The sequence below is a fragment of the Streptomyces sp. TS71-3 genome, assembly GCF_018327685.1.
In the GTDB taxonomy this organism is placed as follows: Bacteria; Actinomycetota; Actinomycetes; order Streptomycetales; family Streptomycetaceae; genus Streptomyces.
Genome location: NZ_BNEL01000001.1, coordinates 4,542,919 through 4,600,589, shown reverse-complemented (window position 1 = coordinate 4,600,589; position 57,671 = coordinate 4,542,919). Strand labels below are relative to the sequence as shown.

46 protein-coding genes and 2 pseudogenes (1 of these 48 running past the window's edge) are annotated in these 57,671 nt (G+C 72.6%); 14 read left to right on the top strand and 34 right to left on the bottom strand.

Annotation, left to right across the window (positions count from 1 at the left end; all coding sequences use genetic code 11):
- Nucleotides 1-162 precede the first annotated feature (162 nt).
- Nucleotides 163-801 carry a TIGR03085 family metal-binding protein gene (locus Sm713_RS18590; protein WP_212910716.1) on the top strand — a complete coding sequence of 213 codons (639 nt, stop codon included), beginning with the start codon at nucleotides 163-165 and terminating at the stop codon, nucleotides 799-801.
- 162 nt (nucleotides 802-963) lie between these two features.
- Entirely contained in the window at nucleotides 964-1,932 is a 969-nt protein-coding gene (locus Sm713_RS18585) for a ketopantoate reductase family protein (RefSeq protein WP_249416368.1), read from the top strand.
- A 45-nt stretch (nucleotides 1,933-1,977) separates the two neighbouring features.
- Here Sm713_RS18585 and hisF read toward each other — a convergent pair whose 3' ends face one another.
- The 8 genes and pseudogenes from hisF to hisD form a co-directional block, all read right to left on the bottom strand.
- On the bottom strand, nucleotides 1,978-2,742 hold the full coding sequence (gene hisF / locus Sm713_RS18580; RefSeq protein WP_212910715.1) for an imidazole glycerol phosphate synthase subunit HisF: 765 nt from the start codon (nucleotides 2,740-2,742) through the stop codon (nucleotides 1,978-1,980).
- 236 nt (nucleotides 2,743-2,978) lie between these two features.
- Nucleotides 2,979-3,356 (bottom strand): annotated as a pseudogene (locus Sm713_RS40490) (Rid family hydrolase); the annotation flags it as partial.
- A complete protein-coding gene (gene priA / locus Sm713_RS18570; RefSeq protein ID WP_212910713.1) occupies nucleotides 3,353-4,099 on the bottom strand; it encodes a bifunctional 1-(5-phosphoribosyl)-5-((5-phosphoribosylamino)methylideneamino)imidazole-4-carboxamide isomerase/phosphoribosylanthranilate isomerase PriA in 747 nt (248 codons plus the stop codon). The gene priA and the pseudogene Sm713_RS40490, both read right to left, overlap by 4 nt.
- Nucleotides 4,100-4,101: 2 nt before the next feature.
- Nucleotides 4,102-4,758 (bottom strand): imidazole glycerol phosphate synthase subunit HisH, encoded by a 657-nt coding sequence (gene hisH, locus Sm713_RS18565; RefSeq protein ID WP_212910712.1) that lies wholly within the window; start codon nucleotides 4,756-4,758, stop codon nucleotides 4,102-4,104.
- Nucleotides 4,749-4,913 (bottom strand): hypothetical protein, encoded by a 165-nt coding sequence (locus tag Sm713_RS18560; RefSeq protein WP_212910711.1) that lies wholly within the window; start codon nucleotides 4,911-4,913, stop codon nucleotides 4,749-4,751. Before Sm713_RS18560 ends, hisH begins: the two co-directional genes overlap by 10 nt.
- A gap of 2 nt (nucleotides 4,914-4,915) precedes the next feature.
- The gene (hisB, locus tag Sm713_RS18555; protein WP_212910710.1) at nucleotides 4,916-5,509 is read right to left on the bottom strand and encodes an imidazoleglycerol-phosphate dehydratase HisB; all 594 of its coding nucleotides are present in this window, start codon (nucleotides 5,507-5,509) and stop codon (nucleotides 4,916-4,918) included.
- A complete protein-coding gene (locus tag Sm713_RS18550) occupies nucleotides 5,506-6,699 on the bottom strand; it encodes a histidinol-phosphate transaminase (protein ID WP_212910709.1) in 1,194 nt (397 codons plus the stop codon). The genes hisB and Sm713_RS18550 overlap by 4 nt, the downstream gene beginning before the upstream one ends.
- Nucleotides 6,696-8,042 (bottom strand): histidinol dehydrogenase, encoded by a 1,347-nt coding sequence (gene hisD, locus Sm713_RS18545; protein ID WP_212910708.1) that lies wholly within the window; start codon nucleotides 8,040-8,042, stop codon nucleotides 6,696-6,698. Before hisD ends, Sm713_RS18550 begins: the two co-directional genes overlap by 4 nt.
- Before the next feature lie 375 nt (nucleotides 8,043-8,417).
- Here hisD and Sm713_RS18540 point away from each other — a divergent pair, with 375 nt between their 5' ends.
- The 3 genes from Sm713_RS18540 to ybaK all read left to right on the top strand — a co-directional run bounded on the left by Sm713_RS18540 (nucleotide 8,418) and on the right by ybaK (nucleotide 11,569).
- The gene (locus Sm713_RS18540) at nucleotides 8,418-10,004 is read left to right on the top strand and encodes an oxidoreductase (RefSeq protein WP_212910707.1); all 1,587 of its coding nucleotides are present in this window, start codon (nucleotides 8,418-8,420) and stop codon (nucleotides 10,002-10,004) included.
- 220 nt (nucleotides 10,005-10,224) lie between these two features.
- Nucleotides 10,225-10,965 (top strand): LON peptidase substrate-binding domain-containing protein, encoded by a 741-nt coding sequence (locus Sm713_RS18535; RefSeq protein ID WP_212910706.1) that lies wholly within the window; start codon nucleotides 10,225-10,227, stop codon nucleotides 10,963-10,965.
- Between the two features lie 94 nt (nucleotides 10,966-11,059).
- A complete protein-coding gene (gene ybaK, locus Sm713_RS18530) occupies nucleotides 11,060-11,569 on the top strand; it encodes a Cys-tRNA(Pro) deacylase (protein WP_212910705.1) in 510 nt (169 codons plus the stop codon).
- A 234-nt stretch (nucleotides 11,570-11,803) separates the two neighbouring features.
- On the opposite strand, the gene Sm713_RS18525 is transcribed toward ybaK, so the two are convergent.
- The 4 genes and pseudogenes from Sm713_RS18525 to Sm713_RS18510 all read right to left on the bottom strand — a co-directional run bounded on the left by Sm713_RS18525 (nucleotide 11,804) and on the right by Sm713_RS18510 (nucleotide 16,884).
- On the bottom strand, nucleotides 11,804-12,592 hold the full coding sequence (locus Sm713_RS18525) for an AAA family ATPase (RefSeq protein ID WP_212910704.1): 789 nt from the start codon (nucleotides 12,590-12,592) through the stop codon (nucleotides 11,804-11,806).
- A 34-nt stretch (nucleotides 12,593-12,626) separates the two neighbouring features.
- Nucleotides 12,627-13,382: pseudogene (locus Sm713_RS18520) on the bottom strand (ABC transporter permease); the annotation flags it as partial.
- Nucleotides 13,383-14,011: 629 nt separating this feature from the next.
- Complete coding sequence (locus Sm713_RS18515; RefSeq protein WP_212910703.1) at nucleotides 14,012-15,034, bottom strand: ABC transporter ATP-binding protein; 1,023 nt, start codon at nucleotides 15,032-15,034, stop codon at nucleotides 14,012-14,014.
- Between the two features lie 632 nt (nucleotides 15,035-15,666).
- Nucleotides 15,667-16,884: an NYN domain-containing protein gene (locus Sm713_RS18510; protein ID WP_212910702.1), complete on the bottom strand. Its 1,218-nt coding sequence runs from the start codon at nucleotides 16,882-16,884 to the stop codon at nucleotides 15,667-15,669.
- Between the two features lie 317 nt (nucleotides 16,885-17,201).
- Here Sm713_RS18510 and Sm713_RS18505 point away from each other — a divergent pair, with 317 nt between their 5' ends.
- Complete coding sequence (locus Sm713_RS18505; RefSeq protein WP_212910701.1) at nucleotides 17,202-17,369, top strand: hypothetical protein; 168 nt, start codon at nucleotides 17,202-17,204, stop codon at nucleotides 17,367-17,369.
- Nucleotides 17,370-17,514: 145 nt separating this feature from the next.
- Here the strand turns inward: Sm713_RS18505 and dnaE are convergent, their stop codons facing one another.
- On the bottom strand, nucleotides 17,515-21,066 hold the full coding sequence (gene dnaE / locus Sm713_RS18500; RefSeq protein ID WP_212910700.1) for a DNA polymerase III subunit alpha: 3,552 nt from the start codon (nucleotides 21,064-21,066) through the stop codon (nucleotides 17,515-17,517).
- Nucleotides 21,067-21,375: 309 nt separating this feature from the next.
- Here dnaE and Sm713_RS18495 point away from each other — a divergent pair, with 309 nt between their 5' ends.
- The 4 genes from Sm713_RS18495 (at nucleotide 21,376) to Sm713_RS18480 (ending at nucleotide 25,868) form a co-directional block, all read left to right on the top strand.
- The gene (locus Sm713_RS18495) at nucleotides 21,376-22,743 is read left to right on the top strand and encodes a DUF2252 domain-containing protein (RefSeq protein ID WP_212910699.1); all 1,368 of its coding nucleotides are present in this window, start codon (nucleotides 21,376-21,378) and stop codon (nucleotides 22,741-22,743) included.
- Nucleotides 22,744-22,985: 242 nt separating this feature from the next.
- Nucleotides 22,986-23,681: a hypothetical protein gene (locus Sm713_RS18490; protein WP_249416367.1), complete on the top strand. Its 696-nt coding sequence runs from the start codon at nucleotides 22,986-22,988 to the stop codon at nucleotides 23,679-23,681.
- Between the two features lie 97 nt (nucleotides 23,682-23,778).
- A complete protein-coding gene (locus Sm713_RS18485; RefSeq protein WP_212910698.1) occupies nucleotides 23,779-24,600 on the top strand; it encodes a thioredoxin domain-containing protein in 822 nt (273 codons plus the stop codon).
- A gap of 164 nt (nucleotides 24,601-24,764) precedes the next feature.
- Nucleotides 24,765-25,868, top strand: coding sequence for a mechanosensitive ion channel domain-containing protein (locus Sm713_RS18480; protein WP_212910697.1), 1,104 nt, complete (start codon nucleotides 24,765-24,767; stop codon nucleotides 25,866-25,868).
- Nucleotides 25,869-25,971: 103 nt separating this feature from the next.
- On the opposite strand, the gene Sm713_RS18475 is transcribed toward Sm713_RS18480, so the two are convergent.
- The 5 genes from Sm713_RS18475 to Sm713_RS18455 form a co-directional block, all read right to left on the bottom strand.
- Nucleotides 25,972-26,712 carry an SDR family NAD(P)-dependent oxidoreductase gene (locus Sm713_RS18475; protein ID WP_212910696.1) on the bottom strand — a complete coding sequence of 247 codons (741 nt, stop codon included), beginning with the start codon at nucleotides 26,710-26,712 and terminating at the stop codon, nucleotides 25,972-25,974.
- A gap of 87 nt (nucleotides 26,713-26,799) precedes the next feature.
- On the bottom strand, nucleotides 26,800-27,285 hold the full coding sequence (locus Sm713_RS18470; protein WP_212910695.1) for a GNAT family N-acetyltransferase: 486 nt from the start codon (nucleotides 27,283-27,285) through the stop codon (nucleotides 26,800-26,802).
- Nucleotides 27,282-28,223, bottom strand: a complete 942-nt coding sequence (locus Sm713_RS18465; protein ID WP_212910694.1) for an RluA family pseudouridine synthase — start codon at nucleotides 28,221-28,223, stop codon at nucleotides 27,282-27,284. Before Sm713_RS18465 ends, Sm713_RS18470 begins: the two co-directional genes overlap by 4 nt.
- A 118-nt stretch (nucleotides 28,224-28,341) precedes the next feature.
- Complete coding sequence (gene lspA / locus Sm713_RS18460) at nucleotides 28,342-28,959, bottom strand: signal peptidase II (RefSeq protein WP_212910693.1); 618 nt, start codon at nucleotides 28,957-28,959, stop codon at nucleotides 28,342-28,344.
- Between the two features lie 449 nt (nucleotides 28,960-29,408).
- Nucleotides 29,409-30,590, bottom strand: a complete 1,182-nt coding sequence (locus tag Sm713_RS18455; protein WP_249416366.1) for a TraR/DksA C4-type zinc finger protein — start codon at nucleotides 30,588-30,590, stop codon at nucleotides 29,409-29,411.
- Between the two features lie 918 nt (nucleotides 30,591-31,508).
- Here Sm713_RS18455 and ileS point away from each other — a divergent pair.
- Nucleotides 31,509-34,685 carry an isoleucine--tRNA ligase gene (gene ileS / locus Sm713_RS18450; protein WP_212910691.1) on the top strand — a complete coding sequence of 1,059 codons (3,177 nt, stop codon included), beginning with the start codon at nucleotides 31,509-31,511 and terminating at the stop codon, nucleotides 34,683-34,685.
- A gap of 624 nt (nucleotides 34,686-35,309) precedes the next feature.
- On the opposite strand, the gene Sm713_RS18445 is transcribed toward ileS, so the two are convergent.
- The 16 genes from Sm713_RS18445 to rsmH all read right to left on the bottom strand — a co-directional run bounded on the left by Sm713_RS18445 (nucleotide 35,310) and on the right by rsmH (nucleotide 54,072).
- Nucleotides 35,310-36,530: a DivIVA domain-containing protein gene (locus tag Sm713_RS18445; protein ID WP_212910690.1), complete on the bottom strand. Its 1,221-nt coding sequence runs from the start codon at nucleotides 36,528-36,530 to the stop codon at nucleotides 35,310-35,312.
- A gap of 46 nt (nucleotides 36,531-36,576) precedes the next feature.
- Nucleotides 36,577-36,861: a YggT family protein gene (locus tag Sm713_RS18440; protein WP_212910689.1), complete on the bottom strand. Its 285-nt coding sequence runs from the start codon at nucleotides 36,859-36,861 to the stop codon at nucleotides 36,577-36,579.
- A gap of 50 nt (nucleotides 36,862-36,911) precedes the next feature.
- Nucleotides 36,912-37,568, bottom strand: a complete 657-nt coding sequence (gene sepF / locus Sm713_RS18435) for a cell division protein SepF (RefSeq protein ID WP_212910688.1) — start codon at nucleotides 37,566-37,568, stop codon at nucleotides 36,912-36,914.
- A gap of 155 nt (nucleotides 37,569-37,723) precedes the next feature.
- Nucleotides 37,724-38,443, bottom strand: a complete 720-nt coding sequence (locus Sm713_RS18430) for a YggS family pyridoxal phosphate-dependent enzyme (RefSeq protein ID WP_212910687.1) — start codon at nucleotides 38,441-38,443, stop codon at nucleotides 37,724-37,726.
- Between the two features lie 5 nt (nucleotides 38,444-38,448).
- Complete coding sequence (gene pgeF / locus Sm713_RS18425) at nucleotides 38,449-39,114, bottom strand: peptidoglycan editing factor PgeF (RefSeq protein ID WP_249416627.1); 666 nt, start codon at nucleotides 39,112-39,114, stop codon at nucleotides 38,449-38,451.
- A gap of 285 nt (nucleotides 39,115-39,399) precedes the next feature.
- Nucleotides 39,400-40,605 carry a cell division protein FtsZ gene (ftsZ, locus tag Sm713_RS18420; RefSeq protein ID WP_212910686.1) on the bottom strand — a complete coding sequence of 402 codons (1,206 nt, stop codon included), beginning with the start codon at nucleotides 40,603-40,605 and terminating at the stop codon, nucleotides 39,400-39,402.
- Between the two features lie 279 nt (nucleotides 40,606-40,884).
- The gene (locus tag Sm713_RS18415) at nucleotides 40,885-41,820 is read right to left on the bottom strand and encodes a cell division protein FtsQ/DivIB (protein ID WP_212910685.1); all 936 of its coding nucleotides are present in this window, start codon (nucleotides 41,818-41,820) and stop codon (nucleotides 40,885-40,887) included.
- A gap of 46 nt (nucleotides 41,821-41,866) precedes the next feature.
- Nucleotides 41,867-42,961, bottom strand: coding sequence for an undecaprenyldiphospho-muramoylpentapeptide beta-N-acetylglucosaminyltransferase (gene murG, locus Sm713_RS18410; RefSeq protein ID WP_212910684.1), 1,095 nt, complete (start codon nucleotides 42,959-42,961; stop codon nucleotides 41,867-41,869).
- A 6-nt stretch (nucleotides 42,962-42,967) separates the two neighbouring features.
- Nucleotides 42,968-44,398 (bottom strand): putative lipid II flippase FtsW, encoded by a 1,431-nt coding sequence (gene ftsW, locus Sm713_RS18405; RefSeq protein WP_212910683.1) that lies wholly within the window; start codon nucleotides 44,396-44,398, stop codon nucleotides 42,968-42,970.
- Between the two features lie 140 nt (nucleotides 44,399-44,538).
- The gene (murD, locus tag Sm713_RS18400; RefSeq protein WP_212910682.1) at nucleotides 44,539-45,984 is read right to left on the bottom strand and encodes a UDP-N-acetylmuramoyl-L-alanine--D-glutamate ligase; all 1,446 of its coding nucleotides are present in this window, start codon (nucleotides 45,982-45,984) and stop codon (nucleotides 44,539-44,541) included.
- Nucleotides 45,981-47,054 carry a phospho-N-acetylmuramoyl-pentapeptide-transferase gene (gene mraY, locus Sm713_RS18395; RefSeq protein WP_212910681.1) on the bottom strand — a complete coding sequence of 358 codons (1,074 nt, stop codon included), beginning with the start codon at nucleotides 47,052-47,054 and terminating at the stop codon, nucleotides 45,981-45,983. The genes murD and mraY overlap by 4 nt, the downstream gene beginning before the upstream one ends.
- Nucleotides 47,051-48,496, bottom strand: coding sequence for a UDP-N-acetylmuramoyl-tripeptide--D-alanyl-D-alanine ligase (murF, locus tag Sm713_RS18390; protein ID WP_212910680.1), 1,446 nt, complete (start codon nucleotides 48,494-48,496; stop codon nucleotides 47,051-47,053). The genes mraY and murF overlap by 4 nt, the downstream gene beginning before the upstream one ends.
- A gap of 4 nt (nucleotides 48,497-48,500) precedes the next feature.
- Nucleotides 48,501-50,237, bottom strand: coding sequence for a UDP-N-acetylmuramoyl-L-alanyl-D-glutamate--2,6-diaminopimelate ligase (locus Sm713_RS18385; RefSeq protein WP_374196004.1), 1,737 nt, complete (start codon nucleotides 50,235-50,237; stop codon nucleotides 48,501-48,503).
- A gap of 54 nt (nucleotides 50,238-50,291) precedes the next feature.
- Nucleotides 50,292-52,289 (bottom strand): penicillin-binding protein 2, encoded by a 1,998-nt coding sequence (locus Sm713_RS18380; RefSeq protein ID WP_212910679.1) that lies wholly within the window; start codon nucleotides 52,287-52,289, stop codon nucleotides 50,292-50,294.
- Nucleotides 52,290-52,293: 4 nt separating this feature from the next.
- The gene (locus Sm713_RS18375; RefSeq protein ID WP_212910678.1) at nucleotides 52,294-52,848 is read right to left on the bottom strand and encodes a septum formation initiator family protein; all 555 of its coding nucleotides are present in this window, start codon (nucleotides 52,846-52,848) and stop codon (nucleotides 52,294-52,296) included.
- A 174-nt stretch (nucleotides 52,849-53,022) separates the two neighbouring features.
- Nucleotides 53,023-54,072: a 16S rRNA (cytosine(1402)-N(4))-methyltransferase RsmH gene (rsmH, locus tag Sm713_RS18370; RefSeq protein ID WP_212910677.1), complete on the bottom strand. Its 1,050-nt coding sequence runs from the start codon at nucleotides 54,070-54,072 to the stop codon at nucleotides 53,023-53,025.
- Nucleotides 54,073-54,587: 515 nt separating this feature from the next.
- Between rsmH and Sm713_RS18365 the strand changes: the two genes are divergently transcribed.
- The 3 genes from Sm713_RS18365 to Sm713_RS18355 all read left to right on the top strand — a co-directional run.
- On the top strand, nucleotides 54,588-55,148 hold the full coding sequence (locus Sm713_RS18365) for a carbonic anhydrase (protein ID WP_212910676.1): 561 nt from the start codon (nucleotides 54,588-54,590) through the stop codon (nucleotides 55,146-55,148).
- Between the two features lie 263 nt (nucleotides 55,149-55,411).
- Entirely contained in the window at nucleotides 55,412-56,497 is a 1,086-nt protein-coding gene (locus tag Sm713_RS18360) for a MoxR family ATPase (RefSeq protein ID WP_212910675.1), read from the top strand.
- Nucleotides 56,497-57,671: the 5' portion of a DUF58 domain-containing protein gene (locus Sm713_RS18355; protein ID WP_212910674.1), read on the top strand. It continues 229 nt past the right edge of the window; 1,175 of the gene's 1,404 nt are visible here — the first part of the coding sequence; its start codon is at nucleotides 56,497-56,499; its stop codon lies beyond the right edge, outside the window. Before Sm713_RS18360 ends, Sm713_RS18355 begins: the two co-directional genes overlap by 1 nt.

The following is a 57,671-nucleotide window of genomic DNA, read 5'->3' as shown; positions in this document are numbered from 1 at the left end:
GGGTGTGACATCGCGGGCAGCCGTCCGTACGGTCCCTTTCGCCGGCCGCGCGGGAGCGCCGGGGCACGGGGGGAGCCCGGCCGGCGCAAGGGGGAGGCCCGGATTCCGGCCCGCGGGGGTGGCACCGCCCGGAAGCCGACGTTCCGGTCGTACCCTTGTGCCATGTCGACTCATGCCAAGCGTGAACGGCTTCTTCTGGCCGACTTGTTGGAAGGCGCCGGGCCTGACGCTCCCACACTCTGCGACGGCTGGCTCACCCGGGACCTGGCCGCGCACGTCGTGGTGCGCGAGCGCCGTGCCGACGCGGCCGGCGGAATACTGATCAAGCCGCTGGCGGCACGCCTGGAGCGAGTCCAGGCGGAGTTCGCCGCCAAGCCGTACGAGGAGCTGATCCAGCTCATCCGCACCGGGCCGCCGCGCTTCTCGCCGTACGCGCTCAAGCAGATCGACGAGGCGGCGAACGCGGTCGAGTTCTACGTCCACGCCGAGGACGTGCGCCGGGCGCAGCAGGACTGGACGCCGCGGGTGCTGGACCCGGTCTTCGCCGACTCCCTCTGGTCACGCCTGGAGCGGTCGGCCCGGCTGCTCGGCCGGAAGTCACCGGTGGGCCTCGTCCTCCGCCGCCCCGACGGACGAACCGCCGTGGCCCGCCGCGGGGTCCCCGTGGTGACGGTGACCGGCGAGCCGGGCGAGCTGACGATGTTCGCGTTCGGCCGGCAGAGCCAGTCGGACGTGACGCTGGACGGCGACAAGGAGGCGATCACCCGCCTCCAGGGGGACGCCAGCATCCTCGGCATGTAGCGGACACCACACGGAGGGCCGGCCCGCCGAACACGGGCCGGCCCTCCGTGTGGGGCGGGTCGGCCCGCCGGCCCAAGCCCCGGGCCCCAGGGCAACAAGCCTGCTCCACCCCACCCTCACCCCGCCCGCGGCCGCCTCAGGTCCCCCTGGCACCCTGCTGTCATGATCGGATCAGCAGACATGCAGGCAGGCGGAGCCGCGGGTGCGGGCGGTGGGCGGACGGTGGCCGTGCTCGGTCCCGGGGGTGTCGGGGGGCTGTTCGCCGGGGTGCTGGCGCGGGCGGGGCACCGGGTGATCTGCCTGGCGGGCGAGGAGACGGCGACGGCGTTGCGCAAGGACGGGCTGGCCGTGCGCAGCGACACGTTCGGGGAGTTCACGGTGGCCGTCGAGGCGGACACCGTGCTGCGCGAGGCCGTCGACGCGTGCGTGGTGGCGCCGAAGGAGACCGCGCTGGTCGCCGCGCTCGACCGGGTGCCGCGTGAGGCGCTGGGCGCGGGTCTCGTGGTGCCGCTGCTCAACGGCTTCGAGCACGTGTCCGTGCTGCGGGAGCGCTACCCGGCCGAGCAGGTCGTGCCCGGCACGATACGCATCGAGTCGACCCGGGTCGCGCCCGGGCAGATCGTGCACTCCAGCCCGTTCGCGGCCGTCGACCTGGCCAGCCGGACGGTGCCCGCGGAGCGGGTGGCCGCGCTGGGCGCCCTGCTGTCCGGAGCGGGGCTCACGGTGCGGGTGCGCGACGGCGGCGACGAGGACGCCATCCTCTGGGAGAAGCTGTCGTTCCTGGCCCCGATGGCGCTGCTCACGACGCGCTACGCGGTGCCGGTGGGCGGCCTGCGCACGGACCACCACGACGAGGTGGTGGCGGTGATGGAGGAGTACGCCTCGGTCGCCGCGGCACTGGGCGCCACGATCGACGTGGCCGCCATGCTCCGGTTGCTGGACGGCGCCCGGGACACCATGCGCACCTCGATGCAGCGCGACGCCGAGGCGGGCCGCCCCCTCGAACTGGACGCCATAGGCGGCGCCATGCTCCGTGAGGCGGACCGCCGGGGGCTGCCGACGCCCGTCACCGCCCGGCTGGTCGCCGAGCTCACCGCCGCGGCGGGGGACGGCGCGGGCGGCGCCTCCTGACCCGCGGCTGCCCCGGCGGTACGGGCCGTACTACCGGACCCCGCCCTACCGGACCGCCCGCCCCGCGTCCCTGAGCGTCCGCTTCACGTCGTGTATCCGCAGGTCGCCGAAGTGGAAGACGGACGCGGCGAGGACCGCGTCCGCGCCGGCCGTCACGGCGGGCGGGAAGTGGGTGAGCGCGCCGGCGCCGCCGGAGGCGATGACGGGGACCGTGACGTGCCCCCGGACGGCGGCGATCATCTCCAGGTCGTAGCCGTCCTTGGTGCCGTCCGCGTCCATGGAGTTCAGCAGGATCTCGCCGGCGCCCAGGTCGGCCGCGCGGTGTGCCCACTCGACGGCGTCGATGCCGGTGCCCTGGCGGCCGCCGTGCGTGGTCACCTCGTAGCCGCTGCCGCCGGCGGCGTCGCTGCGGCGGGCGTCCACCGAGAGCACCAGCACCTGGCGGCCGAACCGCTCGGCGATCTCCCGGATCAGCTCGGGGCGGGCGATGGCCGCGGTGTTGACGCCGACCTTGTCGGCCCCGGCGCGCAGCAGCCGGTCCACGTCGTCCGCGGTGCGCACGCCGCCGCCGACGGTGAGCGGGATGAAGACCTGCTCCGCGGTGCGGCGCACCACGTCGTAGGTGGTCTCGCGGCCCGCGGACGAGGCCGTGATGTCCAGGAAGGTCAGCTCGTCGGCGCCTTCCGCGTCGTACGCCTTGGCCATCTCCACGGGGTCGCCGGCGTCGCGGAGGTCGCGGAAGTTGACCCCCTTGACCACCCGGCCGCCGTCCACGTCCAGGCAGGGGATGACTCGGACCGCCAGGCTCATCGTGCGCTTTCTCCTCCGGGTTCCGCTGATTCTCCGCGGGGTTCCGCTGGCTCTCCTCGGAGTTCCGCCGAGGGCTTCGAAGGTCCCGCTCCGGCCGCCGGGCCCCCGGACGCGGCCCCCGGCGCCGGGCGCGAGGCCCCGTGCTCCGCCGAGGCTCCCTGCTCCGCCGCGGGATCCGACGGCGGCGGGGGCTGCTCCACCGTCCGCTCCCCCGTCCGCACCGCCGCGCTCAGCACGGCCTCCAGCTCCACCTCGACCAGTATGCGCGGATCGGCGAAGCCGGAGACGACCACCAGGGTCGCGACGGGCCGTACCGAGTCGAAGACCTCCCGGTGGGCGCGGCCCACCTCCTCGATGTCCCGGGCGTGGGCGAGGTAGATGCGGGTGCGGACGACCGAGTCGGCGCCGAGGCCGACCGTACCGATGGCTTCGAGGGCGCCCGCGAAGGCCACTCTGGCCTGCTCGTAGGGGTCGCCCTCGCCGAAGAGCACGGCGCCCTTGAAGGCGGTCGTGCCGCCGACGAGGACCCGGTCGCCCGCCACCACGGCCTGGGCGCAGCCGATGCTCTCCTCCCAGGGCGACCCGCTCCGCACGCGCCGCACGGCCGGCGTCATGGCTCCACCGTCTCCCGGGTGGCCGCCAGCGCCTCCTCAAGGGTGAACGCCTTGGCGTACAGGGCCTTGCCGACGATGGCGCCCTCCACGCCGTCCGGCACCAGCGCGGCGATGGCCCGCAGGTCGGCCAGGGAGGACACGCCGCCGGAGGCCACCACGGGGCGGTCGGTCGCGGCGCAGACGGAGCGCAGGAGGTCCAGGTTGGGGCCCTGGAGGGTGCCGTCCTTGGCGATGTCGGTGACGACGTACCGGGCGCAGCCCTCGGCGTTCAGCCGCTCCAGGGTCTCGTAGAGGTCGCCGCCGTCGCGGGTCCAGCCGCGGCCGCGCAGGGTCGTGCCGCGTACGTCGAGGCCCACCGCGATCCTGTCGCCGTGCTCGGCGATGACCTTGGCGACCCACTCGGGGGTCTCCAGCGCGGCGGTGCCGAGGTTCACCCGCGTGCAGCCGGTGGCGAGGGCGGCGGCGAGGCCCTCGTCGTCGCGGATGCCGCCGGAGAGCTCGACCCTGATGTCCATGGCACGGGTGACCTCCGCGATCAGGGCGCGGTTGTCGCCGGTCCCGAAGGCGGCGTCCAGGTCGACGACGTGCAGCCACTCGGCGCCGGCCCGCTGCCAGGCGAGCGCGGCGTCCATCGGGGAGCCGTAGGAGGTCTCCGTACCGGACTCGCCGTGCACCAGGCGGACGGCCTGGCCGTCTCGGACGTCGACGGCGGGCAGGAGTTCGAGCGTGCGGGTGTCGGCCATGGTCACAGGGTCTCGATCCAGTTGGTGAGGAGCTGAGCTCCGGCGTCGCCGGACTTCTCGGGGTGGAACTGGGTGCCCCACAGCGCGCCGTTCTCGACGGCGGACACGAACGGGGCGCCGTGCGTCGACCAGGTGACCTTGGGCGGGCGTATGGCGGGGTTCGTGACCTCCATGGTCCAGTTCCGGACGGCGTAGGAGTGCACGAAGTAGAACCGGGCGCCGGGGTCGACGCCCGCGAACAGCTCGGAGTCGGCCGGCGGCTCCACGGTGTTCCAGCCCATGTGGGGGACGACGTCGGCCTCCAGCGGTTCGACGGTGCCGGGCCACTCGGCGAGGCCGTCGCTCTGCACGCCGTGCTCGATGCCGCTCGCGAACAGGATCTGCATGCCGACGCAGATCCCCATCACGGGCCGCCCTCCGGACAGCCGGCGGTCGACGATCCAGTCGCCGCGGGCCTCCTTCAGCCCCTTCATGCAGGCGGCGAAGGCACCCACCCCGGGCACCAGCAGGCCGTCGGCCTCCATGGCCGCCCGGTAGTCGCGGGTGATCTCGACCTCCGCCCCGGCCCGGGCGACGGCGCGCTCCGCGGAGCGGACGTTCCCGAAGCCGTAGTCGAAGACGACGACCCGCTTGGGGGACGTGCCAGGGCTCAACTCCACACCGCCAGTCGCATCACCCCGGCGACCAGGCACAGCCCGGCGCCGAGGGAGAGCAGCATGATCAGGCCGCGCGGCATCTTCTGCCGCACGAAGGAGATGATGCCGCCGACGAGGAACAGCCCGATGAGGATGAGGGCCGTGGAGGGTACGTTCATGGCTACAGGGCGCCCTTCGTGGACGGGAGGATGCCGGCGGCCCGCGGATCGCGTTCGCTGGCGTGGCGCAGGGCACGGGCCAGCGCCTTGAACTGGCACTCCACGATGTGGTGTGCGTTGCGCCCGTAGGGGACGTGGACGTGCAGGGCCACCTGGGCCTGGGCGACGAAGGACTCCAGGATGTGCCGGGTCATCGTGGTGTCGTAGGACCCGATCATCGGAGCCATGTTCCCGGGCTCGCTGTGCACCAGGTAGGGGCGGCCCGAGAGGTCCACGGTGACCTGGGCGAGCGACTCGTCGAGCGGCACGGAGCAGGTGCCGAAGCGGTAGATGCCCACCTTGTCGCCGAGGGCCTGCCTGAACGCGCCGCCGAGGGCGAGCGCGGTGTCCTCGATGGTGTGGTGCGAGTCGATGTGCAGGTCGCCCTCGGTCTTCACGCTCAGGTCGAACAGGCCGTGCCTGCCGAGCTGGTCGAGCATGTGGTCGTAGAAGCCGACCCCGGTGGAGACGGCGACCTGCCCGGTGCCGTCGAGGTCGATCTCGACCACGGTCGAGGTTTCCTTGGTGGTGCGTTCCACTCGTCCGATGCGGCTCATCCGCCTTGCTCCTGCTCCTTCTTCAGATCGCGCACCGCATCGAGGAACGCGTCGTTCTCCTCAGGGGTGCCGGTGGACACCCGCAGCCAGCCCGGCACGCCGTTGTCCCTGACCAGGACGCCACGGTCGAGGATGCTCCGCCAGGCGGCGTGCGCGCCTCCGGGACCGTCGAACCGTCCGAACTGTACGAAGTTCGCGTCCGACTCGGTCACCTCGTATCCGATCGTACGCAGTTCCGCCACCAGCCTGTCGCGCTCGTCCTTGAGCCGCTCGACGTACTTCAGGAGCGTGTCGGTGTGCTCCAGGGCGGCGAGGGCGGTGGCCTGGGTGACCGACGAGAGGTGGTACGGCAGGCGGACGAGCTGCACGGCGTCCACCACCGCCGGGTCCGCGGCGAGGTAGCCGAGCCGCAGGCCGGCCGCGCCGAACGCCTTGGACATGGTGCGCGACAGCACCAGGTGGGGCCGCCCGGCGAGCAGGGGCAGCAGCGAGGCGCCGTGGCTGAACTCGATGTACGCCTCGTCGACGATCACCATGGACGGCTTGGCCCGCTGCGCGGCGTCGTGGATCGCGAGGACCGTCTCCATGGGCACCGCGTTGCCCGTCGGGTTGTTCGGCGTGGTGACGAAGACCACGTCCGGGCGGTGCTCGGCGATGGCGCGGACGGCCGCGTCGGGGTCGATGGTGAAGTCGGCGGAGCGCGGCCCGCAGATCCAGGCCGTGCCGGTGCCGCGGGCGATGAGGCTGTGCATCGAGTAGGACGGCTCGAAGCCCAGGGCGGTGCGGCCGGGGCCGCCGAAGACCTGGAGCAGCTGCTGGATGACCTCGTTCGAGCCGTTGGCCGCCCAGACCTGCGCGACGCCCAGCTCGGGGGCGTCCGCCGGGCCCGTCCTGACCAGGTACTCCGCGAGGGCGGCGCGCAGCTCGACGGCGTCGCGGTCCGGGTAGCGGTTGAGGTCGCGGGCGACCTCGCGGACCCGCTCGGCGATGCGCTCGACGAGCGGTTCCGGCAGCGGGTAGGGGTTCTCGTTGGTGTTCAGCCGGACGGGTACGTCGAGCTGGGGGGCGCCGTAGGGGCTCTGGCCGCGCAGTTCGTCGCGCACCGGCAGGTCGTCGAGGCGCGTCACGCGGGCGGTGTCCGTGCCGGCGCGGGAGGCGGAGGCGCTCCCCGGGGTGTCCGTGCCGGTCATGCGCTGGGCACCTTCCATCCGAACCGCGCCTTGATGGCGGCGCCGTGCGCGGGCAGGTCCTCGGCCTCGGCGAGCGTCACGACGTGGTGGGCCACCTCGGCGAGCGCCTGGCGGGTGTAGTCGACGATGTGGATGCCGCGCAGGAAGGACTGGACGGACAGGCCCGAGGAGTGGCAGGCGCAGCCGCCGGTGGGCAGGACGTGGTTCGAGCCCGCGCAGTAGTCGCCCAGCGAGACGGGCGCCCAGGGGCCGACGAAGATCGCGCCGGCGTTGCGCACCCGCTCGGCGACCGCGGAGGCGTCGGCGGTCTGGATCTCCAGGTGCTCCGCGGCGTACGCGTCGACCACGCGCAGGCCCTCCTCCAGGCCGTCGACCAGCACGATCGCGGACTGCCGGCCCGCCAGGGCGGGCGCGATGCGGTCCTCGACGTGCTTGGTGGCGGCGGTCTGCGGCTTCAGCTCGCGCTCGACGGCCTCGGCCAGCTCCAGGGAGTGGGTGACCAGCACGGCGGCGGCCATCGGGTCGTGCTCGGCCTGGCTGATCAGGTCGGAGGCGACGTGCACCGGGTCGGCGGTGTCGTCGGCGAGCACGGCGATCTCGGTGGGTCCGGCCTCGGCGTCGATGCCGATGCGGCCCTTGAGGAGGCGCTTGGCGGCGGCGACGTAGATGTTCCCGGGACCGGTGACGAGGTCGGCCTGGGGGCAGTCCTCGGTGCCGTACGCGAACATCGCGACGGCCTGGGCACCGCCCGCGGCGTAGACCTCGTCGACGCCGAGCAGCGCGCAGGCGGCGAGGATCGTCGGGTGCGGCAACCCGTTGAAGGCGCTGTAGGCACTGGAGTCCTGGCCGCGCTGCGGGGGCGAGGCGACGGCGACGGACTCGACGCCCGCCTCCTGCGCGGGCACCACGTTCATCACCACGGACGACGGGTAGACCGAGCGGCCGCCGGGGACGTAGAGGCCGACGCGGCCGACGGGCACCCACTTCTCCGTGACCGTGCCGCCCGGCACGACCTGGGTGGTGACGGCGGTGCGGCGCTGCTCGCGGTGCACGAGGCGGGCGCGCCGCACGGACTCCTCCAGGGCGGCGCGCACCGCGGGATCGAGGTCCTCAAGCGCCGCCCGGAGCGCGTCGGCGGGCACCCTCAGCCGCTCCGGGCGCACCCCGTCGAACTTCTCCCCCCATTCGAGGACCGCCGCCGAACCGCGATGATGCACGTCGTCACAGATGGGCCGCACCTTCTCCAGGGCGGCTTGCACGTCGAACTCGGCTCGCGGCAGCAGGTCGCGCAGAGCGGCGCCCTCGGGGAGGGCGGCACCGCGCAGATCGATTCGGGAGATCACAAGGTCAATTCTCGCAGACCTGGGAGACCGCCCGGACGCCCGTATCACTCAGTGATACACCGGACGCCGCCGCTCCCGGTCCGGCAGAGGCCGCTTCTCCGGCACAACCGGGCGTCACCAGGGGCTTTCAGGCCGTTACCGAACGGGCATCACCTTCGTACGAAACCGCCTAGTAGTAACGGCGCGTATACGGAAGAGTGACCCGCGCGGCGCACACGGCGCCCAGGGGGCCACGCACCGGGGACGCCGGCGGGGACCGGGGCCGGCGCGCCCACGGCACCATGCGGTCCGGGCCACACGCGCCGGCGGCCCCGGACCGCACCGGGGGCAGCGAGCCGCACCCGGTGCCGGGACGGGGAAGAGGACGGGGAAGGAATGACAGACGTGGTCGACGGCACCACCTTGACCGGGGAACTGCCGGACGGGCTGACCAGCGCCGAAGCGGGCATGTGGCAGGCCTTCCGCAACGGCAGCGTCTACGACCTGCGGAGCGGTGACGCGGAGGTCGACGATCCGCACGGCGGGCACCCCTGGGGCCCCGAGCGGAGCGTACGGGCCCGCATCGTGGCCTGGCTGCTGCTGGACGGGCCGCCGGCGCTGCCCGGCAGGGTGTCGTCGCTGAAGCTGCTCGGGGCACAGATCACGGGGCAGTTCGATCTGGCGGGCGGCCTCGTCATGCCGTACGTGGAGTTCCAGGCGTGCCGCTTCGAGAAGGAGGTGCTGCTGCCGGAGACGCGGCTGACCACACTGCGGATGCTGGACTGCTCCATACCCCGCCTGGAGGCGGCCCGCCTGCACACCGAGGGCGACCTGCACCTGGCCCGCTGCCGCGTGGAGCACGGCATCCGGCTCACCGACGCGCACATCGGCACGGACCTGCTGCTCAACCAGGCCGTCGTCTACCGCGACCGGCGCAACCGGGCGATCAACGGCGACGGCCTGACGGTCGGCCAGGACCTCCAGGCCGAGCTGCTGGAGTCGCACGGCGAGCTGAGCCTGCGCGGCGCCCAGGTCGGCGTGTCGCTGAGCCTGCGCGGCAGCCTGCTGTCCCATCCGCACGGCAACCGGGCGCTGAACGCCCCCCAGCTCACCGTGGAGCGCTCGCTGTACCTGACCCCCGCGAGCGTCTCCGACCCGGTGCTCACCAGCGGCGCCACACCGGCACGCGGCACCCGCGTGCAGCGGTTCGAGTGCGTCGGCGGCATCCGGCTGGACGACGGCCGGTTCGGCGACGCGATCGACATGGAGCAGGCGCGCTTCGCCCTGGAGAACGACCAGGAGCTGTCGCTGCGCCGCGTCCAGACGCCGGAGCTGCGCTTCCTGGGCGAGCGGCCGGCGCGCGGCCGGGTGGTGCTGTCGGGTGCGCGGATCGTCACCCTCGTCGACAAGTCGGCGAGCTGGCCGCGGGCCGGCGGCCTGTCCATGGGCGGCTTCAGCTACGAGAGCCTGGTGCCGCGGGGCTACTTCCCGCTGGCGCTGCGCCTGGAGTGGCTGGCCGCCGCCACGCCCGAGTACAACCCCGAGCCGTACGAGAGGCTGGCGACGGTACTGCGCAGCTCGGGTGAGGACGCCGACGCCCGCGCGGTGCTGCTCGCCAAGCAGCGCAGGCGCCGTGAGACCCTGCCGCTCGCGGCGAAGCTGTGGGGCTACGCGCAGGACTTCACGGTCGCCTACGGCTACAAGCCGGGCCGTGCGGCGCTGTGGATGGCGGTGCTCTGGGCGGCCTCGACCATCGCCTTCTCGCACGCCTCGCACCCTCCGATCAAGCCGGGCGAGCATCCGGACTGGAACGCCCCGCTGTTCGCGCTGGACCTCCTCGTCCCGGTCATCGACCTCGGCCAGGAGGGCTACTGGAAGATGCAGGGGGGCTGGCAGTGGGTGGCGGCGGCCGTCATCTCGCTCGGCTGGATCCTGGCGACATCGGTGGCGGCGGGCGCCACGAGGCTCCTGCGGCGCGGGTGAGGGCCGGGCGGCGGCGCGCGGACGGGGTGCGCGGGGTGTGGGGCGCGGGGTGCGGCGTGCCGAGCGCGGGGTGTGGGGCATCAGGGGCCAGGCTGAGCGCGCGGGGGCGCACGGACGGGCCGCAACCGGTGCCCGCGCGGGCCGGTGCACGACGCCGCGAGACCGCTCGCTGGACGGACACCGCGCGCCCCGGCGCCACGGCCCATTAGGCTTGCGGCTCGTGACGACCGTCCGGCTGCCGCTCTTCCCGCTGAACTCGGTGCTGTTCCCGGGTCTCGTACTGCCCCTGAACATCTTCGAGGAGCGCTACCGCGCCATGATGCGCGAACTGCTCAAGACGCCCGACGACGAGTCCCGCAGATTCGCGGTGGTCGCGATCCGGGACGGGCACGAGGTGGCACCCAGTTCCCCGGGCCTGCCCGACCAGACGGCGGTCCCGGAGCGCGGCCCCTCGGCGGGCTTCGGCAGCGACCCGATGAAGGCCTTCCACGCGGTGGGCTGCATCGCGGACGCGGCCACCATCAGGGAGCGCGCCGACGGCGGCTTCGAGGTGCTGGCCACCGGCACGACCCGCGTCCGGCTGAAGTCGTTGGACTCCTCCGGTGCGTTCCTGACCGCCGAGCTCCAGGAGCTGCCCGAGGAGCCCGGCGACGAGGCGGGGGCGCTGGCCGAAGGGGTGCTGCGGGCCTTCAGGGCGTACCAGAAGCGCCTGGCAGGGGCGCGGGAGCGGTCGCTGTCCACGGACGCCGAGCTGCCGGACGAGCCGTCCGTCGTGTCGTACCTGGTTGCCGCGGCCGCGGTACTCGACACCCCCACCAAGCAGCGGCTGCTGCAGGCCCCCGACACCGCGTCGCGGCTCCGCGACGAGCTGCGGCTGCTGCGCACCGAGAGCGCGGTGATCCGCTCCCTGCCGTCGCTGCCCGCGATCGAACTGACCCGCGGCCCCACCAGTCTCAACTGACCCGCGGCCGGCCGATCGCACGCACCGCGCGGTCCCGCGGGGACGCCGGCGCCCGGGAGGGGGCCCAGGACCCGCAGACGTCCCGGAAGGAACGATGGCGAAGAAGGCGCAGAAAGCACAGAGGCAGCAGGCGGGCGGCACGCCCGCGACGGTCGCGCTCACCGCGGCGGGGGCCGGCTTCACGCTGCACTCCTACGAGCACGACCCGGCGCACCCCTCGTACGGCGAGGAGGCGGCCGAGGCGATGGGGGTGGCGCCCGAGCGGGTGTTCAAGACCCTCGTGGCGGACGTGGACGGCGCGCTCACCGTCGCCGTCGTGCCGGTCTCGGGCTCCCTCGACCTCAAGGCCCTGGCCGCCGCGGTGGGCGGCAAGCGGGCCGCCATGGCCGACCCGGCCGCCGCGGAGCGCACCACGGGCTACGTGCGCGGCGGAATCTCGCCGCTCGGCCAGCGCAGGAAGCTGCCCACGGTGCTGGACGCGTCGGCTGCGGGCCACGCCACCATCTGCGTCTCGGCGGGCCGCCGCGGCCTGGAGGTGGAGCTCGCCCCCGAGACGCTCACGGCACTGACGGACGCGGTGGTGGCGCCGATCAGCAGGAGCTGACGGCCGCACCGGGGTGGGCGGCCGGTCTGCTCCGGGGTCCTGAAGGCGACCGGCGCCTTGAAGGGGGCGATTGGTGCCTTGAGAGTACGACGGGCGTCTTGAGAGCGCGATGGGGCGTGGCGCGGCAGCCAAGCCGCCCCGGGGCGGGGATCGGCCAGGGCGCCTCGGCTACGGGCCGGCGGGACGCCTCGGCTCGGCGACCGGCCGGGCAGGACGCCTCGGCGACCGCCCGGTTCAGCTCCCGTGCGGGTGGGGGCTCCCGGGCTGCCCCGGGTAGGGGCCTTGGGACTGTCCCGGGTACGGGCCTCCCGGCTCGCCCGGGTACGGCCCGGCGGACTCCCCCGGGTACGTGTTTTCGGACTCGCCCTTGTACGGCCCCCCGGACTCGCCCGGGTACGGGCCCCCGGTCTCCTCCTCGGGGTCGCGGGGGCCGAAGAGGGCCGTCAGGGCGAGGTGGACGAGTATGGCGGCCACCGGCCAGGCCAGCAGCGCGCCCTTCGCCTTCAGCTCCAGCGGGGCGTCGAAGGTGACGCCCTTGCCGACCTGCCGGGCGTGTGCGGTGACGTCCTGGGCCGGTCCCAGCCAGATCCCGAGCCGCCATGCGATCAGCCCGCCGAGCAGCCCGCCGAGGGCGAGCGCGACGACCACGGGGACACCGCCGTGGCGGCGGGCCAGGAAGACGGCAGGTGCGCTCAGCACGCCGAAGCCGATCGCGAGCAGCGTGAAGACGCCGTCCACGCCCACGGCCTGCTCGCCCTCGCTGTCCTTGAGGTAGACCGCCTGGGCGTCGGCTATCAGCGGCACGTGCGGCGCGAGCCACACCCACAGCAGCCCGAGGAGGACCCCGCACACCGCCAGCACGACCGTGGTCACGGCCGCCTGCCGCACTTCGGTCTTCATGTCGGGACCGTCCTCTCCGTACGGCGCGAGGGGCACGTGCCCACCTGCCGGAGCGGCGGGGAAGCCGGGCCCCGGGTCGTGCGCGGGCTGATGATGCGGCGGAGGAGTCAACGGAGCGGTCACCTTCACATCGTGCCAAACGCCCTCGTGGCGTGCGTCACCGGACGGCCGCCCGGCGGTAGGCCCAGGTCGCCACGGCCAGCGACACCACGCCCACGGCCGCGCAGACGGCCAGGTCGAGGCCCACGGCGGCCCAGTCGGGGTGGGCCGCGAAGGTCCGCTCGAAGGCCTCCACTCCGTAGGTCGACGGCAGCAGGTCGCGGACGCCCTGGACGACCGCGGGCATCCGTCCGGCCGGCAGGACACCCAGCAGCAGCGCGGCCGACATACCCAACTGTCCCAGCAACGTGGCGAGTTCGGGACGGGGCGCGAGCAGGCCGAGGGCCGCGCCGAGCCCGGAGAGCGCGGCGCCCGCGAGCGGGATCACCACGGCGAGCACCCAGAGGTGCCCGAGCGGCAGCTGGAAGAGGCCGCAGCCGACCACGGCGGTCGCGACCGTCCCCGGCACCGTGAAGGAGGCGTACGCGGCGGCGGCCCCGAGGACGACCGCGGCGGGCGGCACGGGCAGGGTGGCGTAGTGGTCGAGCCCGCCCCCGGCGCGCAGCTGCCCGAAGTACTGGGCGAGCAGGTTGAGCGCCACGAAGGCGACCACGAGGACGGAGGAGCCGGCCACCACGGCACGCGCCCCGCCGGCGTCGTCGACGACACCCCGCATGAGGATCATGATCCCTACGGACTGGAAGGTCGCCACGAAGAGCAGCGGGATCCGGGCCACCCGGGCCCGGGAGAGCTGTGCGCGGTAGACGGCCGCCAGCGCGGGCAGCAGCCGGGCGCGGGGCGCGAGGGGGACGGCGTCCGGCTCGCGGCGGAGGGCGTCCGCCGCCGTGCCGTGGAGTACGCCTGGTTCTCGCTGGAGCGCGCCCGGGTCCCCGCGGAGGGCGTCCCGGTCTCCGCGGAGGGCGTCCCGGTCTCCGCGGAGGGCGCCGGGCTCGGCGGGGTGGGCGCCGGGCTCGGCACGGAGCGCGCCGGGCTGGGCATGGCGGGCGTCCGGCCCGGCGGGGAACACCTCGGGCTCGGCAGGGTGGGCATCCGGCTCGGCGAGGAGCGCTCTGGGCTCGGCATGGCGGGCGTCCGGCTCGGCGGGGAACGCGTCGGGCTGGGCGGGACGAGTGCCGCCCGGCGCACCGCGGAACGCTTCGGGCTCGGCACGACCGGCGCCGCGCTTGCCACTGAAAGCCTCGGGCTCGGAGTCGGGCTCGGACACGCCGTGGGCGGCGCCATCGGGGCGGGCCGTGCCGTGCGCGGGCACGCCGTCCGCGGAGGGCGGGGCGGTTGGGGCGGTCACCTTGCGCTGCTCCTTCTCCAGGCGGACGGCCGCGCCGCTCCGCGCGCCGGTCTGGGCGGACCGGGCGGCCCGGGAGGCGGACCGGCGGCCCCGGGGCCAGGGGCCTTCGCCCTGCGTTCCGGCGGGATGCGCCCAGCTCATGTCTTCACCAGTCCCTTGACGCCGGCCGTGCTGCCGCCGAGAGCCAGGTAGACGTCCTCCAGGCTCGGCGTGGCCAGGGTGAAGTCGTCCAGCGCCGCGAAAGCGGCTCCGCCGGTGACGGCCGCGACGGCGGCACGGGCCTCGTCGGGGGGAAGCCGCAGCGCCCAGCGGCGCCCCGACTCGACGGCGTCGTCGCGCAGCGCGGCCACCTCGGGGAGGTCCAGGGGCGCCTTCTCGCGCCACACCAGTTCGACCCGTACCTCGCTGGCGACCCGCGCCTTGAGCCCGGCCGGGGTGTCGCAGGCGATGACCCGGCCGCGGTCGAGCACGGCGACCCGGTCGAGCACGGTCTCCGCCTCGATGACGTTGTGGGTGACCAGCACCACGGTCGTACCGCGCTGGGCCCTGCGCCGGTCCACGGCCGCCCACACGGCGCGGCGCGCCACCGGGTCCATGCCGGTGGTGGGCTCGTCGAGGACCAGCAGGGGCCGTTCGCCGACCAGCGCGGACGCGAAGCAGGCCAGCCGGCGCTGACCGCCGGAGAGCTTCTTCAGCGGCCGGGTGGCGAGCGGCGCGAGCCGGAGCTCGTCGAGGACGGCGTCGCGCTCGGCGCGGGCGGCACGGGCGGTCAGGCCGCGGAGCCGTCCGGTGGTCTCGGCCGCCAGGGCGACGGTCAGCTCGTCCAGCGCGGTGGACTCCTGGCCGAGGTAGGCGAGGATCCTGGCGGCCCGCTCGGGGTGCCGCACGATGTCGTGGCCCAGCAGGCGAACACTGCCGGCGTCGGGCCGCAGCAGCCCGGTGAGCTGCCGGACGAGGGTGGACTTGCCTGCGCCGTTGGGCCCGAGCAGCCCGAAGATCTCGCCGCGCCGGACATCGAGGCACACGGTGTCGGTCGCGCGCACCGGGGCGACCGGCGGCCTGCCGCGGCGGCCGCGCGCGGCGGGGTAGGTCTTCACCAGATCCCGCACCGTGCACACGACATCGGTGTCGTGTTCCGGCCATACGGTGCGCGTGCTCACACGCACGAGCCTACGGGGTCGAACCACCACGAGCGCGCCCGGGTCGCCCCGCCACGACGCCCCACACCCCGGCTGGCGCCGATCTCTCCCCCCTTACGCCTCGCTGTTCGACCACCGTCCGGCAGTGGCGATTCACGCGGTTCCCCCGCGCCCCTTCAAGAACTCGCCTGCGGCGGGCCACCGAAACCTGCCCCTTGCAGCCTCTCGCTTGACCAGCGGCCAGCAGTGGTTGCTCGCGCAGTTCCCCGCGCCCCTTGGGAAGACTCGCCTGCGGCGGGCCACCGAAGCCTGCCCCCACAGCCCCTCGCTCGGCCACCGGCCGGTGGGGCTGCGCGCCCAACGGGCCCGCAGGGCCCGAAAAGGGGCGCGGGGAACTGCGCGACCAGCCACCGCGAACCATCCACCCGGCAGCGCACCCGAAGAACCACCCCGGAAGCAGCCGAAAAGGGGCGCGGGGAACTGCGCAAGAGGCCGGCGCCAGGGGCGACGCGGGGCGCCCCTGGGCCCACCGTGGAGCGCCCCCGGGACCGCCCGCACCGCCCGCACCGCCCGCACCGACAGTGCGCCCCGCGCAGCCCGCGCCCGCGCGCACCCGAGGGGCACCGGGGTCACCCCCCACAAAGAGACGCGGGTCAGTCACCCGCGGGAACCTGCTCCGACGACCGCGCCTGGATCTCCCGCCAGAACCCGGCCCTGATCGCATACCGATCGTGCTCGTCGATCTGGTCGTCCTTGTGGGCGAGCAGCCCGAACCGCGCCGCGTACCGCAACAGCTCCCCGTCGATACGGTGCGGGATACGCGGATACATCCCCGAGAGCTTCTGCACCTGGAACGGCTCCGGCAGCCGCTCCATCCAGCGCCGTGCGAAGACCTCGCCCACCTCGAAGGGATCGCCGCCGACGGTGGTGATGTCCTCCTCGCGGTCCGCCCAGCGCTGCTCGGCGGTGGTCAGCTGGGCCAGCATCGGCAGCCCGGCCGCCTCCGGGGCCTCGCCCGCCGCGGGCCGCTCCACCCACCCCTTGTCGGAGGACCAGCGCAGCGTGGCGCTGGCCGGCGGAGCCGAGGGCCCGGCCGGAGCGCGCAGCGCGGCGAGGTCCTTGGGCGTGGGCACGCCCTTGCCCGGGTGGTTGCGCTCCTGCGTGCCGTTCGCCGCCGCGGCGGCCGAGTGGCGCCGGTCGTCGTCCGAGCCGTCGGCGGCCTGCCCCGTGGAGGCGGCGAGCGAGGAGTCGGGCAGCGGCGCGGAGAGGATGGCGGCGATCTCGGGACCGGGAGGGGCGACGGGCGCGCAGATGCCGCTGATCTCCTTCGCCCGGACCGCCTTGGTGATCCATGCGCGGTCCAGCACGCGCCGCTCGTCGGCCTCGGCGACCAGGTCCTCCGACTGGTTGTAGTCGCCGTCGGCGGCCTGCACGGCCCACAGGTGAACGGCGACGCCGTGCTCCTTGGCGGCCATCATGCCCGGCAGCAGGTCGCCGTCGCCGGTCACCAGCACCACGTCGGAACAGGCCCGATTGCGCGCCAGCTCCGTCAGCTCGGCGTGCATGGCCGCGTCCACGCCCTTCTGCGCCCACCGGCCGTCGCTGCGGGTCAGGGCGCCCAGCCTGACCGTCACCCGCGGCATCACCCGCAACCTGCGGTGCTCGGGCTGCGGCACGCGGTCCGGAGCACCGTCGAACCAGTAGATACGCAGCAGGGGACGCTCCGTGTCGGACTCGGCGCACTCCCGCAGCCCCTGGATGAGGGCGGAATGGTCGACGGTGATGCGGGACCGGGAGGGCTCACCGGCGAGGAGGCTCGCGGCGGCCCCCAGCAGATACCCGGCGTCCACCAGGACGACGCAGCGGTCCACGCGATCCACCTTCTTCCCTGTTCTTCAGGTTCTTTCCGGTCTTCTGGTCTTCCGGTCTTACCGGGATGCCCGGCGGTCGCCCGCAGGAAGCCTCCTGGGCCGGTCCGGCTCACGCACGCGGGCTTCCTTCGGGTGTCCTTCGAGTCTGCCCGACCGGACGGGTGTTAACGGCCCGAACTCGATCTTCGGCGTGGCGTATACCGTCGTGAACGCGCCACAGGCCTTATTACGCAGGGTAATTATCAAAAATGCATCCTTTAGCGACGTATGTGAATCTGATCCCGGGCTCTGGATCCCCCCACAGGAGGCAGATCACCATGGCCAAGAACAAGAACCGCAAGCAAGGGGGCCGGCAGGCACGGCCCCCGGCGGGCGGCCAGGCGCCGCAGCAGGCGAAGGACGCCGGATCAGGCATGGACGCGGAGGCACCCGGCGGCTCGGGAGGCTCGGGCCGCAAGCAGCAGCGCCGTTTCGGCCACAACTGACCGTCCAGCGGGGCCGGTAACGGCACGCCGCTACGGCGGAGGGGCGCATCCCGGTGACGGGGTGCGCCCCTCGTGGTCGGCCGGCGGGGATCACGCGAGGGCGGCCGGTGCGGCGGGCGCCCGTCCCGCCGGGCGGAACCGGTGGTCAGCCCGCCAGACAGGACGGCCCTAGCAGCACCTTCAGGTCACCGAAGAGGGCCGGGTCGGGCTGGACGCGGTGCCGGTCCAGGCGGAGAAGCGTGGTCTTCTGGGCACCCTGGAGCTTGATCCGCACCTCGCTGTTGCCCTTGTGGTGGCTGAGGATCTCTCCCAGGCGGCTCACCATGGGCGGGGTCACCTTCAGCGTGGGGATGGTGATCACCACGGGTGCGTTGGCGCCGGCGTTCGACAGGTCCGGGACCATCAGCTCCATGGCGACGAGCCGGGGCACGTCCTCGCGCTTGTCGAGCCGGCCCTTGACGAAGACCACGGCGTCCTCCACGAGTTGGGTGGAGACGAGCTGGTAGGTGGCCGGGAAGAACATGCACTCGATGGAGCCCGCCAGGTCCTCCACCGTGGCGATCGCCCAGGCGTTGCCCTGCTTGGTCATCTTGCGTTGCAGGCCGGAGATGATGCCGCCGATGGTGACGACCGCGCCGTCCGAGAAGTCGCCGCCGGTGAGCTGCCCGATGCCGGCGTCGGCCTTGTCGGACAGGACGTGCTCCAGGCCGAACAGCGGATGGTCGGAGACGTACAGGCCGAGCATCTCCCGCTCCTGGGCGAGGAGGTAGCTCTTGTCCCACTCGTCGGTGCCGAACTCGACGTCCATGCCGAAGCCGGGCTCGTCGGCGCCCTCGTCGCCCATCCCGCCGAAGAGGTCGAACTGCCCCTCGGCCTCCTTCCGCTTCACCTGCACCACATTGTCGATCATGGGCTCGTACTGGGCGGTGAGGCCCTTGCGGCTGTGGCCCATGGTGTCGAAGGCACCGGCCTTGATCAGCGACTCGGTGGTGCGCTTGTTGCAGGCGACCGCCTCGACCTTGTCGAGGTAGTCCGGGAACGAGGTGTACTTCCCCTTGGCCTTGCGGCTGCGGATGATCGACTCCACGACGTTGGTGCCGACGTTGCGCACCGCGGAGAGGCCGAACAGGATCACGTCGTCGCCCTGGGCGGCGAAGTTGTGCTGGGATTCGTTGACGTCCGGCGGGAGCACCTTGATGCCCATCCGCCGGCACTCGTTCAGGTAGACCGCGGACTTGTCCTTGTCGTCCTTGACGGACGTGAGCAGCGCGGCCATGTACTCGGCCGGGTGGTTGGCCTTGAGGTAGGCGGTCCAGTACGAGACCAGGCCGTACGCGGCGGAGTGGGCCTTGTTGAACGCGTAACCGGCGAACGGCACCAGGACGTCCCACAGCGCCTGGATGGCCTCGTCGCTGAAGCCCTTCTTCCGGGCGCCCGCCTGGTAGATGACGAAGTTCTTCTCCAGCTCCTCGGGCTTCTTCTTGCCCATCACGCGGCGCAGCACGTCGGCCTCGCCGAGCGTGTAGCCCGCGACGATCTGGGCGGCCTTCTGCACCTGCTCCTGGTAGACGATCAGGCCGTAGGTGACGTCCAGGACCTCCTTGAGGGGCTCCTCCAGCTCCTTGTGGATGGGGGTGATCTCCTGCTGGGCGTTCTTCCGCAGGGCGTAGTTCGTGTGGGAGTTCATGCCCATGGGGCCCGGCCGGTACAGGGCCGAGACGGCGGAGATGTCCTCGAAGTTGTCGGGCTTCATCAGCCGCAGCAGCGAGCGCATGGGCCCGCCGTCGAACTGGAAGACGCCGAGGGTGTCGCCGCGCTGGAGCAGTTCGAAGGTCGTGGGGTCGTCGAGCGGGAGGCTCAGCAGGTCGATGTCGATGCCCTTGTTGGACTTCACCATCTTCACGGCGTCGTCCATGATCGTGAGGTTCCGCAGGCCCAGGAAGTCCATCTTCAGCAGGCCGAGCGACTCGCAGCTCGGGTAGTCCCACTGGGTGATGGTGACGTTGTCCGTGTGGCGCACCCAGACGGGCACGTGGTCCACGATGGGCTCGCTGGACATGATCACGCCGGCCGCGTGCACGCCCATCTGGCGCACCAGGCCCTCCACACCGCGCGCGGTGTCGATGACCTTCTTCACGTCGGGCTCGTTCTCGTACATCCCGCGCACCTCGCCGGCCTCCGAGTACCGGGGGTGCTTGGGGTCGACGATGCCGGAGAGCGGGATGCCCTTGCCGAGCACGTCGGCCGGCATCGCCTTGGTGACGCGGTCGCCCATGGCGTACGGGTAGCCGAGGACGCGCGCGGAGTCCTTGATCGCGTTCTTGGCCTTGATGGTGCCGTAGGTACCGATCATGGCGACCTTGTCCTCGCCGTACTTCTCCGTCACGTACCTGATCACCTCGACGCGCCTGCGCTCGTCGAAGTCGATGTCGACGTCGGGCATCGAGATGCGCTCGGGGTTGAGGAACCGCTCGAAGATCAGGCCGTGCGGGATCGGGTCCAGGTCGGTGATGCCCATGGCGTACGCCACGATCGAGCCGGCCGCGGAGCCGCGGCCGGGGCCGACCGCGATGCCGTTGTTCTTGGCCCACATGATGAAGTCGGCGACGACGAGGAAGTAGCCCGGGAACCCCATCTGGATGATGACGTCCATCTCGTAGTCCGCCTGGCGCTGGCGGTCCTCGGGGACGGCACCGGAGAAGCGGCGCTCCATGCCGCGCCGGACCTCCTCCTGGAACCAGGTGACCTCGGTGTACCCCTCGGGGATGTCGAACCGCGGCATCAGGTCGCGCTTCTCGAACATCCCGGTGGTGTCGATCTGCTCGGCGACCAGGAGGGTGTTCGCGCAGCCCTGCTGCCAGGCGTCCGAGGAGTCGATGGCGTACATCTCCTCGGTCGACTTCAGGTAGTAGCCGGTGCCGTCGAACCGGAAGCGGTCCGGGTCGGAGAGGTTCTTGCCGGTCTGGATGCACAGCAGCGCGTCGTGCGCCGTGGCCTCGTGGGAGTAGGTGTAGTGCGAGTCGTTGGTGACCAGCGGCGGGATGCCGAGCTTCTTGCCGATCTCCAGCAGGCCGTCACGGACCCGGCGCTCGATCTCGATGCCGTGGTCCATCAGCTCCAGGAAGTAGCGGTCCTTGCCGAAGATGTCCTGGTACTCGGCGGCGGACTTCAGTGCCTCGTCGAACTGTCCGAGCCGCAGCCGGGTCTGCAGCTCGCCGGAGGGGCAGCCGGTGGACGCGATCAGGCCCTCGGACCACTGCGAGATGGTCTCCTTGTCCATCCGGGGCCACTTCTGGAGCCAGCCCTCCTTGTAGGCGTCGGAGGAGAGCCGGAAGAGGTTGTGCAGGCCGGTGCTGTTCGCCGCCCAGATCGTCTTGTGCGTGTAACCGCCGGAACCGGAGACGTCGTCCCGCTTCTGGTGCGGCTGGCCCCACTGGATCTTGCGCTTGTTCCGCCGGGACTCCGGGGCGACGTAGGCCTCGATGCCGATGATCGGGGTGACGCCGGCCTTCTGCGCGGAGTGGAAGAAGTCGTACGCCCCGTGGAGGTTGCCGTGGTCGCTCATGGCGATGTGCGACATGCCCATCTCCTGGCAGGCCGCGAACATGTCCTTCAGCCGCGCGGCACCGTCCAGCAGCGAGTACTGGGTGTGGACGTGCAGGTGCGTGAACGGGGGCTTCTCGGACGTTGACGCCACGGCGGAGGACCTCCAGCGAACGGTCGGGGAACAACCGGGAACGGTTGCCTGCTCGGGGGATACAGCGTGGAAGTCTACGTCTCTGCTGTGACATCCGTCGCAGCAGGCGCGCACGTCCACCGTGCGCGCGGCACGGCGCCCTGACACGGGTGGACGGCGGTGCGCACGGGTAAGTTCGTCCGGTGACACGGGCGGCCCGGACCGCCGGGCCCGCGCCCCGTGCCGCCCGAACCGGCACCCAGCAAGGGCCGTCGGGCCTGCTCCGCCCCACCCGTCGCAGCGGACCACCGCACCAGGAGGCACCCACCCATGCCGGACCCGCAGCCCAGCGCCGAGCAGCGCGGCGAGCAGATCCTCGCCGTCTTCGACACCGCGTTCGGTGAGCTCCTGGCCGCCGACCCGGCCGCCTTCCGGGTGAAGTTCCGGAAGATGGCGGCATCGGCGTTCGCCTTCTACCGCGGCACGGCCTGCCTCTTCTACCACGACCTGACCGCCGACATCGGCTTCGGCGCCAGGCGGGGCGGCCCGTACCTGGACGAGCGGACCTCCCGCGTGTGGATCCACGGCGACCTGCACGCCGAGAACTTCGGCACCTACATGGACTCCCAGGGCCGCCTGATCTTCAACGTCAACGACTTCGACGAGGCCTACGTGGGCCCCTTCACCTGGGACCTCCAGCGGCTGGCCGCCTCCCTGGCGCTGATCGGGTACGCCAAGGCCCTCAGCGACGAGCAGATCAGCCACCTGGTGCGCACCTACGCCGCCGCCTACCGGGCCCGGGTCCACGCTCTGGCGACCGGCGCCAAGGACGACGAGGTGCCGCCGTTCACCCTGGACACCGCCCAGGGCCCGCTGCTGGACGCGCTGCGCGACGCCCGCTCGCTGACCCGCTTCGGGCTGCTGGACTCGATGACCGAGATCCGCGACTTCGAGCGCCGCTTCGCGCCGGGGAGCGGCTCCATCGAGCTGGACGCCGCCACCCGCTACAAGGTGCTGGCCGCCTTCGACGCCTACCTGGAGACGCTGCCCGAGTCGTCCCTGGCCCGCCCGGACTCCTACCGCGTCAAGGACGTGGTCGGCCGGCGCGGCGTCGGCATCGGCTCCGCGGGCCTGCCGTCCTACAACATCCTCCTGGAGGGCAACAGCGACGCCCTCGAGAACGATGTGGTGATCTACATGAAGCAGGCCCAGACGCCCGCGGTGTCCCAGCACGTCACCGACCCCTCGATCCGTGACTACTGGCTGCACGAGGGGCACCGCACGGTGATCTCGCAGCGGGCGCTGCAGGCGCACGCCGACCCGTGGCTGGGCTGGACCCGGATCGAGGAGGACGGCCGCAGCACCGGACAGCTCGTGGCGGAGATCTCACCGTACGCGGTCGACCTGGACTGGTCGGACATCGACGATCCCGAGGAGATCGCCGCGGTCGTCGCCGACCTCGGCCGTGCCACGGCCACCATGCACTCCGCCGCGGACGACGACAGCAGCTACTCCGAGCTGGTGCCGTTCTCCACCGAGCGCGCCATCGACGCCGCGATCGCCGCCGACGAGGACGGCTTCGCGGAGCTCCTGGTGGACTTCGCGCACCGCTACGGCGCACGCGCGCGTGCCGACCACCAGATCTTCGTGGACCTCTTCCGCAACGGCCGCATCCCGGGTCTGGAGAGCACGGTCTGACACGGACGGGAGCCCCGGTCGGACGTGGGCGTGCCGCACGGTCCGCACGCACGGGGGACCACGGTCCGACGTGGGCGGGGCCACGGTTCGCAGCCGGAGCGGTCCGCCCTGTGACTCGATCGCATAACTCATAGCCACTCCTTAACGAGCCCCTACGGCTCGGCGTGGCAGACTCGGCGGTCGGACCCCGCACACCGCTTCCCGTGGCCCGCCCGGGACCCGGCCGGAGAGACAGTCGCCCCGTGAGAGCAGCACACATATCCGAGACGGCGCCCCGCGCCCTGCGCGCGGCGCTGTTCACCGTGCTGCTCGTGATGCTGTCGTCGGCCTCGCACGTGCTGCTGTCCCAGGTGCCGCTGCCGCCCGCCACCGTCGCGGCGACCGCCGCCGGGGTCTTCGCCGTCGCCTACGCGCTGGCGGGCCACGAGCGGGGCTTCGCCGCCATCGCCGGGCTGCTGATCCCGCTGGAGCTGGCCGCGGACACCCTCTTCACCTCCGGCCAGCAGGTCTGCTACGGCCAGACCGGCGGCCCGGTCAGGGGCACGCTGGCCTCCGTCGGCCTCCACATGCTCTGCGGCGGCTCGCCGGTGGGCGGGACGCTGCCCGGGGTGTCCGGGGAGGCGGACCGTGCGCCGGCCCTGCTCGCGCACGCCGATCCGGCGTCCTGCTGGCTGCTGCTCGCCGTGCACGTCGCGGTGGGGCTGCTGGCCGCGGCCTGGCTGCGGCGCGGCGAGCGGGCCCTCGGACAGCTGCTGGGCGCCGCGGTCGCCGCCACCTTCCGGCCGCTGCTCCTCGCGCTCGCCACGGTCGTACCCGGCCGGGCGCCGCTGCGGCGCCTGCCGCGGACCGCGCACCGGGCACCGGGCGCGGGCACGCGCGCGTGGGTGGGCTCCGTGGGACGGCGCGGGCCGCCGTGCCCTGCCGCCGTCTGTGCCTGAGCACGGCTTTTCTGTCTGCTGAGGCACGGCACCGGTCCGCCCCAACGTCCCACGCGCACGGGTCACGTGCGCGACCTCACAGGAGAGACCCCTCATCATGAGCAGCAGGAACAGCCAGGCCGCGAAGACGGCAGCCCGGGAGCGGTTGCGCGCGGAGCGCGAGAAGCAGGCCAAGCGCGCCAAGGTCAGGCGCCAGGCGCTGGTGGGCGTGTCGATCGTCGCGGTCCTCGCGATAGCCGGCGGCGTCGGCTACGCGGTCACCCAGGCCAACAAGCCCGGCCAGTGGGAGGCCGCCAAGGACGACAAGCTCGTCAAGCCGGCCCACACCAGCGGCGCCGACGGCACCACCGTCATCCTGGGCAAGGCCGACGCCAAGAACACCCTCAAGGAGTACGAGGACCCGCGCTGCCCGGTCTGCGCGCAGTTCGAGCAGACCGTGGGCTCGACCGTCCAGAAGGACGTCGACAGCGGCAAGTACAAGATCGAGTACATCGGCGCGTCGTTCATCGACAAGAACGGCGGCGGCGAGGGCTCCAAGAACGCCCTCAGCGCCATGGGCGCCGCCCTGAACGTCAGCCCCGAGGCGTTCATGAAGTACAAGTCGGCGCTCTACTCGACGAAGTACCACCCCGAGGAGACGCAGGACAAGTTCAAGGACGACGCCTACCTGATCAAAGTGGCGGACACCGTCGACGGCCTGAAGGGCAACAAGGCGTTCCAGAAGGACGTCAAGGACGGCACGTACGACAAGTGGGCGCTCGACATGTCGAACAAGTTCGACACCAACAAGGACGGCGTCTCCGGCACACCGACCCTCTTCATGAACGGCAAGAAGCTGGTCGGCCCTGACGGCCAGGCCGCGCCGATGACGGTCGCGGACTACACCACGGCGCTCGACAAGGTCCTTCCCAAGGCCTGAGCCGCCGCCCGAGGCACCTCCCGAAGCGCCGTCCCGGCACCGCGTTCACGCGGCCGGGGCGGCGCTTTCCTCTGCCCGCGGGTGTACCCGTCGCCTGGGAGGGCAACGGCACGATGTTCGCTTCGTCACTCTGCCGGACCGTGCCGTCAAGTTACGGTCAAGAGATGGAGACCGTTCTGCGTCCGCTGACCGTCATCGGCGTCCCGGTGGTGATCGCGCTCCTCGTGGGATGGGGCATCGACAGCCTGCTGCGGCGGGCCGACGCCCGGCACAAGGAGACACCGCTCTGGGGCCTGCTGCGCCGCTGCCGCACGCCGCTGCTGATCGTGCTGTTCGCCGCCCTGCTGAGTGCCTCGTACCGGCTGCTCCCCTACGACCGCGTACGCGCCCACGACGCGGCCTTCAGCCAGGCCCTCGCGCTCGTGCTGATCGGCGCCAGCGCCTGGCTGATCGTCCGCGTCTCGGCGGCCGCCGTCGAGGCCTCGTACGCCAAGTACGCGGCGGTGCAGCGGGACACCGCCCGGCTGCGGCGGGTGCGGACCCAGGTGACGCTGATCATGCGCATCGTGACCGCCGTGGTCGGCGTGATAGCCGCCGCGGCGATGCTGCTGACCTTCCCGGACCTGCGGGCCGTGGGCACGTCCATGCTGGCGTCCGCGGGGCTGATCGGCATCGTGGCCGGTATCGCCGCGCAGTCCACGCTGAGCAATCTCTTCGCAGGGTTCCAGATCGCCTTCGGCGACATGGTGCGGATCGGCGACACGGTGGTCGTGAACGGCGAGTGGGGCGTGATCGACGAGGTCACGCTGACCTTCCTCACCGTCCGCACCTGGGACGAGCGGCGGATCACCATGCCCGTCTCGTACTTCACCAGCCAGCCGTTCGAGAACTGGTCGCGCGGCGGCTCGCAGATGACCGGCACCGTCTTCTTCCACCTGGACCACCGGGCGCCGGTACCCGAGATCCGCGAGAAGCTGCGGGAGATCGTCCACGACTGCTCGGCCTGGGACGGCCGCGACTGGGGCCTGGCCGTCACGGACACCACCCCCACCACCATGGAGGTGAGGGCGCTGGTGACCGCGAAGGACGCGAACGACATCTGGTCGGTACGGGTCACCGTCCGCGAGCAGATACTGCGCTGGCTCGCCGAGCAGCACCCCTACGCGCTGCCCCGCATCAACACCGGGTCCGCGGTGCCGCCGCCCCGGGGCGACCACGTGAACTCGCTGCTCAAGGACGGCCGGGTGCCCCGGACGGGCCGGGGCTGAGCGCGCTGCCGGGCCGCAGGGCCTCGCCGGCGCCCCTGAGTCCGCTCAAGGGCGCTGCGGTCGGTTTTCCCCGGGAGGTCCCCGGGGCGGGGCGGGCGGTGGCTCAGCGGCCCCGCTCGGCGCCGCCGTTGACCTGGACGACCTGGGCGGTGATGTGGGCGGCGGCGGGTGAGGCCAGCCAGTGCAGGGTGGCCGCGATGTCCCCGGGGGTGCCGGGGCGGCCGGTGGCGGTCTCCTCGATCAGCCGCGTCCGGCGTGCCTCGGTGAGGTTGGGGCCGAAGAACCCGGTGTCCTCGACGAAGCCGGGGGCCACGACGTTCACGGTGATGCCGCGCGATCCGAGGGCCGCCGCCAGGTCGAACGCGTAGGGGTGCAGCGCCGCCTTGGACCCCGCGTACGCGCCCGAGCCCGAACCGCGGAACGCCGCGATGGAGGACACGAACAGCACCCGGCCGCCGGGCGAGGCGAGCCGGTCCTTCAGCGCCTCGGTGAGCAGGGCGGCCGTCAGGGTGTTGATGCGGAAGTTGACGGTCCAGGCGTGCGCGGCGACCGTCAGCGGGTCGTCGCCGTCCGCGGCGGGCTCCAGGAGGCCGTTGCCGCCCGCGCTGTTGACCAGGACGTCGACGGCGCCGAACTCCTCGGCCACGAACTCGGCCGCGCCCCTGGCCCCTTCCGGGGTGCTCAGGTCGGCCGCGTACGTGAGGGCGCCCGCGATGCCGGACTTCTCCAGCACCTCGGCGCGCCGCCCGATGAGCAGCACCTGGTCGCCATGGTCCGCGAAGGTCCGTGCCGTTGCGAGCCCTATGCCGGTGCCGCCGCCGCTGATCACCACATTGCGTGCCATGGGCCCGACCCTACCCAGTCGCCGCCGGATCCGGTGGAATTACGCCGATACCGCGGCGGCGGGCGGCGCGAGGGGACACCCGAGGTGTCAGAGCGTCCTGCGCATCGCCCGGTGCGGCATGCCGGCGTCCACGAACTCCGGGCCGTACGCCGCGTATCCGAGCCGCTCGTAGAAGGCCAGCGCATGTGTCTGGGCGTGCAGGTCCACCGCGGTGAGGCCCAGGTCCCCGGCGGCGTCCTCGATGCCGCGCACCAGGGCGGCCCCCACCCCGAGCCGCCGCGCGTGCCTGGCCACCGCGAGCCGCCCCAGCGACCCGACGCCCGGCTCACCGGTCAGGGCGAGCGCCGCGGCGCCGTGCAGCAGCCGCCCCGTGCCCAGCGGGGTGCCGTCGTCCCGGACGGCCAGGACGTGCAGCGCCCCTGGGTCGTGGGCGTCGTACTCGATGTCCTCCGGGACGCCCTGCTCGGCGACGAAGACCTCCTTGCGCACCGCGAAGCACGACTCGCGGTCGGCGGGGTCCTCGGCCCTGCGGACCGTGAAGTCCGGAGCGGCGTTGGCGTCGGTGGCGCTCATGCGCTCTCCTCCCGCACCCGGTCCAGGGCGCGCTGAAGATCGTCGGGGTAGGTGCTGGCGAACTCCACCCAGCGCCCGTCCGCGGGGTGCTCGAAGCCGAGCCGGACCGCGTGCAGCCACTGCCGTCCGAGGCCGAGGCGCTCGGCGAGGGTGGGGTCGGCACCGTAGGTGAGGTCGCCGACGCAGGGGTGGCGGTGGGCGGCCATGTGCACCCGGATCTGGTGGGTGCGGCCGGTCTCCAGCTTGACGTCCAGCAGCGAGGCCGCGCGGAAGGCCTCGATCAGGTCGTAGTGGGTGACGGACGGCTTGCCGTCGGCGGTCACCGCCCACTTGTAGTCGTGCACGGGGTGCCGGCCGATGGGGGCGTCGATGGTGCCGCTGGTGGGGTCGGGGTGGCCCTGGACGAGGGTGTGGTAGCGCTTGTCGACGGTCCGCTCGCGGAACTGCTGCTTCAGCGAGCTGTACGCGTACTCCGACTTCGCGACGACCATCAGGCCCGAGGTGCCGACGTCCAGGCGGTGCACGATGCCCTGGCGCTCCGCGGCGCCGGACGTGGAGATCCGGTACCCGGCCGCGGCGAGGCCGCCGATGACGGTCGGGCCGCTCCAGCCCGGGCTGGGGTGCGCGGCCACGCCCACCGGCTTGGCGACCACCACGACGTCCTCGTCGTCGTGCACGATCTCCATGCCCTCGACGGGCTCGGCGACCACCTGGACGGGCGCGGGCGGCCGCGGCATCTCGACCTCCAGCCAGGCACCGCCGTGCACCCGCTCCGACTTGCCGACCGCGGCGCCGTCGACCAGCACCTTGCCCGCGGCGGCCAGCTCCGCCGCCTTCGTGCGGGAGAAGCCGAACATGCGGGAGATGGCGGCGTCGACGCGCTCGCCCTCCAGGCCGTCGGGCACGGGCAGCGTACGGGTCTCGGGAAGGGTGCTCACCCGACGAGTATGCCGGACCCCGGCGGCACTCCCGGCACGGTGGTGCGGGGGTCCGGCCCGCCGCTCACCGCCGGGGACGCGCGGCGTCCCCGGCGAGGGCCCTGCGGGGGTGCGGCCGTCAGTCCTTGTGGATCGTCCCGTCGGGGTCGAGACCGCGGAAGGAGAGCAGCACGACGAGGATGCCGCCGCACACGATCGCCGAGTCCGCGAGGTTGAAGACGGCGAAGTGCTTGGGGGCGATGAAGTCCACCACGCGCCCCTCGAAGACGCCGGGCGAGCGGAAGAGCCGGTCCGTGAGGTTGCCGAGGGCACCGCCCAGGAGCAGCCCGAGGGCGATGGCCCAGGGCAGGCTGTAGAGCTTGCGGGCCAGCCGCACGATGACGAAGATCACCGCGGCGGCGATCACGGTGAAGATCACGGTGAAGGCGCCGCCCATGCCGAACGCGGCGCCGGGGTTGCGGATCGCCTCCAGGCGTAGCCAGTCGCCGATCAGGTCGATCGAGTCGTGGTGCTCCAGCTTCGCCACCACGAGCACCTTGCTGACCAGGTCCAGCAGGTACGCGAGGGCGGCCACCGCGAACAGCACGCCGATCTTCCGGCTGCCCCGGACCGCGGTCGCCCCGGCCGCGGCCTCCCGCCCGGTCTCCGGGGTGCCGTCCGTACCGGAAGCCTGCTCGGCGGACCGCTCCGCGCCGGGAGCCCCGCCCGTACCGGTGATGCGCTCAGCCTCTGCCACGTGTGTCCCTCGGCCCTAGGTACCTGGATGAGGACGAGGGTACGGCACACCGGCGCGACCCCCCACGGCACAGCCACCCATCCGCAACCCCCGGTGACCCATCCCACGCGGCACGCACCCGGCCCGGATCCCCGATGCCGCCAGGGGCGCGGGGAACTGCGCGAGCAACCACGACGGGACGGGCAGCCGGCAACGCACCCGCCGAGGCACCCCAGACTCCGCAAAAGAGGCACGCGGAACGCCGACCGTGCCCCGACAGGGGCGCGGGGAACTGCCGGGGGCACCTCCCACGCCTTTAAGGCAGTGGGGGAAACCACAACGAACCGCACAGCCGGCAACGCCCCCAAGAAGGCACCCTTGGACCCCGCAAAACAGGGGCGCGGGGAACTGCGCAAAACGACCACGGCGAACCCGAACCGAGCGGCACCCGGCACCCCCGGCACCGGCCCCTAGTAACGCCGCTCCTGCTTCTGCTTGTCCTCCACGCAGAGCGTGGCCCGCGGAAACGCCTGCATCCTGGCCTTCCCGATCGGCTTGCCGCAGACCTCGCAGAGGCCGTAGGTACCCGCGTCGAGCCGCTCCAGAGCGCGTTCCGTCTGGACCAGCATCTCGCGCGCGTTGGCGGCGAGCGCCAGCTCGTGCTCCCTGGTGATGTTCTTGGTCCCGGTGTCGGCCTGGTCGTCGCCGGCGCCGTCCCCGGAGTCCCGCATCAGCCCGGCGAGGGACACCTCGGACGACTCGATCTCGTTGCGCAGCCGCAGCGCCTCGGCGGTCAGCTCGGATCGCGCCGCGTCGACCTCGTCCTGGGTCCAGGGCTCCTCGCCCGGGCGGACCGCGAGGTCCTCGGGCTCCGCCGCGGTGACCCGTGCCTTGGGCACCGGGGTGGGCTTCTTCGCGGCCGTGGCCGTGCCCGGAGTCTTCTTCGCAACCACCCTCGTGGCTCCCGTCGTCGTCGCGGCCTCTGCCGCGTTCTCGGCCGCAGTGCCGGCCGCCTCCTCGACCGCGCCCGCCTCGGCGGCCCCGGTCTTCTCGGCGTCCGTGGTCCTGGCCCGTGCCGTACTGGTTTCGGTGCTCCCGGTCTCCGCGGTCCCTCCGGCACCCGCTCGCCCGGCCGCGGGCGCCTCGGCGCCGGCTCTCTTCTCCGCGCCTTTCCTCGCCGCGCCCTTCCTCGCCGCTGCCTTCTTACCCGTGGCCTTCTGCGCCGCGCTCTTCTCCCCGGCGGCCTTCTTCGCCGCCGCCTTCTTCTGCGCCGCCTTCTTCGCCGCGGACTTCTTCGCCGCCGCCTTCCCGGGCGGCTGCGCCTCCTCCGCGGCCGCCTTCTCCTCGGCCGTCCTCCTGGGCGCCGCCTTCTTCGCCGCCGCCTTCTTCGCGGCGGACTTCTTGGCCGTGGACTTCTTGGCGGCGGACTTCTTGGCGGCACGCCCACCAGTCGTGCCCCCACCGCTCGTGCCCCCACCGGTCGTGCCCTCGGTGCTCCTCGTGCGCTGCGCCCTCTCCGCGTTCTCCGCGCTCCTGGAGGTCTTCTTGGCCGCCCCGGGGCCATCCCACTTTGGCGCATCGGGCGCATCTGCCGGCGTATCGGCTAGTGCGTGCGCCCCCTCACGGGGCTCGGCGGCGCTGCGGAGGGTCACTCTCGGGGGTCTCGGGAAGGCAGCGGCGCTGGCTGTGGCGCTCCGCTCCGGGTGGGACGCGTCCCTCCTGCCGCGGGCGCCCGGGGCCGCCGCACCGCGGGTGGGTCTGCTGGTCGCCGAACGCTGTACGGCGGTCTTCCTCACCACCATGCCGCGACCCCTTCACTTATTGTGACCTTGCACGCGAATCGTGCTGGGACGATAAATCGACACCATGCCCGCGGCAACGGGGCACGCCGCCCGATTCGTCCGCCCCTGCCCGAGGGGTGCCTCCCGGGCCCGCCGGGCGCCGGGAAGCGCCAGTGGGCCAGAAGGTGCCCACCACCGCGTGACAGGCACGCATGCGTTGTGCCCAGCTCCTCGGCCGGTAATCCGATGAGCTGGACACTTCCCCGATCCGGCGCCCGCCCATCTCGCCATTCGGGTCATCCCGTCCGTTCGGGTCATCCCGTCCATTCGGCCATCCGTCCGTCCGACTCATCCCGTCCGTCCGGCTCCTCCTGCCGGCACCCACCCGGCCGGCAAGGCCTCCCCCGGCCTGCCGCACCCCGCCCCCGCCCGACGCGGCGCCCGGGAAATCCGGTCGGCGCCATTCCCCCGTCCCCCGTACACTGGGCTCTGCGAAAGGCGTGGATGGGGACGAGTAGCGGCGTACGCAGCCATGAGCGACCCGGGGACGGTGCGAGCCCGGGGGCGAGCGCGGCGTGAAGATCACCCCGGAGCCGCCGGAAGAAGACCGTGCGGCGGGCCCTGGCGGGCTCGCGTTCCACGGCTGGTAGATCCGGCTTCGCGCACCGAATGAGGGGGTCCCCCGGCTGAGCCGCCGGAGGGCCAAGGAGGGTGGTACCGCGGGCGCCGCCGCAGCAGACGGCACTCGTCCCTCCAGCGGAAGCCAGAGTCCGTTGGAGGAGCCCGTCGATGACCGCGCCGCAGTACCGCCAGGTACCCGCCCAGGTAGACCTGCCCGAGCTCGAACACACCGTGCTCGACTTCTGGCGTGAGCAGAAGATCTTCGCCAAGAGCCTGGAGCAGTCCGAAGGCCGCCCCGAGTGGGTGTTCTACGAGGGCCCGCCCACGGCCAACGGCATGCCGGGCGCCCACCACATCGAGGCCCGCGTCTTCAAGGACGTCTTCCCGCGCTTCCGCACCATGCGCGGCTACCACGTGCCGCGCAAGGCAGGCTGGGACTGCCACGGCCTGCCGGTCGAGCTCGCCGTCGAGAAGGAGCTGGGCTTCAACGGCAAGCAGGACATCGAGGCGTACGGCATCGCGGAGTTCAACGCCAAGTGCCGCGCGTCCGTCACCCGGCACACCGACGCGTTCAGCGAGCTCACGACCCGCATGGGCTACTGGGTGGACCTCGACCAGGCGTACTGGACGATGGACCCGGAGTACGTGGACTCGGTCTGGTGGTCGCTGAAGGAGATCTTCGACAAGGGCCTGCTGGTGCAGGACCACCGCGTCGCCCCCTGGTGCCCGCGCTGCGGCACCGGCCTGTCCGACCACGAGCTGGCGCAGGGCTACGAGACCGTCGTCGACCCGTCCGTCTACGTGCGCTTCCCGCTCACCTCGGGCCCCCTCGCGGAGCAGGCGTCCCTGCTGGTGTGGACGACGACCCCTTGGACCCTGGTGTCCAACACCGCCGTCGCCGCGCACCCCGACGTCACCTATGTCGTCGCCGAGAAGGTCCCGGGCGCGGAGGGCCCCGGCGCGGACGGCGAGCGCCTGGTCGTCGCGGAGCCGCTGCTGGGGAAGGCGCTCGGCGAGGGCTGGCGCCCCACCGGGCAGAGCTTCACCGGCGCCGAGATGGAGCGCTGGACGTACCGGCGCCCCTTCGAGCTCGTCGAGTTCCCCGAGCCGGCGCACTACGTCGTGACGGCCGAGTACGTCACCACCGAGGACGGTACGGGCCTGGTCCACCAGTCCCCCGCCTTCGGCGAGGACGACCTCAAGGTCAGCCGCGCCTACGGCCTGCCCGTGGTCAACCCGGTCCGCCCGGACGGCACCTTCGATCAGGACGTCCCGCTGGTCGGCGGCGTCTTCTTCAAGAAGGCCGACGAGGCCCTGACCCGGGACCTCGACCAGCGCGGGCTGCTGTTCCGGCACGTCCCGTACGAGCACAGCTATCCGCACTGCTGGCGCTGCCACACCGCCCTGCTGTACTACGCCCAGCCGTCCTGGTACATCCGCACCACCGCCCTCAAGGACCGCCTCCTCGAGGAGAACGAGAAGACCAACTGGTTCCCCGAGTCGGTCAAGAACGGCCGCTACGGCGACTGGCTGAACAACAACATCGACTGGGCGCTCTCCCGGAACCGCTACTGGGGCACCCCGCTGCCCATCTGGCGCTGCGAGGAAGGCCACCTCACCTGTGTGGGCTCGCGTGCCCAGCTGACCGAGCTGACCGGCGAGGACCAGTCCGGGCTCGACCCGCACCGCCCGTACATCGACGCGGTGACGTTCCCCTGCCCCGAGTGCGGCCTCGCGGCGACCCGGGCTCCCGAGGTCATCGACGCCTGGTACGACTCCGGCTCCATGCCGTTCGCGCAGTGGGGCTACCCGTACAAGAACAAGGACCTCTTCGAGAGCCGCTACCCGGCGCAGTTCATCTGCGAGGCGATCGACCAGACCCGCGGCTGGTTCTACACGCTGATGGCCGTCGGCACGCTCGTCTTCGACAGGTCGTCCTACGAGAACGTGGTCTGCCTCGGGCACATCCTCGCCGAGGACGGCCGCAAGATGTCCAAGCACCTGGGGAACATCCTCCAGCCGATCCCGCTCATGGACCAGCACGGCGCCGACGCGGTGCGGTGGTTCATGGCGGCCGGCGGCTCCCCCTGGGCGGCGCGGCGGGTCGGCCACGGCACCATCCAGGAGGTCGTCCGCAAGACGCTCCTCACGTACTGGAACACCGTCGCCTTCCAGGCGCTGTACGCCCGCACGTCCGGCTGGGCGCCGTCGGCCGCGGACCCGGACCCGGCGGACCGGCCCATGCTCGACCGGTGGCTGCTGTCCGAGCTGCACACGCTCACCGACCAGGTCACCCAGGCCCTGGACGCCTACGACACCCAGCAGGCCGGCCGCCTGCTGTCCGCGTTCGTCGACGACCTGTCCAACTGGTACGTGCGCCGCTCCCGCCGCCGCTTCTGGCTGGGCGACAAGGCGGCGCTGCGCACGCTGCACGACGTCGTGGAGACGGTCACGCGGCTGATGGCCCCGCTGACGCCGTTCATCACCGAGCGGGTCTGGCAGGACCTGGTGGTGCCGGTCACGCCGGGTGCCCCCGAGTCCGTGCACCTGTCGGACTGGCCGAAGGCCGACCCCTCGCTGGTCGACGCGCGGCTGTCGCGGCAGGTGGCGCTGGTGCGGCGGCTCGTCGAGCTGGGCCGGGCCACCCGCGCGGAGTCCGGCGTCAAGACCCGGCAGCCGCTGTCCCGGGCGCTGGTCGCGGCGGCCGGCTTCGACGAGCTCTCGGAGGAGCTGCGCACCCAGATCACCGAGGAGCTGAACGTCTCCTCGCTGGCCTCCCTCGCCGAGTCCTCCGCGGGCGGCGCGGGCGGTCTTGTGGACACCACCGCCAAGGCGAACTTCCGCGCGCTCGGCAAGCGCTTCGGCAAGCGGGTGCAGGCAGTCGCCAAGGCCGTCGCCGAGGCGGACGCGGCGGCGCTCTCACTGGCGCTGCGGGAAGGCACGGCGGCGGTGGAGGTGGAGGGCGAGACGGTCACCCTCTCCCCGGACGAGGTGATCATCACGGAGACGCCGCGCGAGGGGTGGTCGGTGGCGTCGGACGCCGGGGCCACGGTCGCGCTGGACCTGGAGCTCACGCCGGAGCTGCGGCGGGCCGGTCTCGCGCGGGATGCCATCCGGCTGATCCAGGAGGCCCGCAAGAACAGCGGGCTCGATGTCGCCGACCGGATCGCGCTGCGCTGGGCGTCCACGGACGAGGAGGTTGCGGCGGCGCTCAGCCACCACTCGGAGCTGATCTCTGACGAGGTCCTCGCCACGGAGTTCGCCTCCGGCGACCCCGACGAGACGTATGGCGAGCCGTTCAGGGACGAGTCCCTGTCCCTCGTCTTCGCCCTCCGCAAGGCGTAGCGGCCCCTGCCGGGGCGCGGAAAACCGCAAGAGCAGCCACCCCCCACCGGCCGGTGGCCCGGACACGACAGAGACTGCCCCTTTGGGACGGTGGCGACCTTACGGTCTCGTCGTGGCCGGTCGCGCAGTTCCCCGCGCCCCTAGGAAAGCCGGGGCGCAGCCCCATGTAGGGGGCGCCCCGAAAGGGGCGCGGGGCTGTGTCCATATGCGGCTCCGCCGCGCGAGCGCGAGCAACCACCCACCCACCGAAGGTCCGGAAACGACAGAACCAGCCCCCTTCGGGAGGGTGACAACCTGACGGTCGCGTCGTGGCCGGTCGCGCAGTTCCCCGCGCCGCTAGGTCGTGTCCGGCGGATCTTCGTGGATCAGCCTGCGGCGTCTGGTGCCGTGCATCGCAAGGCGGAGGATCATCCTCGTACTGGGCGTACTCGGATGACTCCGACAACGCGGCGAGGTGCGGTACCAGGCGTCGCGGGCCCACGAAGATCCGCCGGACACGGCCTAGGTGGGCCGGGGCTCGCCCCGGCCCACCCTCCCCGGCCCTGAGGAACGCAAAAGGGCGGGGCCCCGGAAGGATCCGGGGCCCCGCCCTTGAGTGCGTTGCCGACGCCTACGGCGTCATCCTCAGTTGTCGTCCTCGTCGATGAGGAACCCCCTCATCGGCGAGGGAGCCTGCTGCATCGGCTGCTGCCCCTGCGGCCGCACCGGAGCCATCGGCTGCGTCATCGCGGGCGACATCTGCTGCTGGCTGCCGTACGTGGGCCCGGGCGGCGGGGTGTGGTTGCCGCCGAGGCTGCCACCGCCCATCGTGTTGCCACCCATTCCGCCGCCCATGCCGCCACCCATGGTCTGGCCGCCGTACGACGGGGCACTCGCGCCCGCCGGAGCCATCGAGGGCGCCGGGGACGGCGGCAGGGACGCCGTCGCGGGAGTCCGCGGCGGGGCCAGCGAGTCGTCCGCCTGGGTCTCCAGCTGACGGAGCTGGCTCTCCAGGTAGGACTTCAGGCGCGTACGGTACTCGCGCTCGAAGCCGCGCAGGTCCTCGACCTTGCGCTCCAGCGTGGCGCGTGCGGACTCCAGGGAGCCCATCGCGACACGGTGCTTCTCCTGCGCGTCCCGCTCCAGCGCGTCCGCCTTGGCACGGGCGTCGCGCTCCAGACCCTCGGCGCGGCTGCGGGCCTCACCGACGATCTTGTTGGCCTCGGAGCGGGCCTCGGCGATGGCCTGGTCCGCGGTCTGCTGCGCCAGCGACAGGACGCGCGCGGCGCTGTCACCGTGCGGGCCGCCCTGAGGACCGCCGGGGCCGGGCATCTGCGGGCCGCCGTGGCCCATCGGGCCCGCGGGCACCATCTGGCCGCCGGGGCCGCCCATGGGGCCGCCCTGCATCGGGCCGGGCCCGTGGGGGCCCTGGCCGTGCGGGCCCTGGCCCATCGGACCCTGGCCCATCGGGCCCTGGCCATGCGGACCCTGCGGGCCGGGACCGTGGCCGCCGGGACCTGCGGGCAGCTGCGGCTGGCCACCGGGAAGCTGGGGAGGACCGCCCATCGGGTGCTGCTGCTGCGGCACCTGCTGCTGCGGTGGTCCTGATATGGCGGCGGGTGAAGGCCCGGCTGGTCGCTCCTGTTGCTCAGGAGGCTTGCGCATCGCGGCCTGCTGCTGACTCTGGGCGGCGGCCCGGGTCGCGGCGGCCAGCTTGGCGCGCAGGTCCTCGTTCTCGCGCAACAGGCGAGTCAGTTCGGCTTCGACCTCGTCGAGGAAGGCATCGACCTCGTCCTCGTCATAGCCTTCTCGGAGGCGGACGGTCGTGAACTGCTTGTTCCGCACATCCTCGGGGGTCAACGGCATCTCTTCACCTCAACGTAGTCGTCGGCACTCGGCAAGACCGTATCGTTCACAGCCGGCTCACGATGGAGATCAGGATGTAGACGATGATCATCAGTACGAAGAAGGACAGGTCTAGTGCCACGCCCCCCAGACGTAGCGGCGGGATGAACCGCCGCAGAGCTTTGAGCGGTGGATCCGTGACAGTGTAGGTGGCCTCGAGAACGACGATCATCGCCCTGCCGGGTTGCCATGAGCGGGCGAACTGGCGGACGTACTCCATCACCAGCCGGAAGATCAGCACGATGAGGAAACACATCAGCGCGATGTAGAGCACATCCAGGATCACGCCCATCTCCGCGCTTCCCTCTCCCCTGTCCTCGTACCTGTGACTGGTGCTGCGTCTCAGCTCTGGTTGAAGAACCCGCCCTCTGCGATGCGGGCCTTGTCCTCCGCCGTGACATCGACGTTAGCAGGAGACAACAGGAATACTTTCTGAGTCACCCGCTCAATGCTGCCATGAAGCCCGAAGACGAGACCCGCGGCGAAGTCGACAAGTCGCTTCGCGTCCGTGTCGTCCATCTCCGTCAGATTCATGATCACCGGGGTCCCCTCACGGAAGTGTTCCCCGATGGTACGGGCTTCGTTGTAGGTCCGGGGGTGCAGCGTGGTGATCCGGTACGGCTCTCGTTCGGACACGACCTTGGGCATGATCACCGGTGCGTTCTTCTCCATGCTCTGACGTTCAGGTGTGATGGACGCCACGGGAGCGATTCGTGCCGGACGCCCGGATTCCGCCGAAAGCGGAGTCGACTCCCGGTGAGCCGAGAGAGCAGCCGGACGTACCGATTCGTCCCTTTGCGACTGATGTGACTGGTGAGGCTGAGGCGACTGACGGGACTGGTGTGACGGAAGCGGTGCCTCATGCCGCCGCCTGTCCCGCTCGGGCTCCGGGTCGAGCTCGGGCTCGAAGTCGTCATCCGGGTCGAACCCGCGGCCGTCGTACCCATCGTCCTCCACGAGGCCGAGGTAGACCGCCATCTTGCGCATCGCGCCGGCCATGCTCTGCATCCTCCGCTCTGTGGTGGATCGGCGTGGTGGATCGGCTGACGCCAACCAAGTGCCCGCGATCCACGTGGCCTCCCCCGCCGCTCCAACTTCTGCGGTTAGTCTGGGATTGACCATATTTTCTGCTGTGGTCCGACTTCTTGGCGACGTTACCCGAGCCTGGGTCGGACTCCGAGTACCGCGGTGCCGACGCGCACATGTGTCGCTCCGGCCGCCACCGCGTGTTCGAGGTCCGCGCTCATCCCTGCGGACACCATGTTCGCAGCAGGATGCGCGGAACGCAGGGCGGTTGAGAATTCCATCAGCCGGTCGAACGCCGCCCGGTCACGTCCGGCGTACGGCCCGGAGAGCGGCGCGACGGTCATCAGGCCGCCGAGCCAGAGCCCCGGCGCCTCGGCGATCAGGCCGGCCAACTCCTCGATCCCGTCGGGCGCGACGCCGCCGCGCGCGCCCCGCTCGCGCTCCTCGGCGTCCAGCGCGACCTGGATCAGGCAGCCCACCTCCCGCCCCGCGCTCTCCGCCTGGCGGGAGAGCGAAGCGACGAGTTTCGGCCTGTCCACGGACTGCACAACATCGGAGTAACTCACCACGGAGCGAACTTTATTGGTCTGGAGTTGACCGACGAAGTGCCATGTCAGTGGAAGATCCGCGCACTCGGCCGCCTTCGGTGCGGCGTCCTGGTCGCGGTTCTCCGCCACCTGCCGCACTCCCAGTTCCGCGAGGATCCGGACATCGCTCGCGGGATAGGTCTTCGTGACGACGATCAGCGTCACCTCGTCACGCCTGCGACCCGCGGCGGTACAGGCCGTGACGATCCGGTCCTCCACTTTCGCCAGGTTCGCCGCGAGTTGCCCCTTGCGATCCGTCATGCCCCTCAGTCCAGCCAGACGTAGCCCGCGAGCCGCCCGGTGGTGCGGTCACGGCGGTACGAGAAGTGATCGGCGGACTCCAGGGTGCACACCGGCGACTGCACCCGGTCAAGGACTCCGAGCCGGGCGAGCTGGGCGTGGACGCCCGCGACCACGTCCACGGCGGGCGTGCCCCAGGAGGTGACGGCATGGGCGGCGGGTTCGACCGCGGCGACGTCGGCGCGCATCGCCTCGGGCACCTCGTAGCAGCGGCCGCAGACCGCGGGCCCGGTGCGGGCGGTGATCCGGCCGGGGTCCGCGCCCAGCTCCACCATGGCCCGCACCGTGGCGGGCACCACCCCGGCCACCATGCCCGGGCGGCCCGCGTGCGCCGCGGCCACGATCCCGGCCTCGGGGTCGGCGAGCAGCACCGGGGTGCAGTCGGCGGTGAGGACGGCGAGGGCGAGGCCGGGGCGGGTGGTGACCACCGCGTCGGCGTCCGGCACCGGGCGCGCGCCCCACGGCGCGTCCACCACGACGACCTCGCGCCCGTGCACCTGGTTCATCCAGACCACCGTGTCGGGGTCCAGCCCCAGGGTGGCCGCGGCCCGCGCGCGGTTGACGCGGACGGCCTCGGGGTCGTCGCCGACCGCGCCGCCGAGGTTGAGCTCCGCATAAGGAAGGGCGCTCACCCCGCCCCACCGGTCGGTGAAGGCGAAGTGCGCGCCGTTCGCTCCGTGGACGGTCTCGGTGACGGGGCCGGGGTGGACCGCGTCCGTATGACTGGGGGCGTGCGCCGTCCGCGCCGGGGCGCTTGGACCGGCCTGCACCGAGGAGGTGCCGGCCGGGGCCGCCGGGGTGCCGTCCAGGGCCCCCGGCAGCGGCTGCGGGGCCGGGTCCGGGGCGGGTGTGGCGGGGCCCTCGGCGGGCGCCGCCACGGCGTCGTCGTGGTGCGCTATCACGTCAGGCGGTCCGGCTCACTTGAGGAAGTCCGGCACGTCGAGCTCCTCGGCCGCGCTGTCCGGGTACACCCGGGGGGCCGGCGTGATCCCCGAGCCGCCCGACGAGCCGGAGCCCAGGTCGCCGGAGACGGGCTCCGGGTCCTCCTCGCGCGGGGTGACGCTGCCGAGCCCTCCGAAGGCCGGCCGGGTCTCGGGCCGGGGCTCCATGGAGCGCGGCGAGTCCTCGCGCTTGGCCGAGGACGAGCCGTGCATGGTGTCCCGCTTGGAGGGCGGCTGGCCGCCGTCGAAGCCGGCGGCGATCACGGTCACCCGGACCTCGTCGCCGAGGGCGTCGTCGATCACCGCGCCGAAGATGATGTTGGCCTCGGGGTGCGCGGCCTCGCTCACCAGCTGGGCGGCCTCGTTGATCTCGAAGAGGCCGAGGTCCGAGCCGCCGGAGATGGAGAGCAGCACGCCCCGGGCGCCGTCGATGGAAGCCTCCAGGAGCGGCGAGGAGATCGCCATCTCCGCGGCGGCCACCGCGCGGTCGTCGCCGCGGGCGGAGCCGATGCCCATCAGCGCGGAGCCCGCCTCGGACATCACGGACTTGACGTCGGCGAAGTCGAGGTTGATCAGGCCGGGGGTGGTGATGAGGTCGGTGATGCCCTGGACACCGGAGAGGAGCACCTGGTCCGCGGACTTGAAGGCGTCGAGGACGCTGACCTGGCGGTCCGAGATGGACAGCAGCCGGTCGTTGGGGATGACGATGAGGGTGTCGACCTCGTCGCGGAGTTCGGCGATGCCGTCCTCGGCCTGGTTGGCGCGCCTGCGGCCCTCGAAGGTGAAGGGGCGCGTCACGACGCCGATGGTGAGGGCTCCGAGCGAGCGGGCGATGTTGGCCACGACGGGCGCGCCGCCGGTGCCGGTGCCGCCGCCCTCACCGGCCGTGACGAAGACCATGTCGGCCCCCTTGAGGACCTCCTCGATCTCCTCGCGGTGGTCCTCGGCCGCCTTGCGGCCCACGGCCGGGTTCGCTCCGGCGCCGAGTCCGCGGGTGAGTTCGCGGCCGACGTCGAGTTTGACGTCGGCGTCGCTCATCAACAGGGCTTGCGCGTCGGTGTTGATGGCGATGAACTCGACGCCCTTGAGACCGACCTCGATCATCCGGTTGATCGCATTGACACCACCGCCGCCGACACCGATGACCTTGATGACTGCGAGGTAGTTCTGCGGTGCTGCCACGTCGAAGGCCTCTCGCCTCGATTACGTGCCGTCGTGCGCTTGCTCGCACCACGACAGCGATGCCGATTGGGCCGGTTCGATCGCCGACCCGAACCCTAACGTTGAAGTTTAGGGTTACCAATGTGTGTGTTGCTGGACTTCAAAGCTGTTCCGAACAGGACACTAAGTCGACAAGCGGCGCCCGTTCAACGAACACGCCGAACCTCCCGTTTTTCTTTTCACCCTATGTGATCACGCGTAGCGCTGCACAACCAGGGTGCTGGCCTGCGACGACGGGCGTCAACTCCCGGACGCGGCCGGGGCGGTGGGGACGCTGACGTCGAAGTGCCGGGCACGCGGAGCGGCTTTCATGAGAGCGGAGAGCACTCTGGCCTTCTCGGCTCCCTGCTCCTCGCTTCCCCATACGACGGTGCGCCCGCCCGTCAACTCGACGGAGATACTGTCGTATGAACGGACCTTGAGAACGCGCCCGTCGCGGGCCACCGCGTCGGGAAGATCGGCCGCCACCCGCACCGCGGCACCCACCAGGCGGGGCGGACCGAAACGGCGCAGGCTGGCCGCGCCGCCGCCGTCACGCCGAGGCTGCAATTCAAGAAGCGGAACGCGCTTGGGGGCCACGGGAACGGTTGCGAACCGCACTCCCTTGGCGTCCACTTCGATGAACTTCCCGTCCTGCGCGATAAGCAGTGCGGGAGTGCGCTCGACCACTTTCAGGCCGATTCCGTGCGGCCAGGAACGGACCACGTTCACGGAGTCGATACGCGGCAGTGCGCGCCGCAGCCGTTCCGCCACGGCGTCGGTGTCCACCGAGACGAGCGGGACGCCGAAGCGTACGGCAGCGGCGTCACGGACCTGCTGCTCGGTGAGCTCCCGGACCCCCGACACCGTCACGCGCTGCACACGCAGCCAGGGCGAGCCGTAGAGCGCCCAGCCGCTGAACCCGCCCAGCAGGGCGAGCGCCACCAGTGCCGCGAGAAGGCGGCGGCGCCGCACCGCCCCGCTCAGCAGCCGGGCCCGGGGCGCCCCGGTGGGCGCCCCGGGCCGCCGGAAGGGGCCGCGGCCACGCGGCGGGCCGAGGGGGCCGGGCTCCGGCTGCTGCCGTTCGCCGGGCTCGGCGGTGCCCGGTCCGGCGCCCGCCTCACTCCGCTCGGCGCTTGCGCCCGGCTCGCCCTGCCCGCCCGACTGGCCCCTCGCGCCCCTCGCACCCCTCTCCACGCAACCCCTGCCTCAGGTCATGCGCCGCGGCGCAGACGGGTCACCGTCACGCGGCGCGACGGCTCGCGATCGCCTCGTACACCATGCCGACCAGCAGCTCGTCGGCGTCCCGGCGGCCGAACTCGGATGCGGCACGGGACATCTCGTACAGCCGGTGCGGATCGGAGAGCACCGGCAGCACGTTGGCCTGCACCCACTCGGGCGTCAGCTCGGCGTCGTCGACGAGCAGACCGCCGCCCGCCTTGACCACCGGCTGGGCGTTCAGCCGCTGTTCGCCGTTGCCGATGGGCAGCGGGACATAGGCGGCGGGCAGTCCGACGGCGGAGAGCTCGGCGACGGTCATCGCGCCGGCGCGGCAGAGCATCATGTCGGCCGCGGCGTAGGCGAGATCCATACGATTCACGTACGGTACCGGGATATAGGGAGGCATTCCCGGCATGTTGTCGACATGTGGCATGTCGTTCTTCGGGCCCACGGCGTGCAGGATCTGGATTCCGGAGCGCTGGAGCACGGGGGCGACCCGCTGGACGACCTCGTTGAGCCGGCGTGCGCCCTGCGAACCGCCGGAGACCAGGAGCGTGGCGGCCTGGGGGTCGAGTCCGAACGCGGCGCGCGCCTCCGGGCGCGCCGCCGCGCGGTCGAGGGTGGCGATGGAACGGCGCAGCGGGATCCCGATGTAGCGGGCGCCTCGCAGCTTGCTGTCCGGGGTGGACACCGCGACCTGGGCCGCGTAGCGCGAGCCGATCTTGTTCGCGAGTCCCGGGCGCGCGTTCGCCTCGTGGATGACGATCGGCACCCCGAGCCGCTTGGCCGCGAGGTAGCCGGGCAGCGCCACGTAGCCGCCGAAGCCGACGACCGCGTCGGCCTTGGTGCGCTCCAGGATCTGCTCGGCCGCCTTGATCGTGCCGCGCAGCCGTCCGGGCACGGTGATCAGCTCGGGGGTGGGCTTGCGGGGTAGCGGTACCGCGGGGATCAGCGCCAGTTCGTAGCCCCGCTCCGGCACCAGACGGGTCTCAAGGCCACGCTCCGTGCCCAGGGCCGTGATCCCCACGGTCGGGTCCTGCCTGCGCAGGGCGTCCGCGAGGGCGAGCGCGGGCTCGATGTGGCCGGCGGTCCCCCCGCCGGCGAGTACGACATGCACCGAAATTCACCGCTCTCCGGACGTGCGCGCGGTCGCGCGCCGTCGCATCGTGTTCCATCCGCGAGGCTCCTGGCCGCTCCGGCCGGACCGGCCGCCTCGTGCCGCCGCCCGCTTTCTACCAAAGACCGGCCGCCACCGACGAAGGGGCCCGGCGGACCGGCCCTGCCGCATCGCGAGAGCCGCTCGCGCGGCGGGCTCGTCGCGGGCGAAGGCGATCAGCAGCCCCACGGCGAACATGGTGGGCAGCAGGGCGGACCCGCCGTAGGAGAACAGCGGGAGCGGGACACCGGCGATCGGCAGCAGGCCGAGCACCGCACCGATGTTGACCACGACCTGGGCCGTGATCCAGGTGATCACGCCGCCCGCGGCATACCTCACGAACGGCTCCTCCGTACGTCCGGCCACGCGGATACCCGCATAGCCTAGAGCCGTGAAGAGGGCGAGGACGGACAGCGTCCCCGCCAGGCCCAGCTCCTCACCGGTGACGGCGAAGATGAAGTCCGTGTGGGCTTCGGGCAGTTGCCCCCATTTTTCCACACTCGCGCCGAGCCCCGAACCGAAGAGCCCCCCGGACGCCAGCGCGTAGATGCCGTGCACCGCCTGCCAGCACTGGTCGCCGGGCCCCGGCTCGGTGGCGCCGATGCAGGCGAGCCGCGCCATCCGGTTGGGGCTGGTCTTGATCATCATCAGCCCGATGAGACCGGCGATGGAGAGCACGCCGGCGAACAGCCTGGTGGGGGCTCCGGCCAGCCACAGCAGGCCGAAGAGGATGGCGGTCAGGATGATCGCGGTGCCCATGTCGCCGCCGAGCATGATCAGGCCGAGCAGCAGGAACGTGGCCGGCACCAGCGGCACCAGCATGTGCTTCCACTGGGCCAGCAGCCGCCGCTCCTGCTTGCGTGCCAGCAGGTCGGCGCCCCACAGCACGAGGGCCAGCTTGCCGAACTCGCTGGGCTGCAACTGGAACGGGCCGCCGAGCGAGATCCAGTTCTGGTTGCCGTTGACCGCCATCCCCATCCCGGGCACCTGGACCAGCACCATCAGGAAGACGGACCCCGCGAGCAGCGGATAGGCCAGCGCGCGGTGCAGCCGTACCGGCATACGGGCCGCCGCGAACATCAGCACACCGCCGATGAGCGCCGCCACGAACTGCTTGCGGAAGAAGTAGGAAGCGGGCAGCGAGAGCTGCAACGCCCGGATCATGGAGGCCGAGTAGACCATCACAAGACCGAGTACTGTGATCAGCAGACTACTGCCGAGAATCACATAATAGGCGGTCAACGGCCGGTCCCAGGTCCGGCGGGCGCGTGCCGCGAGGCCGCCCAGCGGCACCCACCGCGGCACCTGCCTCGGCAGCCCGGACCGCTCCGGGCCCGCTGCCCGCGAGGGCCGTGCGGGACGCCCGGGCCCGCGCACCGGGGCACCACGTCCGGACATCAGCAGGCACCGCTGTCGCCGCCGGCGGAGACCCGCCCGTGGAACCCGACCCAAACCCCAGCCAAGGCGTCCCTCCAAAGGACCCGGAGCCCGCCGGCCGGAGCCGGCCGGTGAACCACACGGCCGGCGGCCCGGCTCCGTCAGGCGCCCTCCGCGGTGAGGCCGCGGACCGCCTCCGCGAACGCATCTCCGCGCACGTTGTAGTTGGTGAACATATCCATGGAAGCGCAGGCGGGCGCCAGCAGCACCGTGTCACCGGGCGTGGCGAGCCGCGCCGCCTCCCGGACCACCGCCGCCATCGCCCCAGTGTCGGTCCGGTCGAGGTCGACCACCGGGACCTCGGGGGCGTGTCGCGCAAGCGCTTCACGGATGAGGGCACGATCGGCGCCGATCAGCACCACCCCGCGCAGCCGGGAGGCCGCCCGCGCGACGAGTTCGTCGAAGGTCGCGCCCTTGGCGAGCCCGCCCGCGATCCACACGATCGACCCGTACGCCGCCAAGGAGGCGTCGGCGGCATGGGTGTTGGTGGCCTTGGAGTCGTCGATGTAGGCGACGCCGGAGACGTCGGCGACGTGTTGCATGCGGTGCGCGTCCGGCCTGAAGGCCCGCAGCCCGTCGCGGACCGCGGTGGCCGGCACCCCGTAGGCGCGCGCTAGGGCCGCGGCCGCCAGGGCGTTGGCGATGTTGTGGGGGGCGGGCGGCTGCACGTCGGAGACCTCGGCGAGTTCCTGCGCCTGGCTCTGCCGGTCGGGCACGAAGGCTCGGTCGACGAGGACGCCGTCCACCACGCCGAGTTGGGAGGGGGCGGGCGCGGAGAGGGTGAAGCCGATGGCGCGGCAGCCCTCTTCGACGTCGGCCTCGCGGACCAGGTCCTCGGTGGCCTTGTCCGCGTCGTTGTAGACGCAGGCGACCTGGTTGCCCGTGTAGATGCGGCCCTTGTCGGCCGCGTAGGCCTCCATCGAGCCGTGCCAGTCGAGGTGGTCCGGGGCGAGGTTCAGCACGGCGGCGGAGTGCGCGCGCAGGGAGGGCGCCCAGTGGAGCTGGTAGCTGGAGAGCTCGACGGCCAGGACGTCGTACGGCTCGCCGCTGAGAATGACATCGATGATGGGCGTGCCGATGTTCCCCACCGCGGTGGTCCGCAGGCCCGCGGCGGCGAGGATCGACGCCAGCATCCGCACGGTCGTGGTCTTGCCGTTGGTGCCGGTGACCGCCAGCCAGGGCGCCGGGCCGCCGTCCTGCCCCTGGGGGGCGCCGGTGCCGCGCAGCCGCCAGGCGATCTCCACGTCCCCGACCACCTGCACGCCCGCGGCGGCGGCCGCGGCAAACAGCGGCGAGGTGGGCTTCCAGCCGGGCGAGGTCACGACGAGCGTGGTGCCGGGCGGCAGGGTGGCGCCGTCGCCGAGGCGTACGGAGATGTGCTCGGCGCGCAGCTTCTCGGCGCGCTCCCGGAGCACGGGTGAGTCGCCGCCGTCCACGACGGTGATGTCGGCGCCCAGGCCGGCCAGGGCGCGGGCGGCACTGATACCGCTCACGCCGAGGCCGGCGACGGTGATGTGCTGCCCGGCCCAGACCGGCTGCTGCGTCATTTCTCTGCCGCCCACCCTGCGTAGAAGAGCCCGAGGCCGACGATCACGCACATGCCCTGGATGATCCAGAAGCGGACCACGACCAGGACCTCGGACCAGCCCTTGAGTTCGAAGTGGTGCTGCAACGGGGCCATCCTGAAGACCCGCCTGCCGGTGAGGCGGAAGGAGCCCACCTGGATCACGACGGACATGGTGATCAGGACGAAGAGGCCGCCGAGCAGGGCGAGGAGCAGTTCCGTGCGGGAGCAGATGGCGAGGCCCGCGAGGGCGCCGCCGAGCGCCAGGGAACCGGTGTCCCCCATGAAGATCTTGGCGGGTGAGGTGTTCCACCACAGGAAGCCGAAACAGGCGCCCATCAGCGCCGAGGCGACGACGGCGAGGTCGAGCGGATCGCGCACCTCGAAGCAGGCCGCGGGGTTGGTGAGCGTCGCGGCGTTGGCGCACGCTTCCTGGAACTGCCACACACCGATGAAGGTATAGGCGCCGAAGACCATCACCGAGGCACCGGTGGCCAGACCGTCCAGGCCGTCGGTGAGGTTCACGCCGTTGGACATGGCGAGGATCATGAACAGCGCCCAGACCACGAAGATGACGGGCCCGATGGACCACCCGAAGTCCGCGGTGAAGGAGAGCTTCGTGGACGCCGGTGTGTTGCCGTGGGAGTCCGCGAACATCAGCCCGAGGATGGCGAAGCCGATGCCGACGATGAGCTGGCCCGCCATCTTGGCCTTGGCCCGCAGGCCCAGCGAGCGCCGCTTCACGATCTTGATGTAGTCGTCGAGGAAGCCGACCAGGCCCATGCCCGCCATCAGGCCGAGCACCAGCACCCCGGAGAAGGTGGGCGGCTTGCCGCTGATCACCTTGCTGAGGAAGTAGGCGACGATCGTCGCCAGGATGAACGCGATGCCACCCATGGTCGGCGTGCCGCGCTTGCTGTGGTGCTCGCGCGGCCCGTCGTCCCGGATGTACTGACCGTATCCCTTGCGGGCGAGCAGTTTGATCAGCACAGGCGTGCCCACGAGAGTCAGGAAGAGACCGATGACTCCCGAGAACAGGATCTGGTTCATCATCGGGCGGCGACCTCGCCCTCGCCCGAGTCACTGTGGCCGGCCTCTTCCAGGAGCGCCGTGGCGACCTGCTCCAGGCCCAGCGACCTGGACGCCTTCACGAGCACGACATCCCCCGGGCGCAGCTCTCTGCGCAACAGGTCGATCGCCGCCTGTGCGTCGGACACGTGCACCGACTCCTCACCCCACGAACCCTCGTTGTAGGCGCCCGCGCGCAGCCAGGCCGCTTCCCTGCCTCCGACTGCCACGAGCTTGCTCAGGTTGAGCCGGACGGCAAGCCGTCCGACCGCGTCGTGCTCGGCGAGAGCCTCGTCCCCGAGCTCGGCCATCAGACCGAGCACCGCCCACGTACGCCCCCCTTCGGCCCGCCGGGCTTCGCCCATTGCCGCGAGTGCCCGCAGGGCGGCTCGCATGGACTCGGGGTTCGCGTTGTAGGCGTCGTTGACCACCGTCACGCCGTCCGGGCGCTCGGTGACCTCCATACGCCAGCGGGAGAGGGTGCCCGCTTCGGAGAGCGCCTGGGCGATCTCGTCCACGGACAGGCCCAACTCATGGGCTACGGCGGCCGCGGCAAGCGCGTTCGACACGTGGTGCTCACCGTACAGGCGCAAGGTCACGGCACTGCACCCGGAGGGTGTGTGGAGGCGGAAGGCCGGCTGTCCGGTGGCTGTGAGGTGGATGTTCTCGGCTCTTACGTCCGCTTCGCCGGATTCCCCGAAGTACACCACGCGGGCCTTGGTGCGGGAGGCCATGGCGCTCACCAGGGGGTCGTCGGCGTTGAGGACCGCGATGCCGCTCTCGTCCGCGCCTGGCAGGGACTCCACCATCTCGCCCTTGGCCAGGGCGATCTGCTCCCGGCCGCCGAACTCGCCGATGTGCGCGGTGCCGACGTTCAGGACGACGCCGATCCTGGGCGGGGTGAGGCTGGTGAGGTAGCGGATGTGGCCTACGCCACGGGCGCCCATCTCCAGGACCAGGTAGCGGGTCTTCTCGGTGGCCGTCAGCGCGGTCAGCGGCAACCCGATCTCGTTGTTGAGAGAGCCGGGCGTCCATACGGTGGGTGCCTTCGTGGCGAGCACCTGGGCGATGAGGTCCTTGGTGCTCGTCTTGCCGGCGGATCCGGTGAGCGCAACCAGGGTGGCGCCCAGCCGCTCGACGACGGCGCGGGCGAGGGCCCCGAGCGCCACCTGGACGTCGGGGACCACGATCGCGGGTACGCCGAGGGGCCGCGCGGCCAGTACGGCGACGGCGCCCGCCTCGACGGCCCCGCGCGCGAAGTCGTGCCCGTCGACGCGCTCGCCCGCGAAGGCGACGAACAGGCCGCCCGGTTCCACGGCGCGGGAGTCGTGCACGACGGATCCGGTCACCAGTGCGGACGGATCCGGTATGTCATGGGTCTGCCCGCCGACGATGGTGGCGATCTCGGCGAGGGAGAGGGCGATCACAAATTCATCCCTGGGTCTGCTGGATTGCTTCGCGGAGCACTTGGCGGTCGTCGAAGGGCCGGACCACCCCGGCGATGTCCTGGCCCTGCTCGTGCCCCTTTCCGGCGATCAGCACGGTGTCGCCGGGCCGGGCGTGCGCCACGGCGGCGGCGATGGCGGCGGCCCGGTCCTCGAAGACGGCGACCTCGCCCCGCTCGTGGGCGGGTACCTCGGCGGCGCCCGCCAGCATGGTGGCGAGGATCGCCAGCGGGTCCTCGGAGCGCGGGTTGTCCGAGGTCAGCACGGCCTCGTCGGCGAGGCGGGCCGCGGCGGCGCCCATGGGCCCGCGCTTGGTCCGGTCGCGGTCTCCCCCGCAGCCGATCACGATCCGCAGGCTGCCCTCGGTGACCTTGCGCAGCGCGCGCAGCACCGACTCGACGGCGTCGGTCTTGTGGGCGTAGTCGACGACGGCCAGGTAGCCCTGGCCCGCGTCCACGCGCTCCAGGCGGCCCGGCACCCCGGGCACCTCGCCGATGCCGCGGGCGGCGGTCTGGGGGTCGATGCCGGCGACGGCGAGCGCGACGATCGCGGCGAGCGCGTTGGAGACGTTGAACGGGCCGGACAGCGGCGAGACGGCCTCGACCCGCCGGCCCCCGGGGCCGACGGCCACGAAGGTGGAGCGGAGCGGGCCCACCTCGACCTCCTCGGCCCGCCAGTCCGCGTCGGGGTGGCCCTCGGCGGAGAAGGTCGTCACGGGCACCTCGGCCTCGGAGATCAGCCTGCGGCCCCACTCGTCGTCCAGGTTGACCACGCCGGCGCGGGAGCGCTGCTTGGTGAACAGCTGCGCCTTCGCCCGGAAGTAGTCCTCCATGTCGGAGTGGAACTCCATGTGCTCCGGGCTGAGGTTGGTGAAGACGGCGACGTCGAAGACGCAGCCGTCCACCCGGCCGAGCACCAGGGCGTGGCTGGAGACCTCCATGGCGACCGAGGTCACACCGCGTTCCCTCATGACCGCGAAGAGCGCCTGGAGGTCGGTGGCCTCGGGGGTGGTCCGCTCGGACTTGATCCGCTCCTCGCCGATGCGGGTCTCGACCGTGCCGATCAGGCCGGCCAGGCCGCCGGCCGCGGACAGCCCGCCCTGCACCAGGTACGCGGTGGTGGTCTTGCCGGAGGTGCCGGTGATGCCGATCTGGAGCAGGTCGCGGCCCGGGTGCCCGTAGACCGTCGCCGCCAGCTCGCCCATCCGGCCGCGGGGGTCACCGACGGTGAGCACGGGCAGCCCGGTGGCCGCGGCGCGCTCGCCGCCCGCGGGGTCGGTGAGGATGGCGACGGCACCGAGGTCGGCGGCCTGCGCGGCGAAGTCGGCGCCGTGCAGCCGGGCGCCGGGCAGTGCGGCGTACATGTCGCCCGGGCGCACCGCGCGCGAGTCGTGGGTGATGCCGGTGACGGCGACGTCCTCGTGGGAGCCGGCCGGTCCCGTGACGGTGCGCAGGCCCACCTGGTCGGCGAGCTGGGCGAGGGGCGTGGGCGTCACCCGGGCGGGCCGGGGCGGCCCTGGGGAGGTCGCCTGGGGGCCTTCTCGGGTTACCGGGGGCTGATCAGCGTGTGGCACGGCGGTGAGCGTACCGGGCCCGGCGGGCGGCGAGCCAAAGGAGCCGGGCGGTCGCACCGCGTCACCTCCCGGCTGCGTGCCCTGGTCGGCGGCGGCGGGGGTGGCCTCGGGCTCGGGTGCGTTCGAGGGGTCGGGAGTGATCGTTGTCACGGGCGGTTCCTGGTTCTGTGCGGTCCCGGCCGGGACCTGCGGGTCAGTGCCGGGTCAGTTCTTGGCCGGTTTGAAGGAGACGGGCAACCGGGCCGGCTTGGCTCCGGTGGGTGGCACCTGGAGGGTCTTGAGGGAGAACTCCATCACCTGCTTGAAGATGGGGCCGCAGGTCTCGCCGCCGAAGTAGCTGCCCTTGGTGGCGTTCTGCAGGACGCAGTAGACGGTGACCCGCGGCTTGTCGGCGGGCGCGAACCCGGCGAACGACGAGGTGTAGCCGTGGTAGCGGCCGGTGGCCGGATCGACGCGGTTGGCGGTGCCGGTCTTGCCGGCCACCCGGTAGCCGGGGATCCGGGCGAGGGTGCCGGTGCCCTCCTCGTCGCCGACGACGGCCTCCAGCATCTGCGACAGCTTCCTGGCGGTGTCCGCGCTCACCACCCTGGTCCTCTTGGGAGCCGCGGCCTTGCTGAAGTGCCCGTCCGGGCCCTTGGTGCCGCGTACCAGGGTCGGCGCCACGCGGACCCCGCCGTTGGCGATCGTCGAGTAGACGGAGGCCGCCTGCAGGGCGTTCACGGAGACGCCCTGGCCGAAGGGGATGGTGAACTGCTGGGACTGCGACCACTTGTCCGGCGGCGCCAGGATGCCCGCGGTCTCGCCGGGGAAGCCGAGTCCGGTGGGCCTGCCGATGCCGAACTTCCGCAGGTACGAGTAGAGCACCTTGTCGGCCTGGGCCTGCGTCCTGCCGAGCTGGCCGGTGGCCAGGATGGTGCCGATGTTGCTGGACTTGGCGAGCACGCCGTTGAGCGTCAGGAACCAGGTGGGGTGGTCGATGTCGTCGGCGAAGAGCCGGTCGCCCCGGTGCAGCCGGTTGGGCACCGTCACATGCGTGAGCGGGGTGGCGGCGTTCTCCTGGAGGACGGCCGCCATCGACATCAGCTTGGCGGTGGAGCCGGGCTCGTAGGCGTCCTGCACGGCGGCGTTGCCCAGGGAGGCGGAAGCGGCCTCGGAGAGGTCGTTCGGGTCGAACCCCGGGGCGTTGGCCATCGCCAGGATCTGGCCGGTCCTGGTGTCCTGCACTATCACGTAGCCGCGGTCGGCCCTGGACTTCTTCACCTGCTCGCTGATCGCATGCTGGGCGGCCCACTGGATGTCGCGGTCGATGGTCAGCTCGACGTCGGAGCCGGGCACCGCGGGCGTCTCGCTGGCGCCGGCCGTGGGCACCTGGTGGCCGCCGGACTGCGCGTAGGTGATCATGCCGTTCCGGCCGGCGAGTTCCTTGTCGAGCGCGAGCTCCAGGCCGCCCGCGCCCTTGCCCTCGCCGTTGACCCATCCCAGTATCCCGGCGGCGAGGTCGCCGTTCGGATAGACGCGCTTGCTGCTGGGCTGCTGGAAGACGCCGGCGAGGACGTTGGCGGCCTTCGGGTCGTCCGCGGCCTTGTCGGCGAGGGTGCTCTTCAGGTCCTTGATCTGGTTCCAGGCCTGCGGGGTCTGGCGGGTGGCCAGCAGCACGTAGCGGGTCTTCGGGGTGCGGAGCTTCTTCGCGAGCGACGCCGCGTCCACGCCGAGGATGGGGGCGAGCAGCGCGGCGGCCTGCTGGGGCGCGTCGGGGACCTTGGTGGCCCCGGGCGTGAACATCGTGGGGTCGGCGGTGATGTCGTACGCGTCGACGCTGATCGCGAGCTCCACGCCGTTGCGGTCGGAGATGCCGCCCCGCTCGGCGGTCAGCGGCTGGCTGGTGTAGCGGTTCTTCTCGGCCTTGGCCGCGTACACGCCGGCGTCGACGCCCTGGACCTGGAAGAGCCGGCCCACGAAGACCAGCATGACCAGCGCCAGGGTGAGGCTGATCATGCGCAGCCGGGGCCGGGGGCTGCCGAGCCGGATGGTCCGGATCGGGCCGGGGCCGCCGAATCCGCCGGAGCCGCCGGAGCCGCCCGGACGCTGCCGCCGCGTGGGGCGCCCGCCGGGGCCCGGGCGGCGCTCGCCGTCGTGCTGCTGCGGCCGGCCGGGTCCGGCGGGTGGGGGAACGCGGCGGCGCGGGGGTTCCCTGTCGGTCACGGGGTCACCTGCCCAAGGTCGTCGATACGGAGGGCGCGTCAATGAGGGGGGAGCCCCCGGCCGCGGGCGGGACGACGAGTGCGGTGGCCCGGCCCGGCGCGGCGGTGCCCGAGGTCGATGTGCGCGTGGCGCCGGGCGTGGTCCCGCCGTTCCCGGACAGGGACGCCGGGGGTGTGCCGGAGGCGCTCAGCGGGGTGGCGCCGGGGGTGCTGGGGACCCCGCGCACGGTGCCGTCCGGCTGGAGGAAGGCCGGGTCGCCGCCGGGCACCATGCCCAGATGGCGGGCCCGGTGCTCCAGGGCGCCGGGCGCGGCGTAGCCGTTCACCTGGCGTTGCAGGGCCTGTTCCTCGTCGGTGAGGTCGGTGGTCTGCTTCTGGAGCTCGCTGAGCTGGAACGACCCCTCGTTGAGGGAGGAGTTCAGCACCAGCAGGCCGAGCAGGCCGCCGCCCAGCAGCACCACGACGAGCAGGACGAACGGTGTCTTCGCGGCCCGGCTGGGCGCGGGCAGCAGCCGGGCCAGCCGGGCGGCCCTGCCGCGCAGTTCGGTCTTCCGTGTCATGGGTGCCTCCCCCATTTCAAGGATCCCGCGCCCCGCCGCGCGGGGAGCCGTCCGGTGCTCATCCGGGACCGGGGCCCGGTCCGGGCCGTGCCGGGCGGTCGCCGCCGGTGGGGCCGCCGCCGGTGGGGCCGGCGAGGGGAGCCCGCCCGCCGCCGGGGTGCCGGGCCGTGCCGCTCACGCGACCTCCTCGCGGACCCGTTCCGCGCCGCGCAGGCGGGCGGGGGCCGCCCTGCGGTTGGCGGCGACCTCCTCCTCGGGGGGCAGCTCGGCGCCGCGGGTCAGCAGCTTCAGCCGGGGCTGGTACCGCTCGGGCACCACGGGCAGGCCGGGCGGCGCGGTGCTGGAGGCTCCGGCCGTGAGCACCTGCTTGACCAGCCGGTCCTCCAGGGAGTGGTACGACAGGACGGCGATCCTGCCGCCCACGGCCAGCGCCCGCACGGCGGCCGGCACGGCTCGCTCCAGGACGGCGAGTTCGCCGTTGACCTCGATCCGCAGCGCTTGGAAGGTGCGCTTGGCGGGGTTGCCACCGGTGCGCTTGGCGGCCTGCGGCAGCGCGTCGCGGATCAGCTCGACCAGCCGGCCGCTGGTGTCGAACGGCTCCTTCTCGCGCTCCCGGACGATCGCGGACACGATCCGCCGTGCCTGCTTCTCCTCGCCGTAGCTGCGCAGGATCCTCACCAGCTCGCCGGGAGCGTAGGTGTTGAGCACCTCGGCGGCGCTGATGCCGGTGGACTGGTCCATGCGCATGTCGAGCGGGGCGTCCTGCGCGTAGGCGAAGCCGCGCTCCGCCTCGTCGAGCTGGAGGGAGGAGACGCCGAGGTCGAACAGGACGCCCTGCACGCGCGGCACGCCGAGCCGGGCGAGGACGTCGGGCAGCTCGTCGTAGACCGCGTGCACCAGGGTGGCCCGCTCGCCGTACGGGGCGAGCCGCCGGCCGGCCAGCCGCAGCGCCTCCTTGTCGCGGTCGAGCCCGATCAGGCGCGCGCCGGGGAAGGTGGACAGCAGGGCCTCGCTGTGCCCGCCGAGCCCCAGGGTGCAGTCGACGACGGTGGCGGACGGCAGCGCCAGCGCGGGGCCCAGCAGGTCCAGGCTGCGCCGCAGCATGACGGGGACGTGGCGGCCCCGGCCGGTCCCTTCGGCCTCGTCCCCGGTGGACCCGCCGGCCGGTCGGTCCCGGCGGTCCTGGTCGCTCTCCCGGTACGGATGCGCCTCGCGCCCTTGCATTGGCCCTCTCAGGTAAGGCGCGGCGGCACGCACCGCCGGGTCCCCGCCCGCCCGTGAAGGGGAACGACCCGCTGGCGCCGGGGAAGTGGCGTCAGCCGACCGGGAGCGGGAGGAGGCCGAGCCGTACGTGCGCGGCCGCGCACGTGGGGAATTCCGGGAGACGCCTCGCGGAGAATCAAGCAGGAAAAGCAGAGAAAAGTGGTCACCGCGGGGCCGAATCCGGCGAACAGCCGAGCGGGAGCCCCTCTGGCCTCCCGCTTCGCGTCACTTTAGTCCACACTGTCGCCCGGTCAATCAACCGGCCTGCGCGTCGGCCGGGCAACCTCCGAAGGGTGCCCGAATCGGATGCCGCCCGCCCGCTCACCGGACGGATTCACCCATGTGGCGGCACCTGTACGGCCCTTGTGGGTGATCGCGGGGCGGCGCCCGCCGGGAGGGCCCGGTGCCCGGCGCGGAGCGGGGCGAACGCGGGAGTCCTGGTACCCCGGCGGGCAAACGCCCAGTACCTTCGGGGTATGCCGACTTCCACCTCTCCCGATCAGGGACAGCTGACCGAAGAGCCCGCCGGCGCCATACGCGGCGGTACCGTCACGGACCGCCTCGTCGACGCGAACCGCCGGTACGCCGAGGGCTTCACCGACCCCGGGATGGACGCCAAGCCCGTCCTGCACGTCGCGGTCGTCGCCTGCATGGACGCCAGGCTCGACCTGCACGCCGCCCTCGGCCTCGACCTGGGCGACTGCCACACGATCCGCAACGCCGGCGGCGTCGTCACCGACGACGTCATCCGTTCGCTCGCCATCAGCCAGCGGGCCCTGGGTACCCGCACGGTGGTGCTCATCCACCACACGGGCTGCGGCATGGAGCGCATCACCGAGGACTTCCGGCACGACCTGGAGATGGAGGTGGGGCAGCGTCCGCCGTGGGCGGTCGAGTCGTTCCGCGACGTCGACCAGGACGTGAGGCAGTCGATGGCGAGGGTGCGCACCTCGCCGTTCCTGCCGCACCGTGAGGACGTACGCGGTTTCGTCTTCGACGTGCACAGCGGCGCACTGCGGGAGATCGACCCCGCATGAGCCGTCCGGGTGACGCGTTCACCTGGCCGCGGCGGCGACGGCCCACCACCGGAAGCGGACCACGTCCGGCGTATCGGCGCCAGTTATCCACAGGCGAGTGACACGAACCGGTAACGGCAACAAGAATGCTGATGTGACGCCGTGCGGAACTTCCCAAGGGCGGTGTCCGTGTTTCGGGGTGGGCCGGTCGCAGTACTGCGATCCGGCTCGAATTGGGGTATCCCCCGCTCCCAGCGAGCTCGGGGAATGGCCGAGGAGGGCCGGTGACGACCTATGACCAGCGGGCGAGCCAGGGGGGTCCCGGAGCGCGGGCGGAATCCAGGGTGGGAGAGGACCTGACCAGCACGGCGGAGCGTGTCCGCCGGTCGGTCGAGGGCGTGATCGAGGGCAAGCCGGAGGTCGTCCGGCTGGCGCTGACCGTGCTCCTCGCCCAGGGCCACCTGCTGATCGAGGACGTCCCCGGCGTGGGCAAGACCATGCTCGCCAAGGCGCTCGCACGCTCCATCGACTGCTCGGTGCGGCGCATCCAGTTCACGCCCGACCTGCTCCCCTCGGACATCACCGGGGTGTCCATCTGGGACCAGCAGCGCAGGGACTTCGAGTTCAAGCCGGGCGCGATCTTCGCCCAGATCGTGATCGGCGACGAGATCAACAGAGCCTCGCCCAAGACCCAGTCGGCGCTGCTGGAGTCCATGGAGGAGCGCCAGGTCACCATCGACGGCCAGACGTACGAGCTGCCCGCCCCGTTCATGGTGGTGGCCACGCAGAACCCCATCGAGATGGAGGGCACCTACCCGCTGCCCGAGGCCCAGCGCGACCGGTTCATGGCGCGGGTGTCGATCGGCTACCCCAGCCCGGAGGCCGAGCTCCAGATGCTGGACGTGCACGGCGGCGTCCCGCCGCTGGACGACCTGCGGCCCGTCGCCCACGCGCAGGACGTGGTGAAGCTCATCGACACGGTGCGCAGGGTGCACGTCTCCGACGCGGTGCGGCGCTACGCCGTCGACCTGGTCGCGGCGACCCGCACCCACCCGGACCTCAGGCTCGGCGCCTCCCCGCGGGCCACCCTGCACCTGCTGCGCGCGGCGAAGGCGGCCGCCGCCCTCGGCGGCCGGGAGTTCGCCCTGCCGGACGACGTCCAGGCCCTGGCGGTGGCCGTGCTGGCGCACCGCCTGCTGCCCACGGCCCAGGCCCAGCTGAACCGCCGCACGGCCGAGCAGGTCGTCCTGGAGATCCTCCAGCACACCCGCGTACCCGCCGCCTCCCCGCACCCGAACGGCCGCTACGGCACCGGTCCCGAGCGGGCCCCCGGCCCGTTCGACCCGGGGCACGGCAGCCGGAGGGTGTGATGGCGCGGGCGCTCGGCCCGGCCGGGCCGGTCTCTCCCGCGCAGGCGGACGAACCGGGCGGGACGGCCGCCACGAGCGGCGTCAGCGTGGCACTGGCCGGTCTCACCACCCGGGGGCGGTCCTTCCTCGCCGCCGGCGTCGCCGCCGCCGTCTGCGCCTACGTGCTCGGCCAGAGCGACCTGCTGCGCGTCGGGCTGCTGCTCGCCGCCCTGCCGCTGACCTGCGTGCTGGTGCTGTACCGCACCCGGTACCGGGTGACCGGCACCCGCAGGCTCGCCCCCGCGCGCGTGCCGGCGGGCGCCGAGGCTCGGGTCCACCTGCGCATGGACAACGTTTCCCGGCTGCCGACCGGCCTGCTGATGCTCCAGGACCGCGTGCCCTACGTGCTGGGGCCCCGGCCGCGCTTCGTGCTGGACCGGGTGGAGCCGGGCGGCCGCCGCGAGGTGTCCTACCGCGTCCGCTCGGACCTGCGCGGGCGCTACCCGCTGGGCCCGCTCCAGCTCCGCCTGACGGACCCGTTCGGGATGTGCGAGCTGACCCGCTCGTTCGCCACGCACGACACGCTCACCGTCATCCCGCGCGTGGAGCCGCTGCCGCCGGTCCGGCTGAGCGGCGAGGCGCGGGGGTACGGCGACGGGCGGCAGCGCTCCCTGGCGCTGGCCGGCGAGGACGACGTCATCCCGCGCGGCTACCGCCACGGGGACGACCTCCGCCGGGTGCACTGGCGCTCCACCGCGCGCTACGGCGAGCTGATGGTGCGCCGCGAGGAGCAGCCGCAGCGGGCCAGGTGCACGGTCCTGCTGGACACCCGCGCGCTGGCCTACGAGGGCGCGGGCCCCGGCTCGGCCTTCGAGTGGGCGGTCTCCGGCACCGCCTCGGTGCTCGTGCACATGCTGGAGCGCGACTTCTCGGTCCGGCTGCTCACCGACACCGGCGCCTCGGTCCCCGGCGAGGGCTCCGACGGCTTCTCGGGCACCAGCCAGGAGTCCGCCGACGCCGCGGGCGTGATGATGGACACGCTCGCCGTGCTCGACCACTCCGACAGCACGGGCCTGTCCCCCGCCTACGACGTGCTCCGCGGGGGGAACGAAGGCCTGCTGGTGGCCTTCCTCGGCGACATGGACGAGTCCCAGGCGGCCGTGGTCGCCAGGATGCGCCGGCGCAGCGGGATAGC

Excerpts from the sequence above, each read along its gene's own strand:
- Sm713_RS18495 (WP_212910699.1), top strand. The coding sequence starts at position 21,376 with ATGCCGGACCCGCAGCCCAGCGCCGAGCAGCGCGGCGAGCAGATCCTC.
- Sm713_RS18475 (WP_212910696.1), bottom strand. The coding sequence starts at position 26,712 with ATGGCACGCAATGTGGTGATCAGCGGCGGCGGCACCGGCATAGGGCTC.
- Sm713_RS18470 (WP_212910695.1), bottom strand. The coding sequence starts at position 27,285 with ATGAGCGCCACCGACGCCAACGCCGCTCCGGACTTCACGGTCCGCAGG.
- Sm713_RS18560 (WP_212910711.1), bottom strand. The coding sequence starts at position 4,913 with ATGAACGTACCCTCCACGGCCCTCATCCTCATCGGGCTGTTCCTCGTC.
- Sm713_RS18550 (WP_212910709.1), bottom strand. The coding sequence starts at position 6,699 with ATGACCGGCACGGACACCCCGGGGAGCGCCTCCGCCTCCCGCGCCGGC.
- rsmH (WP_212910677.1), bottom strand. The coding sequence starts at position 54,072 with ATGCAAGGGCGCGAGGCGCATCCGTACCGGGAGAGCGACCAGGACCGC.
- ileS (WP_212910691.1), top strand. The coding sequence starts at position 31,509 with ATGACCGCGCCGCAGTACCGCCAGGTACCCGCCCAGGTAGACCTGCCC.
- ftsW (WP_212910683.1), bottom strand. The coding sequence starts at position 44,398 with ATGTCCGGACGTGGTGCCCCGGTGCGCGGGCCCGGGCGTCCCGCACGG.
- priA (WP_212910713.1), bottom strand. The coding sequence starts at position 4,099 with ATGGCCGACACCCGCACGCTCGAACTCCTGCCCGCCGTCGACGTCCGA.
- Sm713_RS18505 (WP_212910701.1), top strand. The coding sequence starts at position 17,202 with ATGGCCAAGAACAAGAACCGCAAGCAAGGGGGCCGGCAGGCACGGCCC.
- sepF (WP_212910688.1), bottom strand. The coding sequence starts at position 37,568 with ATGGCCGGCGCGATGCGCAAGATGGCGGTCTACCTCGGCCTCGTGGAG.
- Sm713_RS18480 (WP_212910697.1), top strand. The coding sequence starts at position 24,765 with ATGGAGACCGTTCTGCGTCCGCTGACCGTCATCGGCGTCCCGGTGGTG.
- Sm713_RS18365 (WP_212910676.1), top strand. The coding sequence starts at position 54,588 with ATGCCGACTTCCACCTCTCCCGATCAGGGACAGCTGACCGAAGAGCCC.
- Sm713_RS18590 (WP_212910716.1), top strand. The coding sequence starts at position 163 with ATGTCGACTCATGCCAAGCGTGAACGGCTTCTTCTGGCCGACTTGTTG.
- Sm713_RS18375 (WP_212910678.1), bottom strand. The coding sequence starts at position 52,848 with ATGACACGGAAGACCGAACTGCGCGGCAGGGCCGCCCGGCTGGCCCGG.
- mraY (WP_212910681.1), bottom strand. The coding sequence starts at position 47,054 with ATGATGAACCAGATCCTGTTCTCGGGAGTCATCGGTCTCTTCCTGACT.
- Sm713_RS18585 (WP_249416368.1), top strand. The coding sequence starts at position 964 with ATGATCGGATCAGCAGACATGCAGGCAGGCGGAGCCGCGGGTGCGGGC.
- Sm713_RS18430 (WP_212910687.1), bottom strand. The coding sequence starts at position 38,443 with ATGACGGATCGCAAGGGGCAACTCGCGGCGAACCTGGCGAAAGTGGAG.
- Sm713_RS18485 (WP_212910698.1), top strand. The coding sequence starts at position 23,779 with ATGAGCAGCAGGAACAGCCAGGCCGCGAAGACGGCAGCCCGGGAGCGG.
- ybaK (WP_212910705.1), top strand. The coding sequence starts at position 11,060 with ATGGCGAAGAAGGCGCAGAAAGCACAGAGGCAGCAGGCGGGCGGCACG.
- Sm713_RS18540 (WP_212910707.1), top strand. The coding sequence starts at position 8,418 with ATGACAGACGTGGTCGACGGCACCACCTTGACCGGGGAACTGCCGGAC.
- hisB (WP_212910710.1), bottom strand. The coding sequence starts at position 5,509 with ATGAGCCGCATCGGACGAGTGGAACGCACCACCAAGGAAACCTCGACC.
- hisF (WP_212910715.1), bottom strand. The coding sequence starts at position 2,742 with ATGAGCCTGGCGGTCCGAGTCATCCCCTGCCTGGACGTGGACGGCGGC.
- Sm713_RS18440 (WP_212910689.1), bottom strand. The coding sequence starts at position 36,861 with ATGGGCGTGATCCTGGATGTGCTCTACATCGCGCTGATGTGTTTCCTC.
- murD (WP_212910682.1), bottom strand. The coding sequence starts at position 45,984 with ATGACGCAGCAGCCGGTCTGGGCCGGGCAGCACATCACCGTCGCCGGC.
- Sm713_RS18445 (WP_212910690.1), bottom strand. The coding sequence starts at position 36,530 with ATGCCGTTGACCCCCGAGGATGTGCGGAACAAGCAGTTCACGACCGTC.